The sequence below is a fragment of the Streptomyces sp. BYX5S genome (assembly GCF_054724165.1).
Genome location: NZ_CM138829.1, coordinates 1,483,354 through 1,538,326, shown reverse-complemented (window position 1 = coordinate 1,538,326; position 54,973 = coordinate 1,483,354). Strand labels below are relative to the sequence as shown.

The window sequence follows — 54,973 nt, the reverse complement described above, 5'->3', positions numbered from 1 at the left end:
ACGACTGGAGGGGGGCGTTCACCCCACGATTCTACGAAGGCCTCAGATCACGGCCCGCGCCAACCGGGTCCCGGCCGCCACACGCGGCCCGTTGGCCGGGCCCCGGCGGCGCGGGTGCACGGTGTTCGCGAGGAGGACGAGGAACGTGTCCGTGGCCGGGTCGATCACCAGGGACGTGCCCGTGAAGCCGGTGTGGCCCGCCGCGCCGCGCCCCGCCAGCTCGCCCATGAACCACGACTGGTCGAGCCGGAAGCCGAGGCCCGGCGGCGTCAGCATCAGGTCGACGAAGTCGGGGCCGAGGATCCGGGCCGTGCCGTAGGAGCCGCCGGCGAGCAGGGTGCGGCACAGCACCGCCAGGTCGTGGGCCGTGGCGAACAGGCCCGCGTGTCCCGCGACCCCGCCGAGCGCCCACGCGTTCTCGTCGTGCGCCTCGCCGCGCAGCATGCCCCGGTCGGCCTTGCCCCAGGGGCGGCGCTGGTCCTCGGTGGCGGCGGCGTCGGGGCGGGGCCCGTAGGAGGTGGCGGACATGCCGAGGGGGCGGGTGATGCCCTCGCGGATCAGGACGTCGAGGGGGCGGGCCGTGACGCGCTCCAGGACCTGCTGGAGGAGCAGCATGTTCAGGTCGGAGTAGAGGTAGTCGCCGGGCCGCGAGGAGGGCGCCTCGGCGCGCAGCAGCTCCAGGCGGGAGGCGGTGTCCGGGGCGTCGTACAGCGGGAGTTCGGGGCGCAGGCCCGAGGTGTGGGTGAGGAGTGCGCGGATGGTGATGCCGTGCCGGGCGGCGGCCTTGAACTCGGGGACGTAGGCGCCGACCTTCGCGTCGATGCCGAGCCGGCCGCGCTCGATCTGCTGCACGGCGGCGATGGAGGTGAAGAGTTTGGTGAGGGAGGCGAGGTCGAAGGCGGTGTTCGCGGTCATGGGGACGCGGGCGCCGGGCGGGAGTTCGACGCCGGTGTCGGTCGTCTCGTCGTACGACGCGTAGCGCACCGCCCAGCCGCAGGCGGCCTCCGCCGCGATCACCGGGCCGCGCCCGGCGAGCAGGACGACTCCGGCGCACCAGGGTCTCGGCCCCTCGGGCAGCACGCGGACCTCGCGGACCAGCTCCGCGAGCTGTGCCGCGTCGAGTCCCGCCCGCTCGGGGGTGCCGTGGCGCAGTCGTGGGGAGTTCAGCGCGCAGCCACCTCCCCCGCCGGGCGCTGCCGCCAGGGGCGGCAGAGCGTCACGAAGGCGAGCGCCGCGATGAGCCCGCTGACGAGCTGCACCAGGGCCATCGGGACCGCCGTGTGCTCGCCCGCGATGCCCACGAGCGGCGAGGCGATCGCGCCGACGAGGAACGAGGCGGTGCCGAGCAGGGCGGAGGCGGAGCCCGCCGCGTGCGGGGTGCGCATGAGGGCGAGGGCGTTGGTGTTGGGCGTGGTCAGGGCCATCGACGCCATGAGGACAAAGAGGCCGGCGGCCACGGGGGCGAGGCCCAGTTCCTCGGGGTCGCCGAGGACACCGGTCGCGGCGAGCAGCAGGAACGTGGCGGACAGGATCACCAGCGTGAGGCCGACGGCGAGCACCTTGTCGAGGTTGACGCGGCCGACGAGCACCTTGCCATTGAGCTGGCCGACGGCGATCAGGCCGATCGAGTTGAGGCCGAAGAGGAGGCTGAACGTCTGCGGGGACGCTCCGTAGATCTCCTGGATGACGAACGGGCTGGCGCTCACGTACGCGAAGAGCGCGGCGAACGCGAAGCCGCCGACCACCGTGTAGCCGAGGAACGCGCGGTCGGCGAGCAGGCCGCGCATCGTGCGCAGCGCCTCCCCGGTGCCGCCGCCGTGCCGCCGCTCGGGCGCGAGGGTCTCGGGCAGGTACTTCCACACGACGGCGGTGAGCGCGACGCCGATGACGGTGAGCACGACGAAGACGCCGCGCCAGTCGGTGAACCGCAGGACCTGGCCGCCGATGAGCGGCGCCACGATCGGGGCGATGCCGGAGATCAGCATGAGCGAGGAGAAGAACCTCGCCATCGCGACCCCGTCGTAGAGGTCGCGGGCGACGGCGCGCGCGATCACGATGCCCGCCGAGCCGGCGAGGCCCTGGAGGAGCCGGAAGGCGATGAGCAGGGCGGCGTTCGGGGCGAACGCGCAGATCGCGGTGGCGACGACGTAGACGATCAGGCCGATGACGAGCGGCCTGCGGCGGCCCCACTTGTCGCTCATCGGACCAACGACCAGCTGCCCGAGCGCCATGCCGGTCAGGCAGGCGGTGAGGGTGAGCTGGGCGGTGGCGGCCGAGGTGCCCAGGGAACCGGTGACCTCCGGCAGCGCCGGGAGGTACATGTCCATCGAAAGCGGCGGTACGGCGGTCAGACCGCCGAGGAGGAAGGTGACGAGCAGGCCCGCTCCGGCACCGACTGCCGCCTTGGGTACGGGAGTTGGCGCGGCGCCGAGGACCTCACCGGTCGCGTCCTCCCCCGTGGTGCTCCCGGTGGAACATCCGCTTTCCTTCATTCCGCCGCCCCTCGTTTCCCTTCGTCTCTCCCCGGCCACATGTGCGATTCCCTATGCTCTCAGCTCGGCGGAGCGGTCGAGACCAATATCTGGAGTGGGTGGGGCACGATGGCAGAGCGGGTGCGCTGGGGAATTCTCGCGACGGGCGGTATCGCCGCGTCGTTCACGGCCGATCTGCTCGATCTGCCGGACGCGGAGGTCGTCGCGGTGGCCTCGCGGAAGGAGACCTCGGCGAAGGCCTTCGCCGAGCGGTTCGGGATCGAGCGGGCGTACGGCGACTGGGCCTCGCTCGCGGCGGACGACGATGTGGACGTGGTGTACGTCGCGACGCCGCACGCCGCGCACCGGGAGGCGGCCGGGCTGTGCCTGGAGGCCGGGCGTGCGGTGCTGTGCGAGAAGGCGTTCACGCTGAACGCGCGGGAGGCGGCGGAGCTGGTGACGCTGGCCCGCTCGCGGGGCGTGTTCCTGATGGAGGCCATGTGGATGTACTGCAATCCGCTGGTGCGGCGGATGAAGGCGCTGGTCGACGACGGGGCGATCGGTGAGGTGCGCACGGTGCAGGCCGACTTCGGGCTCGCGGGCCCGTTCCCGCCCGCGCACCGGTTGCGTGACCCCGCGCAGGGCGGCGGCGCGCTGCTGGACCTCGGGGTGTACCCGGTGTCGTTCGCGCACCTGCTGCTCGGGGAGCCGTCCGGGGTGGCGGCGTCGGCGCAGCTGTCCGAGGAGGGCGTCGACCTCCAGACCGGGATGCTGCTGTCGTGGGACAGCGGCGCCCACGCGCTGCTGCACTGCGCGCTGAACGCCGGTACGGGCGTGACCGCCTCGGTCACCGGCTCGGCGGGGCGGATCGACATCCCGTCCGGGTTCTTCTCCCCGGAGCGGTTCGTGCTGCACCGCGACGGGCGGGACCCGGAGGAGTTCACGGCGGCGCCCGAGGACGGTCCGCACGATTCGATGCGGCACGAGGCGATCGAGGTGATGCGGCGGATCCGGGCGGGCGACACGGAGTCGCCGCTGGTGCCGCTGGAGGGTTCGCTCGCCGTGATGCGGACGCTCGACACCGTCAGGGAACGGGTCGGCGTCCGCTATCCCGGCGAGGACTGACGGCCCCTACGCGGGCTTGAGGCCCGGCTCCCCGGCGGCCGTCACGAACGAGGCCGCCGTGGTGAGGCCCGCTCCGGGCGTGGTCACCGCGGACACCGTCTTGAAGTCGGCGCGGGCCGCGTCCTGGCCCAGCTCCACGGTCACGTAACCGCGCTGGCCGTTGTAGTGCTTCATGTGCGGGTTGCGGGCGAGGTAGCCGGCCCAGTTGGACGGCTTCGCGGAGCCGTCCTTGCCGCTGGTGATCGAGGTCGTGACGATCTCGGTGCCGACGGTGCGCGAGTCCGGGTCGGCGGCGTCCCGCTTGATGTCCATGGCGTACGAGACGTGGACGTCGCCGGTGAGGACCATCAGGTTCTCGACGCGGGCGGCGTCGGCGCCCTTGAGGATGCGCTCGCGGGAGGCCGGGTAGCCGTCCCAGGAGTCCATGGACAGCGTGGTGTTGCCCGCGGTCGGGCTGTTGCGGCGGGAGAAGGTGACCTGCTGCGGGACGACGTTCCACAGGGCCTTCGAGTCGCGCCAGCCGTTGGTGAGCCAGCGCTCCTGCGTGAAGCCGGGCAGTGTCTGCGAGGCGGCCTCGGACTCGGGCGTCGGCGTCTTCCAGCCGTCACCGTTGGCCTGGTCGGTGCGGTACTGGCGGGTGTCGAGGATGTCGAACTGGGCGAGCCGGCCCCAGTGCAGGCGCCGGTACAGCTTCATGTCGGGGCCGCTCGGCACCTGCGGGCGGCGCAGCGGCTGGTTCTCCCAGTACGCGCGGTACGCGGAGGCGCGGCGCAGCAGGAACTCCTCGGGCGGGTTGCCGTTCTCGTCGGTGTCGCCCGCGTAGTTGTTCTCGGTCTCGTGGTCGTCCCAGGTGACGACGAAGGGGTGCGCGGCGTGCGCGGCCCGCAGGTCCGGGTCGGACTTGTAGAGGGCGTACCGCAGCCGGTAGTCCTCCAGCGTCACGGTCTCCCGGTTGAAGACGTCGGGCAGTACGCGGTCGGTGTAGTTCCGGGCGCCGCCGACGGAGGTCACGGCGTACTCGTACAGGTAGTCGCCGAGGTGGAACACGACGTCGACGTCGTCCTGGGCGAGGTGCTGGTACGCGGTGTAGTAGCCGTCGTGGTACGCCTGGCAGGACACGGCGGCGAGGGTGAGCGCGGAGGCCTTGGCGGCCGTGGCGGGCGCGGTGCGGGTGCGGCCGGTCCCGCTGACCCAACTGCCCACGCGGAAGCGGTAGTAGTACACGCGCCCGGCGGCCAGCTTGTCGACCTCGACGTGCACGGTGTGGTGGTACTCGGGGTGCGCGGTGGCGGTGCCGCGCCGCACCACGCGCCGGAACCGCTCGTCGTGGGCGAGCTCCCACTGGACGTCGACGCGGGCGGCGGGCAGTCCGCTGTCGGCCTCGAACGGGGACGGGGCGAGGCGGGTCCACAACAGGACGGAGTCGGGCAGCGGGTCGCCGGAGGCGACGCCCAGCGTGAACGGGTCGCTCTTGATCTTCCGGGCGTCCAGCTCGGCGGCGGCCGCGGTACCGGCGGTCGGCAGGTTGGTCGCGAAGGCGAGCGCGGCGGCGGCGCCGGTCACCGTGAGGAAACGTCTGCGGCCCAAGTGCTGGGCGGCGACGCGGAGTTCGGGGGCGTGCTGCGGTATGCGGGGCATGAAGCGTTATTGGAGTGGCCCGGGACGACGTACTGCTGTCGCGTACACAACAGCCACATGGCGGAGCGGTGATCTCCGCATGGCCGGCCGACCCGTACGCTGCGGCCTCATGAACGCTTCGACAACGGACACCACCGCGCGCGCCGCCGTCGTCACCGGCGCGGGCTCCGGCATCGGCCGGGCCGTCGCCCTGGAACTGCTGCGCGCGGGCTGGCGGGTGGCGCTCGCGGGCCGCCGCACGGAGACCCTGGAGGAGACGGCGGGCCTCGCCCCGGGGACGGACTCCCTGGTGGTCCGCGCGGACGTGTCGGACGCCGAGGCCGTGGCGGCCCTCTTCGCCACCGTCCGCGACCGCTTCGGCCGCCTCGACCTGCTCTTCAACAACGCGGGCACGTTCGGCCCCGGCGGCGTGGGCATCGAGGACCTCGACTACGACGCGTGGCGGCAGGTCGTCGACGTCAACCTCAACGGGGCGTTCCTGTGCGCGCGGGCGGCGTTCCGGCAGATGAAGGAGCAGGACCCGCAGGGCGGCCGGATCATCAACAACGGCTCCATCTCGGCGCACGCGCCGCGCCCGCGCTCGATCGCGTACACGACGACGAAGCACGCCCTGACCGGCCTGACGAAGTCGCTCTCCCTGGACGGCCGCCCCTACCGGATCGCCTGCGGCCAGATCGACATCGGCAACGCGGCGACCGACATGACCGAGGTCATGCAGCGCGGCATCCCGCAGGCGAACGGGGAGCTGGCCGCGGAGCCGGTGATGGACGTCGCGGACGTGGGCCGCACGGTGCGGCACATGGCGGAGCTGCCGCTGGAGGCGAACGTGCAGTTCGCGACGGTGCTGGCCACGAACATGCCGTACATCGGCCGCGGCTGATCCCCGGCCCCGGCGTCACTCGAACGGGCCCGCGCACCGCGTGCGGGCCCCGCGCGTGCCGGACGGTGAAGTCATGACCTGCTCACGATTTCGTACGTCCGTGAAGTCCCGCTCCCGACGGATCGACCTCGGGCTGCTCGCGCTGCGCGTCGGCACCGGCGGGGTGCTCGCCGCGCACGGCGCGCAGAAGCTGCTCGGCTGGTTCGGCGGCGGCGGGGTGTCCGGCACGACCGCCGGCATGGAAGCCATGGGGTACCACCCGCCGAAGGCGAGCGCCATCGCCGCCGGGCTCGGCGAGGCGGGCGGCGGCGCGCTGCTCGCGCTCGGGCTCGCGACACCGGTGGGCGGTGCGGCCGCCGCCGGGACCATGGCGGGCGCCGCCGCGGTGCACGCGCCCAACGGGTTCTTCGCGCAGGGCGGCGGCTACGAGTACCCGGCGTTCCTCGGCTTCGTCGCGGCGGGCCTCGCGGTGACCGGCGCGGGCCGCTACTCCCTCGACCACGCGCTCGGCCACGCCCTGGACCGGCACTGGATGGTGCCGGCGGCGCTCGTCGGGGCGGGGGCGGCGGCGCTGGCCGTCGTGGCGACCCGCAACAAGCAGGTGGCCGCGGCCCAGGACGACACGGAAGCGGGCTGACCCGCCCACCCTCTAACCTCGTCGCCCGTGACGACGAACGACGACGATGCCCTGTGGACGACGGTCGAGCGGTTGCGGGCCTGGCTCGACGCGAACAACTCCCGGCCGCCCCAGGAGGCGCTGCTGCTGCGGATGCTGAAGCTCTCCGAGGAGGTCGGGGAGGTGTCAGAGGCGGTGATCGGGGCGATCGGCCAAAATCCACGCAAGGGCGTGAGCCATTCGTGGGCCGACGTCGAGTCCGAACTCTGCGACGTGATCCTCACGGCCCTGGTCGCCCTCGGCACCCTGACCCCGGACCCGCGCTCCACGCTCGCCACCCACGCCAACCGGGTAGCCACCCGCTCCCTTCCCCCATCAAGCCCCTCCGACGGGTGAGCCCTTTTCAAGCCCCTCCGGCGATTGAGGAGCGGGGTCCGGGGCGGAGCCCCGGGGTTCGACCCGGGAGCCGCCTGCTCAATCGCCGCAGGGGCTTGAAAGGCCTGCTCAATCGCCGCAGGGGCTTGAAGGGGCGGAGGGGCTTGATCAGAGCCGCCCCAGCTCCCGCAGCAGGGGCACCACTTGACCGCCGACCGCCGGGGCGAGCCGTACATCGTCGCAGCCGTCGGTCCAGCGCAGGGCCGCCAGCTCGGCAGCCGGGGACGGGGTACCGGACAACGTCGCGGCGAACACCACCATCCGCATCGGCACGCCCTCCAGCGCCGCCACGTCCTCCACCACGGCGAGCCGCTCGATGTCGCCCGGCACGACACCGAGCTCCTCGTCCAACTCGCGCGCCAGCGTCTCCTCGGGACGTTCCCCCGGCTCCGGCTTGCCGCCCGGCAGATAGAAGACGTCCGGCGCCGCCTGCTTGCTGACGACGAGCAGCCGCCCTTCCCGCACAACGGCCGCGGCGACCACGTTCATGACTGTTCCCTGGTGCATGCGGCGATTCTCTCCCGGTTACGCTGGCGTGGATCACTGGCCACGGATCACAGGGGGCACGGAATGGGCGACGGCATCGTCACGGCGGTCAGCAGCAACGGCACGTACTCCTTCACGAAGCCGAACCGCGACAGCATCACCCTGCTCGCGGGCCTCGGCGTGGAGGGCGACGTACACGCCGGCGTCACCGTCAAGCACCGCTCGCGCGTCGCCCAGGACCCCACCCAGCCGAACCTCCGCCAAGTGCACCTGATGCACGAGGAGTTGTTCGGGGAGGTCGCCGACGCGGGCCACGCGGTACGCCCCGGCGACCTCGGCGAGAACATCACGACCCGCGGCATCGACCTCCTCGCCCTGCCCACCGGGGCCCTGCTGCACCTCGGGGAGGACGGCGCGGTCGTCGAGGTCACGGGCCTGCGCAATCCGTGCCTCCAGATCGACGCGTTCCAGGACGGGCTGCTGAAGAAGGTCGTGGGGCGGGACCCGGAGACCGGCGCGATCGTCCGGAAGGCCGGGATCATGAGCGTCGTACGGGAGGGCGGAGAGGTCCGCCCCGGCGACACGATCCGCGTGGAGCTCCCGGCGGAGCCGTTCGTGCCGCTCGACCGCGTCTGACGCCCCGACGGCGGGCGTCAGGTGAACGGCTACCATCGCCGCCATGACTGACAGGCACCGAAGCACCGAACTCCCGCGCCTGGGTGTGGCCATCGTCACCATGGGCAACCGGCCCAAGGACGTGGACGCCCTCCTGGAATCGGTGGCCAAGCAGGATGCGGTGCCCACCCGCGTCGTCATGATCGGCAACGGGACGCCGCTGCCCGCGTACCCCGGCTACCCGTTCGAGGTCACGACCGTCGAGCTGGACGACAACCTCGGCTGCCCCGGCGGCCGCAACGTCGCGCTCGCCCGGCTGCGCGAGTTCGGCGACGTGGACGTGGCCGTGGAGCTCGACGACGACGGGCTGCTCGTCGACGCCGACGTGTTCTCGACCATCCAGCGCCTGTTCGCCGAGGACCCGAAGCTCGGCATCGTCGGCTTCCGGATCGCCGACGAGCTCGGCGAGACCCAGCGCCGCCACGTGCCCCGGCTGCGCGCCAAGGACCCGATGCGGCGCGGGCTCGTCACCGCGTTCCTCGGCGGCGCCCACGGCTTCTCGATGAAGATGCTGGAGGAGACGGGCGACTGGCCCGCCGAGTTCTTCTTCACCCACGAGGAGACCGACCTGGCCTGGCGCGCCCTGGACGCCGGCTGGAAGGTCCTCTACGAGCCCGCCCTCCTGCTCCAGCACCCGAAGACGTCCCCGGCCCGGCACGCCGTCTACCACCGGATGACCGCCCGGAACCGGGTGTGGCTGGCCCGCCGCCGTCTCCCCCTGCCGCTGATCCCGCTGTACCTCGCGGTGTGGACGGGCATCACCCTGCTGCGCACGAGGTCGCTCGGCGGTCTGCGCGCCTGGGCGGGCGGCTTCGCCGAGGGCGTGCGCGCGTCCGCCGGTGAGCGGCGCCCGATGCGCTGGCGGACGGTGTGGCGGATGACGCGGCTCGGCCGCCCGCCGCTGATCTGACGCGACGGACGGCCGGGCGGGGTCGTCAGGACTGCGTACGCCGCCTGCGCGTGGCGTACACCGTGCCCGCGCCGGCCGCGGCGATCAGCCCGGCGGCCGCGGCGAGCGTTCCGGCCGGGACGTCCGCCCCGGTCGCGGCGAGCGAACCACCGGTCGTGGAACCGGTGCCGCCGGTGGTCGAACCGGTGCCGGCAGCGCCCGTCGTGCCCGAAGTGCCGCCGCTCGTCCCCCCGTTGGAGCCGCCCGAACCGCCCGCGGGCAGCTCGGCGTTCTCGTCGAGGGAGACGGCGACGGTGACCGGGTCGAGCGCGGCGCCCGCCTCGTAGAAGCCGCCGAAGGCCTTGGCGCCGTCGGCGGTGAGGGTCGCGGCGGCGCCCTTCACCTCGACGACGTCGTCCTTCGCGGTGAGAGCGCCGGAGCCGAGCTTCAGGGTGGCGACGGTCAGGCCGTCGTACGTGGAGACCTTGCCGGTCTCCTGGTCCTTGCTGGAGACGTCGGCGACGAGCTTGCCGCTGCCGCCCTTCGCCGTCACCCGAAGCTGGCTGAATTGCAGGTCGAGGGCGTAGTCGCCGCCTTCCTGGTGGCCGAGGAAGCGGACCTTGCCGGTGAACGTGGCGTCCAGCGACGTGGCGTCGGCGTCGTAGCTGCCGCTCGCGTCGCCGAATCGGTACCCGGAGCCGTTCTTGCCCGCGCCGCCGGAGAGTTCGACCTTGCCCTTGGCGATGGGGCCCGTGATGTACGTACGGAAGGACTCCTTGACGCCCCAGTCCAGGTTGCCGTCGACGATCTCGCCGGAGACGGCCGCGTCGGTGTTCCCGGTCGCGGACGCGGTCGGCTTGCCGGTCGGCGTCGCGGTCTTCGTGGGCTTCGGCTCGGCGGTCGCCGGGTCGGTCGGCTTCGGCGACGTGGTCGGCGGGGCGGACGGCTCGGGCGAGGAGGGGGCCGCGGTGACGGTCAGCGTCGCCGGGTCGAGGGCGGTGCCCTCCTTGTACATGCCGTTGAAGGCCGCGGCGCCGTCGGCGGTCAGCGTCGCCGGGATGTCCTTGAAGGTCATGGCGCCGCCCGCGCCCTGCCCCGGCTTCACGGCGGACAGGTCGAGCGTGGCGAACTCGATGTCGTTCTGGGTGGTGCCGTTGAGGGTGACGTCGGCGTCGATGTGGCCGGTCGTGCCGGAGGTCACCACCTTCACGTCGGCGACCTTGATGTCGAAGCCGTGCGCGGTGGAGGCGAACCGGACGGCGCCCTTGAACGCGGTGTCCGTGCCGTGCGTCGCCGTGTCGTAGGTGCCGGTGCCGCCACTGAAGGTGAAGGGGCCGTTGTCGGCGGCCTGGGTGGCTCCGTCGGTCGCCTCGATCTTCCCGGCGGCGATGCCGGTGACGTACTTGCGGAAGGACTCCTTGATGCCCCAGTCGAGGGTGCCGTCCTTCAGCTCGACGGTGGGCGCGGCCTTTTCGGCGGCGAAGGCGGGCAGGCTCAGCGCGCCGCTGCCGAGCACGACGGCGGTGGCCGCGGCGAGGGCTATCGGGTGTCTGGTGAGGTGCTTACGGGTGCGAGACATGGGGTTCTTTCCTCAACTCTTCGGGAGGGAGCGCCCGTTCAGGGGCGCGGGGAGCGGCGCGAGCGAAGGACCAGGAATCCGGCGCCGGCGAGCACGAGGGCCACGGCGGCGACGATCCCGGAGACCGCGCCGCCGGAGAGCCCCGAACTTTTCTCCGCCGCGGCGGACGTGGTCTTCGGGGCGGCGGAGCCGGTGTCGGGGCTCGGCGAGGCGGAGCTGCCGAGGTCGGGCAGCGCGGGCAGAGCGGCGTCGGCGTCGAGCGCGACGGCGAGGGAGACCGGGTCCATGGCGGCCCCCTCGCGGTACATCCCGCCGAAGGCCTTCGCCCCGGCGGCGGTGAGCTTCGCGGGTGCCTCGTCGACCCGTACGAGGCCGTCCTTCGCGGCGAGTTCACCGGCGTCGAAGGTGACGACGGCGGTGTCCTTGCGGGTGCCGTCCTCGCCGGTGACGTCGGCGCGCAGGGTGCCCTTGCCGTCGGCGACGGCGACGGACACGTCCGCGAACTTCAGGTCGAGCCCGTGCGCGCCGGTGAAGCGCACGGATCCGGTGAACTCGGCGTCGAGGGTCTGCTTCTTCTTGTCGTACGACCCTTCGCCCTCGGGGAAGCGGAACAGCGCGCCGCCGTCCTGCGCCCCGTCGGCGAGCTTCCACTCGCCCTGGGCGATGTCCCCGGTGACGTACTCGCGGAAGGTGCGGCGCACGCCCCAGTCGACGGCTCCGTCGCGGAGCTTCCCGGAGTCGGCCGCCTTCGCCTGCTTCTCCCTCTCCTTCTTCTCGGCCTTCTTGGTGGCGGAGGGAGATGCCTCGGACGTCTTCGTGTCCGCGGCCTTCTTGGGGGCGACGTCCGCGGACAGGCTGACCGGGTCGAGGGCCGTTCCCGCGGTGTAGTACCCGGCGAAGGACGTGGCGCCCTGCGCGGTGAGCGTGGCGGGGACGTTGTTGAGCACGACGGCGTTCCCGTCGCCCTTCATGTCGATGCCGCCGAGGGAGAGGGAGGCGAAGGGCACCTGGCGGGACGACGTGACCGCCCCGGTGCCCTTCGCCTTGCTCACGACATCGACGTACAGCGTCCCGGAGCCGCCCGCGACGCGGACGGTGGGGTTGCTGATCGTCATGTCGAGTTCGTGGGACCCGTCGCTCTTCTTGTGCCCGACGAAGTGCACGCCGCCGGAGAACGAGGAGGTGAAGGCGCCGGTCGAGCCGTCGTAGCTGCCGCGGGCGGAGTGGAAGCGGAACTGGCTGGCGCCGACGGTCGCCGCTCCCCCGGTCAGCGTGTAACTGCCTTTCGCGATGGGCCCGGTGATGTAGCTCTGGAAGGACGACTTCACACCCCAGTCGAGGCGGCCGCCCTGCACGGTGCGGGCCGCGGCGTGGGCGCCGGCGACCGGCAGCAGGGCCGCGAGCAGGCTCGTGAACAGGGCGACGGCGAGGACGCGTATCGGTGCGCGTCGGGACATGACGGTTCCTCCGGGACTCCAGCACCAGATGCCACCAGACCCTGGCGACTTAGGTAAGGCTAACCTAAACTATGATCGCTTCCGCCAACAGCCCCTCCGCTTACGACAGGACGGTCCCCGCGTGCCGACGCCAGCCGCCCCCGCCCCGCCCGCACCCCGCCGGACCGGCGCGCTGATCCCCGTACTCGTCGCCGTCCTCGCCCTGTTCGCCACGGCCTGCGGCGGCGGCTCCACGAACACGGCCCCGGCCGGATCCGACGGCAAGGCGGCCGCCGCCGCGACCTCGAACCGCCTCGAACCGCTCGCCTCCACGCCGGAACCGGACCTTCCGGCAGCCGTCACCTCGGCCGACGGCGAGAAGGTCACGGTAAAGAAGGCCGACCGGATCGTGCCGCTGTCCGGCAGCCTCAGCGAGATCGTCTTCACGCTCGGGCTGGGGAAGCGGGTCGTGGCGCGGGACATCACCGCCACGTTCGACCAGGCGAAGAAGCTGCCGGTGGTCACCCGCAACCACGACGTCTCCGCCGAGAACGTGCTGTCGCTGAGGCCGGACCTGGTGCTCGCCGAGACGACCTCGGGCCCCGCGGAGGCGATGGAGCAGATCCGCGACGCGGGCGTCCCGGTGGTCGTCATCGACCCGGCGAAGGGCCTCGACGACGTCGGCGCCCGCATTCAGGCGGTCGCGGACACGCTCGGAGTCCCGTCGGCGGGGCGGGAGTTGACCAAGCGCTCGGAGGAGCGGATCGAGGCCGTGCAGAAGGACATCCCGGCGAGGAAGGGCGACAAGCCGCGCGTCGCCTTCCTGTACCTGCGCGGCTCGGCCTCCGTGTACCTCATCGGCGGCAAGGAGTCCGGCGCGGCCTCACTGCTCGACGCGGCGGGCGCCGTCGACGCGGGCGCGGCCTCGGGCCTGGAGAAGGACTTCACCGCGATCACCAGCGAGGCTCTGGCGAAGGCCGCGCCGGACGCGATCCTCGTCATGACCAAGGGCCTCGACTCCGTCGGCGGCATCGACGGCCTGGTGAAGATCCCCGGCGTCGCCGAGACCCCGGCGGGCGTCGACCGCAGGGTCGTCTCCGTCGACGACGGCGTGCTCCTCAACTACGGCCCACGCACCGACCAGGTACTGAAGTCGATCGTGGACCAGCTGTACGCGAGGGACGGCGCGTGACATGGCGACGACGGTGACGAAGCCCGAGACGCCGCCCACGGCTGCGCCTGCCCAACGACGAAGCAGAGCATGGCTCCTGACGGTCTGTCTGGTCGGTGCCCTGATCGTGCTCGCCCTGGCCTCCGCCGGGATCGGCGCGTACGACATCGCGCCCGGCGACATCCTCGGGTCGGTGCAGCACCGGCTCGGCCTCGGCGGGGCCCCGCTCGACCGGGTCGGGGAGTCGGTGCTGTGGAACGTACGGCTGCCCCGCGTCGTGCTCGCGCTCCTCGTCGGCGCCTCGCTCGGCTGCGCGGGCGCGCTCATGCAGGGCGTGTTCGGCAACCCCCTCGCCGAGCCGGGCGTCATCGGCATCTCGTCGGGCGCGGCGGTCGGCGCGGTCGCCTGCATCGCGCTCGGCCTGAACTTCCTCGGGACGTGGACGATCACGGCCTGCGCGTTCGTGTCGGGCCTCGTGACGGTCCTGATCGTCTACGTGATGTCCCGCTCGGGCGGCCGCACGGAGGTCGTCACGCTGATCCTCACGGGCATCGCCGTGAACGCCTTCGCGGGCGCCCTCATCGGCCTGTTCCTCTCCTACGCCGATGCCGCGGCCGTCAACCAGATCACGTTCTGGCAGCTCGGCTCGCTGGCGCAGGCGACCTGGCCGAAGGTGCTCGCGGTGCTGCCCTGCGCGGCGGCCGGCCTGCTCCTGGCACCTGCGTACGCGAGAAAGCTGGACCTGCTGTCGCTCGGCGAACGCCCGGCCCGGCACCTCGGCGTGGACGTCGAAAAGCTCCGCATCACCCTCATCCTCGTCATCGCGCTGCTCACGGCGGCGGCCGTGGCGGTCTCCGGTGTCATCGGCTTCGTGGGCCTGGTCGTCCCGCACCTGCTGCGCATGCTCGCGGGCCCCGGCCACCGCTTCCTGGTCCCGGGCAGCGCCCTCGGCGGCGCCGCCGTCCTGGTCGCCGCCGATCTCGCCGCCCGCACGGTGGCGGCCCCCGCCGAACTCCCCATCGGGGTGCTCACCGCGCTGACCGGCAGCCCGTTCTTCTTCTGGCTGCTGCGCCGCACCCGCCGCAAGCAAGGAGGCTGGGCATGACGCCCCGTCGGAGCACGCCCCGTTGGAGCACCCTGCTGCGGGGCCCTCGCTCCCGCGCGCTGCCCGAGCGGTACGAGGCAGGGGACACGGTCGCCGAGGCCCGCGGCCTGCACGTCGCCCTGGGCGGCAGGGAGGTGTTGTCCGGCGTCGACCTGGAGGTGCGGGCCGGCGAGGTGCTCGCCCTCGTCGGCCCCAACGGGGCAGGGAAATCAACCTTGTTGGCGGCGCTGGCGGCGGACCTCCCGGCCACCTCCGGGGAACTGCGGGTCCACGGCCGCCCGGCCGATGCCTGGACACCGGCCGAACTCGCGCTGCGCCGGGCCCTGTTGCCGCAGTCGGCGACGCTCTCCTTCCCGTTCCCGGTCGGCGACGTCGTCCGGATGGGCCGCGCGCCGTGGGCGGGCACGGCGCGCGAGGACGAGGACGACGCGGTGGTCGCGGCGGCGCTCGCGGCGACGGAGACCGCGGCGTTCACCGCCCGCCCGTTCTCGGCGCTGTCCGGCGGCGAGCGGGCGCGGGTGGCCCTGGCCCGGGTGCTCGCCCAGTCGGCGGGGCTGCTGCTCCTGGACGAACCGACGGCCGCGCTCGACCTGCGCCACCAGGAACTGGTCCTGCGGGTGTGCCGGGAGCGGGCCGCCGCGGGCGACGCGGTGGTCGTCGTCCTGCACGACCTGGGCCTGGCCGCCGCGCACGCGGACCGGGTGGCGGTGCTGCACGGCGGACGCGTCACGGCGGCGGGCCCGCCCCCGGACGTCCTCGCGGGGCCGCTGCTCAGCGAGGTCTACCAGCACCCCGTCGAGGTGCTGCCGCACCCGCGCACCGGGGCAACGCTGGTGGTGCCGGTACGGCCGTGACTGGTTGGCTGTCCCCATGGTCGTCGTCATCACCAGCGTCATAGCGGTCCTCGGCACCCTCATGGGCGCGGGCCTCAGCCACGTACTCCAAAGCCGCACGGCGGCCCGCGCCCAGGACTTCACGCGCGTCGAACGGCTCCGGCAGGAACGCATCGACGCGTACTGCGCGTTCGGCGGGGCGCTCGCCAACTACCGGCGCGGGCAGCTGGACCGCTGGTTCCCCGAGCACGTGGACCGGCCGGGCGAGACGGTCGACGTCCACGAACTGCGGCGCGAGGCGCAGCGGTTGCGGACGGCGGCCATGGAGGCGATGTTCCGCGTCGAACTGCTCACCGAGGACCCGCCGCTGACCACGCTCGCCCGCGAGGCGATGGAATCCGTCGACCGCATCGTCACGGCCGCCGACCGCGAGGAACTCCGCGTCGTCCGGAACGAGTCGCGCACCCTGATCCACCACTTCATCGCGGCGTCCCGCCCCCACGTCCGGGCCTCGTGACGGGCCCCACGCGCGGCCTCAGATCGCCTCCAGGCTCCGCCCGGTCGTGCGCGGCCCGAGGATCCGCACATTGAGGCAGAGGATCAGCATCAGCACGCCCGACCCGATGAACACCGCGTCCGCGCCCAGGTCTTCGAGCACGTCGATCGCGACGAACGGCAGCACCACCGAGGTGAGCCGGGACAGCGAGTACGCGATGCCGATGGCGCTGGAGCGCAGGCCCGTCGGGAAGATCTCCGTCTGGTAGACGTGGAAGGCGTTCGAGAAGACGTTGGAGCACACGGTGAGCAGGAAGCCCGCGCCGACGATCAGCCAGGACGCCTCCGCGAACCCGAAGACGAGTCCGAACGCGGCGATCCCGAGCGCCGACAGGATGATGAGCGTCCGCCGCTCGATCCGGTCGATCAACGGCACGGACAGCGCCGAGCCGACCGGGTAGCCGAGGTAGCTGAGGGCGGCGTAGGACAGGGACTCGGTGACGGTGTGACCCTTGGCCTGGAGCACGACGGGGGCGAGGGAGCCGAAGCCGTAGTAGCCGACGGTCTGGAGGATCTGGAAGATCCACCACATGATGGTGCGGCGGGCGTAGGGGGCCTTGAACATGCGGCTGAGCGGCACCGTGGTGGACGTCTCGGGGCTCCGCCCCGGGCCCCGCTGCTCAATCGCCGCAGAGGCTTGACGCAGCTCCCCCGCAACCGAAGCTTGATTGGGCCGGACCTGAGAGGTGATGGCTCGCACCACCGCGTCCGCCTCGGCAACCCGCCCCCGCGACGCCAGCCAGCGCGGCGACTCCGGCAGCCGGGTCCGCAGGACCTGGATGAAGGCGGCGCCGAGCGCGCCCGCGACGAGCAGCCAGCGCCAGCCGTCGATGCCGAACAGTTCGTGCTTGGCGACGAGCCTCGCGCCGAGCAGCGCCGCGACGGGCACGCCGACGAAGCCGAGGGTGTACGCCCAGGCGATGTAGCGCCCGCGCACCTTGCGGGGCAGGAACTCGGCCAAGTACGTGTCGACCAGCACCAGTTCGGCGCCGAGGCCGAGCCCGGCGAGGAAGCGCAGCACGGACAGCTGCGTGGCGTCCTGCGCGAAGGCGCACGCCAGCGAGAACAGCGAGTACAGCCCCAGGTTGACCAGGAACATTTTGCGCCGCCCGAACCGGTCGGCGAGTACGGACAGCACGTTGGCGCCGACGAACATCCCGAGGAACCCGGAGGCGATCAGCCACGACTTCTCGGTCCCGGACAGCTCCCACGACTCGGCGAGCGCGGCGGCGAGCACGCCCCCGAGGAACACCTCGTAGAGATCGAAGAAGGCCCCTACGCCGACGATCGCGGTCAACCGCTTGTGCCACGGTCCGACGGGCAACCGGTCGAGCCTGCCGACCGGGTCCGTCGTGTCGTCCAAGTCCGGGGTGGCGGCAGCCCCCGTGACGCCCTGCTCACTCATGCTCACAGACGTTAGCTGTAAGTGACAGCTAAATGAAGGTCTTGATTCCGCTTCTGACCTGGCGTAGGGGGCGTCGCCGGCGCGAGGGAAGAAAGGGCAGACGAGTCGGGCTGTACGCCGGGTTCTGTACCCCGGGACCTCGCGGTCGTCGGGGTGACGGCCATCCATCTACGACCGGCGTTGCCACCGGCCTCCTGCGGTCTACCCGCGAACATCGGGCGGGCAGCCCTCGATCGTCCGCGCAGGACCGTCTCCGAAGAGGCGGTCCCTCTTGACCTTGCTCCAGGTGGGGTTTACCTAGCCGCCTGAGTCACCTCAGGCGCTGGTGGTCTCTTACACCACCGTTTCACCCTTACCCAGCAAGCTGGGCGGTCTGCTTTCTGTGGCACTGTCCCGCGGGTCACCCCGGGTGGCCGTTAGCCACCACCTTGCCCTGTGGAGCCCGGACGTTCCTCGGGAGGTTCCGGAGAACCCCACGCGGCCGCCCGCCCGGCTCGTCTGCCGTGCCCGCCATCCTACCTGGCGGTCACGAGGCACTCCCCTTCAGAGGAAGTCGGCCGTCTCCAGGTCGAAGGCGAACGGCTCGGGCAGGGCGACGGCCTTGCCGAAGGGGCGGGTGCAGTGCTCCCGGTAGTCGTCGCCCTCGGGGTCGCGGAAGAGGGTGACCGAGGAGGCTTCCCGGTCGATGAGGAGGTAGAGGGGGATGCCGCCATGGGCGTAGCAGCGCCGCTTGGCCTCCCGGTCGGCCTGCGGCTTGCTCGACGTGACCTCGACGACCAGGGCGACGCCCTCGCACGGCATCCAGGAGTCGGCGCCCCGGAAGAGACGGCGTTCCGCCGGTGCGAAGGTGCCGTCCGGGATCGCATGGTTCTTCGGGCAGGCACCTCCGCTCTTCAGTTTCAGGCCCTTGTTCCCGGAGAACTGCATGTCGGTCCGGGAACGTCTGATCACCTGATTCACGACCAGTCCGATGCAGTCCTCGTGGTCCCCGTCCGGCGGTGGCGTCACGACGATGTCCCCCTCGATCAGCTCCGCCCGGAATCCCTCCGGGGTGTCCAGCGCGAGGAAACCCTCCAGCAGGACGTCGGCCTGCGTGAGCGGCTCATGTGCCATGGCGGTCATGTCACGCTCCTCCTTCGGTCGCTCGTCACGCTGGGGCATCGGGGGATCTCCTGTCGTCGAGATCGGGGACCGTTCCCCCGATCGTGGCACAGGGCCCCGGTCTCCGTCGGCTCCCGGCGCCCGACTCCCGAGCACCACGGCCGCCTTCGCCGTCCGCTTGACCTTGCCGCAGCGTCAACGTTTCTACTGAGGGCATGCGGATCGGAGAGTTGGCGCGGGTGGTCGGGGTGACCACGCGGGCCGTCAGGCATTACCACCATCTGGGGCTGCTGCCCGAGCCCGAGCGGCTCGGGAACGGGTATCGGGCGTACGGGCTGCGGCACGCTGTCGAGCTCGCGCGGATCCGGCGGCTCACGGAGCTGGGGCTGGGGCTGGCCGAGGTGCGGGACGTGCTCGCGGACGACGCGGGACGCGACCTCGTCGAGGTGCTCGGTGAGCTGGACGACGATCTGGCGCGGCAGGAGACCGCCATCCGTGCGCGGCGGGCCCGGCTGCGGGCGCTGCTCGCCGACGCCGAGCAGGGGCGGCTGCCCGCCGACGGGCCGCTCTCGCCGGAGCTGACCGCCTTTCTCGGTGAACTGGGTGACGACCTGCTCGATTCGCCTATGGCCGCGAAGGACCGCGAGGTGCTCGCCCTCATCGACACGGCGGCGCCGCCCGAGGAGCGCGAGATGCTGATGTCGGTGCTGCTGCCCGCCCTCTCCGGGCCTGGCGCCCTGGACGCGGCCCGCGACGTGTACGCGCGGCTCGACGCGCTCGCCGACGCCCCGGTGGACGACCCCCGGGTCGCCGAGGCGGCGCGGGCGCTGGCGGCGTGCGTGCCGCCGGAGCTGCCGACCGGCGACGCCCTGGCGGACGGTGGCACGCTGCTCGACACCTTCCTCTCCGACTTCTCCCCCGCCCAGGCCGAGGCCGTCCGGCTGGCGCTGCGGACGGCCGCCGAGCGCGGTGCGTCGTGACCACCCTCCGGACGTCGCTGAGGGTTCTCACCTGCGTCGTCGTGGGTGCCGAACTGGTCTTCCTCGTCTGCCTGTTGGTGGGCGTCCGGCCGCCCCGCGCCGTCGAGGCCGCGGTCGTCGCGGTGCTCGTCCTCGAAGCCTGCGGGCTCGTGGTGCTGTACCGGCGCGGCGGCCGGGGCGCCGTGCGGGAGGTCGTTCCGGCCCGGGTCCGTCGGATCGCGGGGCACGAGCTGCGGGTGTTCGCGAGTTACGCGCTGTGGGTGACGCGGCGCCGCGACGGCGTCCCGGTGGGGGCGAGCGCGTTTCCGTACGCCCGGGGGCAGGCCGTGATGATGTACGCCCTGACGTTCGTGTGCGTCGTCGAGACCTTCGCGATGTGGGCGCTGCTGCGCGACTGGCCGCTGCTGCACGGCGTCGTGCTCTTCCTCGACGTCTACACGGTGGTGTGGATCCTCGGCCTGCACGCCGCCGCCGTGACCCGACCGCACGTGGTGTCGGACGACACCCTGCGGGTGCGCCGGGGCATCCTCGTGGACCTGCGGATACCGCTGGAGCGGATCACGGCGGTGCGCCGCGAGAACATGTACACGCACGAGGCGAAGGAGGGCGAGCTGAATCTGGACATCGGCGCGCAGACGTCCCTCACCGTCGAACTCGCCGATCCCGTAACGCACTTCACGTTCCTCGGACGCCCCCAGGACATCCGCCTCGTGCGTCTGCACGCGGAGGACCCGGACGCGCTCGCCCGCGCCCTGGAGCTCACGCGGGCGCGAACAGCACCTTCGCCGAGCCCGGGTCCGCCTGTGTGAGCCGGACCCGCAGCCGCTCCCCCAGCGGCAGCGCCCCCGTACCGCCCTCGATCCGGGCGACGACCGCGGGCTCGGTCAACTGGACGGTGCCGACTGCGGGTTCACGGTCCTTGACGTCCACGACGACCGCGTCGAAGAGGTCGCCGACCCGGTGTGCGAGGAGCGCCGCCTCGACGATGTCGACGCACTCGCGCTCCACGGTGTTGGCGCGCCGGGTGCCCTCGGCCATCTCCTTCGGGAGGTCGTCCAGTGCCGTCAACACCCATTCGGGAACGCCCCGTTCGGCGCACGCGGCCAGGCACAGCTCGGCCGCGTAACGGTCGACGAGGCGGCGCAGCGGGGCCGTGCAGTGGGTGTAGGGCGCGGCGACGGCGGCGTGCGTGGCGAGGTCGGGGACCTGGCCGCCGCGGAACGCGGTGTAGCCCGCGCCGCGCAGCAGCGTCGTGCACTCCTGGAGGAACGCGGCGTGGTGCGGGATCCGCGGGTCGAGGGAGCGGACGAGGTCGGAGTACGGGACGTGGTGCGGCCACTCGATGTGCAGGGCCGTCGCGGTGCGGCGCAGCCGGCCGACCGCGCCGTCGGGGGCGGCGGGCAGCGTGCGCAGGACGCCGGTGCCGGACGCGAGCATCAGGTCGGCGGCGGCCATGCCGGTGAGCAGCGAGATCTGGGCGTTCCACGCGTCGGCGGGCAGCGGGGCCCGGTAGGCGAGCTCGTACGCGGTGTCGCTCGCGACGATCTCCTGTTCCGGCACGTCGAGCGAGATGCCGCCGCGCTCGACCTCCAGCCCCTCGCGCAGCGTCCCGATGTCCTTGAGCAGGGCGAGCGGCTCCTCGGCGCTGCCGTCGTCGATGGCCTGCTGCACGCCCGCGTAGTCGAGTTTGGCGCGGCTGCGGACGAGGGCGCGGGCGACGTCGGTGCGCTCGGTGCGCCCGTCGGCGTCCAGGTCGATCGTCCACAGGACGGCCGGACAGGTCTGGCCGGGCAGCAGGCTCGCGGCGCCCTCGCTGAGCACGGTGGGGTGCAGCGGGACCTTCTCGTCGGGGAAGTACAGGGTGGTGACGCGGCGGTGCGCCTCGGTGTCGAGGGCGCCGCCGGGCGCGACGTACGCGGCGACGTCGGCGATCGCGTACCGCACGCGGTAGCCGCCGCCGGGGCGACGCGACAGGTGCATGGCCTGGTCGAGGTCGGTCGACGTGGGCGGGTCGATGGTGAAGAAGGGGACCGCCGTCTCGTCCCGGTCGGGCAGCCAGGGCGGCTCCGCGGCGACGCGCTCCGCCTCCGCGAGCACGTCGGCCGGGAACTCCAGGGGCACGTCCAGCTTCGTACGCAGTGCGCGCAGCACGGAACCGAGCGGTTCCCGTGCCGCGCCGGTCACACGGAGGTGGCGACGGGGCATGCCATGAAGCGTAGAAGCCGGTGGCGGGGTTGGCACGCCGTACGCTGGGGCGTCGATCGACCGTTGTTCCCGTACGTGCTTGAGGAGTGCCCCGTGCTTGTGCTGTTGCCGCCGTCGGAGGGTAAGGCCGCTTCCGGACGCGGGGCGCCGCTGAAGCCGGAGGGGCTGTCCCTGCCGGGGCTCGCCGAGGCGCGGGCGGCCGCCCTGGACGAGCTGGTGGAGCTGTGCGCGGCCGACGAGGAGAAGGCGCGCGAGGTGCTCGGTCTGAGCGAGGGGCTGCGCGGCGAGGTCGCCAAGAACGCGGAGCTGCGCACGGCGGGCGCCCGCCCGGCCGGTGAGATCTACACGGGTGTCCTGTACGACGCCCTGGACCTGGCCTCCCTCGACGCCGCCGCGAAGAAGCGGGCGGCGAGGTCGCTGCTGGTGTTCTCCGGGCTGTGGGGCGCGGTCGGCGTCGGCGACAGGATCCCCTCCTACCGCTGCTCGATGGGCGTGAAGCTGCCGGGGCTCGGCGCGCTGGGCGCGTACTGGCGGGGGCCCATGGCCGAGGTGATGCCGGAGGCGGCCGGGGACGGGCTGGTGCTGGACCTGCGGTCGGCGGCGTACGCGAGTGCGTGGAAGCCGAAGGGTGAGGTGGCGGAGCGGACGGCGACGGTGCGCGTGCTGCACGCGCCGACCCGCAAGGTCGTCTCCCACTTCAACAAGGCGACCAAGGGCCGCATCGTCCGGTCGCTGCTGACGGCGGGGGTCGCGCCGGCCGGTCCGGCGGAGCTGGTCGGCGCCCTGCGGGACCTCGGGTACGTCGTGGAGGTCGAGGAGCCGGCGAAGGCCGGGCGGCCGTGGAATCTGGACGTGCTGGTGGACGAGGTCCACTGACGACGACGTCCATTGCAACATGCGCAACGCCCTTTGCGTATGTTGCTGCGGGCGGGGCAGGATGGGGCCATGACCTCGACTGCCGCCGCCTCGGCCGCCTCTGCCTCCGTGCTGGATCTCGCCCCCGTCGTCCCCGTCGTCGTGGTGGAGGACGCCGCCGACGCGGTGCCGCTCGCGCGGGCGCTCGTCGCGGGCGGCCTGCCCGCGATCGAGGTGACGCTGCGGACGCCCGCCGCGCTCGACGCGATCCGGGCAATAGCCGCCGAGGTGCCGGAGGCCGTCGTCGGCGCGGGCACCGTGATCTCGCCCGCGAACGTCGCCGACTCGGTCGCCGCGGGCGCCCGCTTCCTGGTCAGCCCCGGCTGGACGGACACGGTGCTCGCCGCGATGAAGGAGTCCGGCGTGCCGTTCCTGCCCGGCGTCTCCACGACGTCGGAGGTCGTGGCGCTGATCGAGCGCGGCGTGCACGAGATGAAGTTCTTCCCGGCCGAGGCCGCGGGCGGCGCCGCCTACCTGAAGGCGCTCGCGAGCCCGCTGCCGCAGGCCCGGTTCTGCCCCACGGGCGGCGTCTCCCCCGCGAACGCGCCCGCCTACCTGGCGCTGAAGAACGTCGGCTGCGTCGGCGGCAGCTGGATGCTCCCGGCCGACGCCGTCGCGGCGAAGGACTGGGGACGGGTGGAGGAGCTGGCGCGCGAGGCGAGTGCGCTGCGCTAGGGCCTGTCGTCAAACTTCCCTAGTCGGCCGGTCGGTTCAGGTGCGCTGTCTCGTTGAGGCAGCGCACGCTCGCGTTTCCGTCCGCGTAGTACGCGACCGTGGACAGTGCGGCCGCCGCGAGTTCCATGCGGAACATCGCCTCGGGCGGGGCGCCGAGCGCGAGCCGCACCAGGGTCTTGATCGGGGTCACGTGGCTGACCACCAGGACGGTGCGGCCCCGGTGCGCGGCGACCAGGCGGTCCCGCGCGGCGGCCACTCGCTCGGCGACCTCGGCGAAGCTCTCGCCTCCGGCGGTCGGGGCGGTGTCGGGCGATCCGAGCCATGCCGTGAGGTCGTCCGGGTACCGTGCTCCGACCTCCTTGAAGGTGAGCCCCTCCCACGCGCCGAAGTGCGTCTCGCGCAGTCCGGCGTCGACCTCGACCCCGAGGCCGAGGCGGGTGGCGACGGCCTCGGCGGTTTCGCGGCAGCGGGCCAGGGGGGACGTCACGATCGTCTCGATGTCGGCGCGGGCGGCCAGGGCCGACGCGGCGTCCGCGGCCTGTCGTCGCCCGACCGCGGACAGCGCGGGGTCGTCGCCCCCGCTCCCCGAGAAGCGCTTCTCGGGGGTGAGGGCGGTCTCGCCGTGCCGGAGCAGCACGAATGCCGTGGGTGGTCCGAGGTCTGGTGGTGCCACGTCTTCCCTTCCGGCGGGCCGCACCGGCCTTGCGGTCACGGGGCTCCGCCCCGGGCCCCGCGCCTCAAACGCCGGCGAGGCTGAAAAGGGCCGGTGCCGATGTTGCGGTCGCGGGGCTCCGCCCCGGGCCCCGCGCCTCAAGCGCCGGCGAGGCTGAGAGAGGACCGGCGGGGCCAGAGGGGCCAGGGGCCTAGAGGCCCGACTCGGAGGTGCGGACCAGGATGCGGCGGCAGTTCTCGCAGCGGACGACGGCGTCCGCGGCGGCGGCTCGGACCTCGTTGAGTTCCGTGATGTTGAGCTCCAGGCGGCAGCCCTCGCAGCGGCGCTGGTAGAGCTTCGCCGCGCCGACGCCGCCCTCCTTCTCGCGGAGCTTGTCGTACAGCTTCAGCAGGTCGGCGGGGATGGACCCGGCGACGACCTCGCGCTCCTTGGCGATGGAGGCGACGTCCGCGTCGAGGGCGGACGACGCCTGGTCGCGGCGCGAGGTGGCGTCGTCGACCTTGGCCTGGACGGAGGACAGCCGCTCGGCCAGCTCACCGGCCCGCTCCTGCGCGGACTCGCGGCGCTCCATGACCTCCAGGACCACGTCCTCCAGGTCGCCCTGGCGCTTGGCGAGCGAGGCGATCTCGCGCTGGAGGTTCTCCAGGTCCTTCGGCGACGTGACCGCGCCGGAGTCGAGGCGCTTCTGGTCGCGGGCGGCGCGCTGGCGGACCTGGTCGACGTCCTGCTCGGCCTTGGTCTGCTCGCGGGCGCAGTCGCTCTCCTCGGTCGTCGCGGCGACGTGCAGGTCGCGCAGCTGCGTGAGGTCCTTGGTCAGCGTCTCGAGCTCGGCGTGCTCGGGCAGCGTCTTCTTCTTGTGCGCGAGCTGCTGGAGGCGGACGTCGAGGTCCTGGACGTCGAGAAGACGGATCTGGTCGGCGGGCGCGGCGTTCAGTTGGGGGCTCCAAGGTTAGAAACAGACTGGGGGTTGGACGCCGCGTGGGCGGTCCAGGGGTCGGTGACCGTCTTCGAGACGTGGACCCGAAGGTCCCATCCCGCACGGTCGGAGATCTCGTCGAGCTGGGCTGCGGCCAGCTCGCACCAGGGCCACTCGGTGGCCCAGTGCGCCGCGTCGAGCAGCGCCAGCGGACTGTGCTCGCGGGCCTCGCTCACCGGGTGGTGGCGCAGGTCCGCGGTGAGGAAGGCGTCGACACCGGCCGCGCGCACGTCCTCGAAGAGACTGTCGCCGCTGCCACCGCTCACCGCGACCGTCCGCACCGTCGCGTCGAGGTCGCCCGCGACGCGGATGCCCTGCGCGGTCGCGGGCAGCCGGTCCGCCGCGCGGCCCGCGAGCTCGCGCAGGCTCAGCGGGTGCTCCAGCTCGCAGATCCGGCCGAGGCCGCGGCGGCCCTCCGGGTCGGACGGGTCCGGGACCAGGGGGCGGACGACGCGGACGCCGAGGGCGCCCGCGAGGGCGTCGGAGACACCGGGGTCGGCCTTGTCGGCGTTGGTGTGCGCGACGTGCAGCGCGATGTCGTTCTTGATCAGCGTGTGGACGGCGCGGCCCTTGAACGTGGAGGCCGCCACCGTCGTCGTACCGCGCAGGTAGAGCGGGTGGTGGGTGACCAGCAGGTCCGCGCCGAGCTTCACGGCCTCGTCGACGGTCTCCTGGACCGGGTCGACCGCGAAGAGCACCCGGCCCACCTCGGCGTCCGGGTCGCCGGCGACCGTGCCGACCGCGTCCCATCCCTCGGCGAGGGCCGGAGGCCAGAGGGCGTCGAGCGCGGCGGTTACTTCAGACAGACGGGGCACGCAGACAGGTTACCTGCGCCCCCTGCCCCACCCCCAAGCCCGGCCCGTACCGCCGGGCGGCGGCAGGGGAGCACACGGCGCCCGCCGCGCACAGCCGATTCCAGCCACCGCCCACCTTTCGTGTGAAACGGCGGGCGCCGGATGCGACGGAGGTTCGTGCGAAAACTAGCGTCGGCCGGGACAAGCGGAGGTGACTGATCCATGACGGCCCTGGCCGCCGAACCCACGACGGAGACTCGGTCGAAACCGCCGCACACGGGATGTGTGCTCACGGCGGACGCGTCGTACGCGGCGCGCCTCGCGCACGACGGCGCGACCCCCGGTTCCTGGTTCCCCGAGCGCTGGACCCTGGACGGACCGGAGCCCTACGCGGTGCCGCTGCCCGCCGGTCAGCCGGAGGAGCCCGGCACCGCGGTGCTGCCCCTGACCGACGGGCGGGTGCTGATCCGGCGCCGCGCCGCGGGGCGCCATCTCTTCTCGCTGCTCTACCCGACGGGCCCCGGCACCGGCGAGGTGTCGCTCGGCGCCGTGGAGTGCGAACACCTCACCCTTCTGCCGCCCGCGCCGGACGGCCGGTTCGCCTACGCGCTGGCGGTCGGCGCGAAGTCGTCGGCCGTGTGGCAGGTGGCGGGCGGCGCCTGCGGGCCCGAGCTGCTCGCCGAGGTGCCGGGGCGCTGCTCGGGCGGGGTGTGGCTGGACCGGGAGACCCGGCTGCTGGCGCTGGACCGCGCGCTGCCCGGCGCGGAGGGGGCGGCCGACGGCCCCGTGAAGACGGTGGTGGTCGATCTGGACCGGGGCGGCGCGGTCTCCCCGCTGCTCCAGATCGCGGAGGACAGCGAGGACCGGCTGCTCCTCGCCGACCTCGACAGCGGCCTCGTCCTGCTGCGCTCGGACGCCCCGACACCGGGTGAACTCCGGCTCGGGTGGGGGGTGTTGGGCAGTACGCTGCCGATCCGGTTCCCGGAGTCGCTGCGGCTCGCCGACTGCGCGCTGACGCCCTTCGCCATCCAGCCCGGCCAGTCGCTGATGCCGGAGAACTGCGCGGTGGCGCTGCGGGTGGCGAGCGCGGAGGGCGGTTCGCCGTGGCTCGGTCTGTGGCGGCCCGCGGAGGGCCGCATGCACCAGATCGCGGCGCCCGGCGGCTGGCTGGAGGGCAGCGGCTTCTTCTCGCGCGAGGGCGTGCTCTCCCTGCCGTACGTCACGGAGGACGTGCCCTGCGGGCTCTGGCGGACGACCCTGCCGGAGCCGCCCCCGAGGGCGCCGGAACCGGCGGAACCGAGACCGCCGGAGCCGGTCGCGCCCCGTCCCGTTCCCCTGGGGCAGGCGCCTCTCGGTGGCCGGGGCACGGACCGTTAGACTCGCCCGGCTGCAACTGAAGGATCTTGTACGTGTTTACGGGGTGAATGTTCCGATGACGGAAGGCAACGGCACGGAGGCCGAGGTCGACTGGGAGGCGGCGCACCAGATGCGGGCCGGCTCGGGTCGGCATCGCGGCGAGGTGTCCGCGTCGCCCATGGCGGGCGGCGGCGATCAGGAGTCGAGGCCGCGTGGGCGGCACCGTGGGCCGCGCGCCGACGAGGCGTAGCGTCCGACGTTCGGCAGACCATCTGAAGAAACGTCACGGCTGAGGGGCCCGGCGACTGCCGGGCCCCTCAGCCCTGTCCGGGGCGGGTCAGTCGTGCTTGAGGCCGAGGACCTCCGCCGCCGCGAACGTCTCGTTCGGGGGCCGGTCCTTGTAGTGCGGCGTGAGCAGCGCGTCGAGTTCGTCGTACGTGAACGCGTCCTTGGTCGTGTCGAACTTCGCCTGCACCCTGGGCCGGTCGACCACGGCGACCATGCCGCCGTGCACCACGAGCAGCTGGCCGTTGACGTTCGCGGCGGCGGGTGAGGCGAGGTAGCCGACGAGCGGGGCGACGTGCTCGGGCGCGAGCGGGTCGAGCCCGTCCTCCGGCTGCGCGAATCCGGCGAAGACGTCCTCCGTCATACGGGTGCGGGCGCGCGGGCAGATGACGTTGGCGGTCACGCCGTACTTGGCGAGGGCCAGTGCGGTGGAGGTGGTGAGTCCGACGATTCCGCCCTTGGCGGCGGCGTAGTTGGGCTGTCCCGCCGAGCCGGCGAGGAATGCCTCGGACGAGGTGTTGACGATGCGGCCGTAGACGGGGCCGCCGGATGCCTTCGCGGCCGTGCGCCAGTGGCGGGCCGCGAAGTGGCTGGTGTTGTAGTGGCCCTTGAGGTGGACGCGGATGACCGAGTCCCATTCGTCCTCGGTCATCGAGAAGATCATGCGGTCGCGGAGGATGCCGGCGTTGTTGACGAGGATGTCGAGGCGGCCGTAGGTGTCGATCGCCAACTGGACGAGTTCCTCGGCCTGTTGGTGGTCGGCGACGTCGCCGGTGTGGGCGGTGGCGGTGCCGCCCACGGCCTCGATCTCGGCGACCACGCGGGCGGCGGGGCCGGTGGTCGCGGCGCCGGTGCCGTCGCGGCCGGGTTGGCCGAAGTCGTTGACGACGACGTGGGCGCCGAGGCGGGCGAGTTCGAGGGCTTCGGCGCGGCCGAGGCCGCGGCCGGCGCCGGTGACGATGGCCGTGCGGCCGGTGAGCGGCGTGGGCATACGGGAGCGTTTCCCTTCGGTTCGGTTTCGGTTGCGCTGCGACGGCGTTGCACCCCCGGGGCTCCGCCCCGGACCCCGCTCCTCAATCGCCGGAGGGGCTCAAAAACAACACCCGATCCCCGGAGCGCACCAGCCCGTGAGGCGCATGCCATCCAGCCTCGCCGGCGTTTGAGGCGCGGGGGCCGGGGCGGAGCCCCGGGGTGGGGTCAGAGTTGGATGCAGGTGCGGAGGGAGGTGCCGGTGCGCATCTGGGTGAGGGCTTCGTTGATGTCGGACAGGGGCACCCGATGGGTGATGAGGGATTCGAGGTCGATACGGCCCGCCCGCCACAGGGCGATCGCCCGCTCGTAGGACTGAAGGACGTCCCCGCCCCCGTACATCGACGGCAGGATCCGCTTCTCGTCGAAGAACAGCTCGAACATGTTGAGCTGGAGGAAGTCGTCCATGGCCCCCGCCCCGACCACGACCAGCGTGCCGCCCCGCCGCGTCGTCTCGTACGCCGTGCGCGCCGTGGCGGACTTGCCGACGACCTCGAAGACGTAGTCGAAGCCCTCGCCGCCGGTGACACTCTGTTTGGCGTCGGCCAGTTCGTCGGGGGAGATCGCCTTCGTGGCGCCGAACGTGAGCGCGGCCTCGCGCCGTGACTCCACGGGGTCGACGGCGACGATCTCCGCCGCGCCCTTGAGCCGCGCGCCCTGGATCGCCGAGATGCCGACGCCACCGCAGCCGATGACCGCGACCGACGAACCGGCCGCCACGTCCGCCGTGTTGATCGCGGCGCCGAGCCCGGTCGTGACGCCGCAGCCGATGAGCGCGGCGATGTCGAAGGGCACGTCGTCGGGGATGGGCACGGCGCAGGCCGCGTTGACGACGACCTCCTCGGTGAACGTGCCGGTCCCGGCGAAGCCGAAGACATCGCCGCCGGGGCGCTTGAAGTTGGGGGTGCCCGCGTTCATGAATCCGGCGAGACAGAGTTCGGTCTGGCCGCGCTTGCAGGCGGGACAGGCACCGCAGGCGGGCAGCCAGCACATCAGGACCCGCTGGCCGGGCGTGAGGTGCGTGACACCGTCGCCGACGTCGACGATCTCGCCCGCGCCCTCGTGGCCGGGGATGAACGGCGCCGGCTGCGGCAGCACCCCGTTCATCGCGGAGATGTCGGAGTGGCACAGGCCCGTGGCGCGCAGCCGGACCCGCACCTTGCCCGGACCGAAGCCGACCGCCTCGACGTCGTCCAGTACCTCGAGTTTGTCCTGGCCTATCTCCTGCAGTACGGCTGCTCGCATGGCGTGCGGCTCCTTCGCGTGGACGTGCGTACGGGTGGTGTCAGCTGTGCTCGACGACCGTGTCGGCGAGGACCGGTGCCTCGTCGCGCTCCACCGCCGCGACGGTGACCTGGATCCGTCCGGGCTCCTGCCACATGCGCACGCGCAGCGTCTCGCCGGGGAAGACGACGCCCGCGAAGCGCGTGCGGTAGCGGGTGATGCGGGAGACGTCGCCGCCAAGGGCGGTGTCCGCGACGGCCTTGAGCGTCATCCCGTAGCTGCACAGGCCGTGCAGGATCGGCTTGTCGAAGCCGGCCAGCTTGGCGAACTCCGGGTCGGCGTGGAGCGGGTTCCAGTCGCCGGAGAGGCGGTAGAGGAGGGCCTGCTCCTCGCGGATGGGCCGGTCCACGGTGCGGTCGGGCTCGCGGGAGGGGACCTCCAGGCGCTCGGAGGGGCCCCGGTCGCCGCCGAAGCCGCCCTCGCCGCGGACGAAGATCTGCGAGTCGCTGGTCCACAACGGGCCGTCGGCGTCGGCGACTTCGCTGCGCAGGACGAGTACGGCCGCCTTCCTCTTGTCGTACACGGCGGCGACCCGCGAGGTGGTCGTGGCCTGTCCCTTCACGGGGATGGGGCGGTGCAGCTCGATGGTCTGGCCGCCGTGCAGCACGTGCGCGAGGTTCACGTCGATGCCGGGCGCGGAGAGCCCGCCGACGACGCCCATTCCGGCGCCCGCCACGGTCGCGAAGCTCGGCAGGACGTGCAGTTTCGACTCCAGGGTGTAGCGCAGCTCGTCGGGATCGGTGGCGGGGATGCCCGCGCCGAGACCGAGGTGGTAGAGCTGGACGTCCTTGTGGTCCCAGGCGATCCCTGCGGACCTGGGCTGCGCGGCTACGGCCTTCGCGGCGTCGATGGGCATAGAGGCAAACGCTCCTAAGGCTGGTCAAGACCTCGGTGCGGCCGTCCGCACCGTCGGCCGCACCGAGGTCGTCACGGGCCGGGTGAAGTGGAACAGGTTCTACCCGGCGACCCATGTATAGCCAAGAGCGCATGGCTTGGGAAGGGCCGCGGCGGACCTTTCTGACGGCACGTCAGAAACCGTGCGTGTGACATTTGTACCGTCGAGGTGCGGACAACCGGATCTGCCGCCGGCCGGGCCCCGCTCCGTAGCGTCATGGCCATGAAGACGACGAAGGCAGCGGCCGTCTCCTTCACGGGGGCCGTCAGGACGTTCGGGGACGTACGGGCCGTCGACGGCCTCGATCTGGAGATCGCGGCGGGCGAGACGGTGGCGCTGCTCGGCCGCAACGGCGCGGGCAAGTCGACCGCCATCGCGCTCCTCCTCGGCCTCGACGAGCCGGAAGCGGGCGGCGTCGAGCTGTTCGGCGCCGCGCCGGAGACCGCCGTACGGGCGGGCCGGGTCGGCGCGATGCTCCAGGAGGGGCGGGCGGTGCCCCGGGTCACGGTCGCCGAACTGGTCTCGTTCGTGGCCGGGCGGTACCCGCGGCCCATGGCCGTGCCGGAGGCGCTGCGGCTCGCCGGGATCGAGGAGCTGGCCGGGCGCCGGGTCGACAAGCTGTCGGGCGGGCAGACGCAGCGGGTGCGGTTCGCCGTGGCGCTCGCCGGGAACCCGGCGCTGCTCGTGCTCGACGAGCCGACCGCCGCCCTCGACGTCGAGGCACGGCACGCGTTCTGGGCGTCGATGCGGGGCTACGCGCGGCGCGGCCACACCGTGCTGTTCTCCACGCACTACCTGGAGGAGGCCGACGCCAACGCCGACCGGATCGTGGTGATCGACCGCGGCCGGGTCGCCGCCGACGGCAGCGGCGACGAGCTGCGCAGGGCGGGCGGCGGCACCCTCGTCTCCTTCGATCTGGCGGGCCGGGGCACGGACGGGCTGGGGCTGCTGCCGGGAGTGACGGCGGTGGAGGTGCGCGGCGACCGGGCCCGGCTGCGCAGCACGGACTCCGACGGAACGGTCCTCGCGCTCGCCGCGCAGGGCCTCGTACGGAACCTGGAGGTCCAACCGGCCTCCCTGGACGACGCGTTCATGGCGCTGACGGCGGACGACAGCGCGCTCGACGACCACGTGGAGTGTGTGTGATGTGGGACTACCTGCGGCTCGAAGTACGGCGCACGCTGCGCGACGGACGGTTCGTGCTGGGGACGGTCGCGATGCCGGTCGTGATGTATCTGCTGTTCACCAACATCGGCTACGCGGAACAGAGTTGGCGGACGGCGTCGATGATCGGCATGGCCGCCTACGGGGCGCTCGGCGCGGCCCTGAACACGGCGGGCGGGGTCGCCGAGGACCGGGCGATCGGCTGGCTGCGGCAGCTGCGGATCACACCCATGACGCCACGTCAGGGCGTGATCGGGCGGGCGCTGACCGGAGCGGTGACGGTGCTGCCCGCCGTCCTGGCGGTGCTGCTGGCGGGCGCGCTGGTCAACGGCGTACGGATGGACGCCTGGAAGTGGCCCGCGCTCGCGGTGCTGCTGTGGCTGGGCTCGCTGCCGTTCACGATGCTGGGCCTCGGCAACGGCTACCGGCTGACCTCGCAGGCCCTGGGCGGCGTCAACATGCTCTGCTACCTGGGGCTCGCGGTGGTCGGCGGCCTCTGGTTCCCGGTCGAGCTGTTCCCGCGGTGGCTGCGGGACGTGTCGTCGTTCACGCCCACCAACCGGTTCGCCCAGCTCGGCAGGGCCGTCGCGGACGGCCACGCGCCGTCGGTGGCCGCTCTCGCCGTACTCACCGGCTGGCTGCTGGTGTTCGGTTCGTACGCTGTGGTCTCGTACCGCAGGTCCGCACGCACCATCTGAACGACGGGGGTTGGTCACGGTGTTGGGGAACAGGGTCGGTCACGGCATCCAGGCGTGGCGGGACGCGCGGGCCGAGTGGTCGGCCGACCGCGCCCGGATGAAGGAGTACCGCCGCGAACACGGGCGCCGGGTCGAGGAGATGGGCCCGCCGCCCACCGGATTCGCGCTGCTGCCCTGGCTGTTGATGGGCCTGGGCGCCGCGACCAACCTCGTGCAAGGGAAGACGCCGCACCCGTGGGTCGGTGGAGCGGGCCTGCTCGCCTTCAACACCCTGTACGTGTACGTGGTGTTCAGGGCGTTCCACAAGGAGGTGCGGGAGGCGGCGTCGACGCGGGGCGCGGTCGTCGTGATGGTCCTGCTCGCGTGCGGGCTCGCGGGCGGGTACGGCGGGGCGTGGCTGGCGCTGTTCCCGCTGCTCGGGCTCGCCGTCGGGGCGGTGGCGCGCGGACCGTACATCGGCAAGGTCGGGCTCGGCCTGACAGTGCTGGCGGGGGTCGTGGCCTGGCTGCGCGAGGGGTGGGACGCGGTGGGCGTCTCGTACGGCACGTTCCTGTCCACGATGGTGACGGCGGCGGTCCTGTCGCTGTCCGAGGCGGTACGTGAACTGCGCTCGGCGCGCGAGGAGTTGGCGCGGCGGGCCGTCGCCGAGGAGCGGTTGCGGTTCTCGCGCGACCTGCACGATCTGCTCGGGCACACGCTGTCGGTGATCGTGGTGAAGTCGGAGGCAGCGAGGCGGCTCGCGCCGCGCAGCCTGGACGCGGCGCTGGAGCAGGTCAGTGACATCGAGGCGGTGGGGCGGCAGGCGCTCACGGAGATCCGGGAGGCGGTGACCGGGTATCGCGAGGGCAGTCTCGCGCTGGAGCTGGACCGGGCGCGGTCGGCGCTCACCGCTGCCGTGATCGAGCCGGTCGTGACGCAGTCGGGGCCGCCGTTGTCGGCGCGGACGGAGGCGTTGCTGGGGTGGGTGGTGCGGGAGGCCGTGACGAACGCGGTGCGGCACAGTGCGGCGACGCGGTGCGCGATCTCCGTGGAGGGGACGGAGGAGTGGGTGCGGTTGCGGGTGGCGGACGACGGGGTGGGGGTCGTGGGTGAGGTGCGGGGTGGGACGGGGCTCAAGGGGTTGGCGGAGAGGTTGGCTGCGGCGGGTGGGTCGTTGCGGGTGGGCGCGGGGGCGCGGGGCGGGTTCGAGGTGTGCGCGGAACTCCCCGCGGTCGACCGCATCCCCACGTCGGCGTAACCCCGGGGCTCCGCCCCGGACCCCGCTCCTCAATCGCCGGAGGGGCTTGAATGGGCACGCCCGGTTCTCCATCGGCGGAGGGGCCGGAGTTGCTCGGTCGGGTGTGCGTCGCGCCGTAATCTCTGAGCGTGACGGAGATGCCGCAGGACCACCGACCCGCCAAGAGCATCCGCGTACTCCTCGCGGAGGACCAGGGCATGATGCGGGGCGCGCTCGCGCTGTTGCTCGGGCTGGAGCCCGACCTGGAGGTCGTCGCGCAGGTCGCCACGGGTGACGTCATCGTCGACACCGCCCTCACGTGCCGCCCCGACGTGGCCCTCCTCGACATCGAGCTGCCCGGCATCAGCGGGCTCGACGCCGCGGCCGAGCTGCGCGACCAGGTTCCGGACTGCCGGGTGCTGATCCTCACCACGTTCGGCCGGCCTGGGTACCTGCGGCGTGCCATGGAGGCGGGGGCCGCGGGGTTCCTCGTGAAGGACGGGCCCGTCGAGGAGCTCGCGGAGGCGATCCGCACGGTGCTGCGGGGCGAGACAGTGGTCGATCCGGCGCTCGCGGCGGTGGCGCTCGGGGCGGGGCCGAATCCGTTGACGTCGCGCGAGGCGGATGTGCTGCGGGCGGCGGTGGGCGGGACGACGGTCTCCGACATCGCGGGTGGGTTGCACTTGTCGGAGTCGACCGTGCGGAACTATCTGTCGGCGGCCATCGGGAAGACGGGGGCGCGGAATCGGGCGGAGGCGCTACGGGTGGCCGCCGACAACGGGTGGCTGTGACGGGGTCGCGGACGCGGGGCTCCGCCCCGGACCCCGCTCCTCAATCGCCGGAGGGGCTTGATTTGCGGCCGGCTGTCAGGAGGACCAGGGCGGCGACCAGGAGGATCCCGGAGCCCGTGAGGAACGCCGCCGCGTAGCCGCGGGTCAGGGCGGTCGGGGCCGGGGAGCCCGCGGAGCGGCTCGTGGCGACGGTGGAGAGGATCGCCAGGCCGAGGGAGCCGCCCAGGGTGCGGGAGGTGTTGACGAGGCCGGAGACGAGGCCCGCGTCGCCGGGCGCGGCGCCCGACGTGGCGAGCGACGCCAGCGGGGTCATCGCGCAGCCGGCGCCCGCCATCATCACAATGCCGGGGAGCATGATCGTGGTGACGTACGCCCCGTCCGCGGTCATGGTCGACTGCCACAGGAATCCGGCCGCCGTGACGAGCACACCCGCCGTCGCCACGTTCCGCGCACCGAAGCGGGGCATGAGGCGCGGGGCGAACTTCGAGCCGAACACCACGGCCAGCGAGCTGGGGACCAGGGCGAGGCCCGCCTCGATGGGCGTGTAGCCGAGCACGTTCTGCGCGTACAGGGTCATGAAGAACCACATGGCGAACGAGCCCATGCCGCACACGAACATCGCGGCGTTCGCCACCGCCACCGAACGCACCCGGAACAGGCCGAGCGGCATCAGCGGCTGCTTCGTACGGGCCTCCACCGCCAGGAAGGACAGCAGCAGGAGCAGTCCCACGCCCAGCGGCACCAGCGTCGCGACCTCGCCCCAGCCGCGCTCCTCCGTCTGCACGATGCCGTACGCGAGGACGGCCGTGCCCGCCGTCACCAGCACCGCGCCGGGCAGGTCGAGGCGGCGCGAACCACCGGCCCGCGACTCGCGGATCCAGCGCGCCGCCGCGGCGAGGACGACCGCGCCCAGCGGAACGTTGATGAGGAGCACCCAGCGCCAGTTCAGCCCCTCCGTGAGGACGCCGCCGACGAGTCCGCCCGCCGCGCCGCCGCCCGCGCCCACGGCGGTCCAGGTCGCGATGGCCCGCGCCCGCGCCGCGCCCTCGGGGACGGCGGAGGTGAGGATCGTCAGGGTGGAGGGGGCCAGCACCGCTGCGCCCAGCCCCTGCACCGCCCGCGCCGCGAGCAGCTGCCAGCCCTCCTGCGCGAGCCCGCCCACGAGCGACGCGAGCGTGAACAGGCCGAGCCCGACCAGGAACATCCGCTTGCGCCCGAAGAGGTCTCCGGCCCGGCCGCCGAGCAGCATGAAGCCGGCGAACGCGATCGAGTACGCGTTCACCACCCACTGGAGCCCGCTCGCGCTGAGCCCGAGGTCGGTGCGCATCGACGGCAGCGCCACGTTCACCACGGACACGTCGAGGACGACGAGGAACTGCCCGGCACAGGCCACCGCCACGACCAGCCAGGCGGGCGGGGCGGCGGGCGCCCGGCCCCGGGAACGTATGGCCTCGTCGGAGGCGGCCGGGGACTGGGGGCCGGGAGGAGTCTGGGACATGGGTGTCATGGTCTCAGCACCCCGCCACCCCGTACATCCGGATTTCGCCGCAGGCGGGGTGGGCCGACCGGCATAGGGCCACGGGCCTAGGACTCAGGTGCGTCGCAGCATCGTCACCACCGCCGCGCCGCCGAGTCCGATGTTGTGGGCGAGGCCGACGCGGGCGGCCGGGACCTGGCGTGGGCCCGCTTCGCCCCGCAGCTGCCAGGTGAGTTCGGCGGCTTGGGCGATGCCGGTGGCGCCGAGGGGGTGGCCCTTGGAGATGAGGCCGCCGGAGGGGTTCACGACCCAGGTGCCGCCGTACGTCGTCGCGCCGGACTCGACCAGCTTGCCGGACTCGCCCCGCGCGCACATGCCGAGCGCCTCGTAGGTGAGGAGTTCGTTGACGGAGAAGCAGTCGTGGAGTTCGACGACGTCGACGTCCTCGATGCCGAGCCCGGACGTCTCGTAGACCTGCCGGGCCGCCTCCCGCGACATCGGCTGTCCGACGACGTCGATGCACGAGCCGGACGCGAAGGACTCCTCGGTGTCCGTGGTCATCGACTGGGCGACGATCTCGACCGCCCTGTCGCCGAGGCCGCGTTCCTCGACGAAGCGTTCGGAGACGACGACCGCCGCCGCGGCGCCGTCCGAGGTCGGCGAGCACTGGAGCTTGGTGAGCGGCGCGTGGACGGTCTTGGCGGCGAGGATCTCGTCGACCGTGTACGGGTCCTGGAACTGGGCGTACGGGTTGTTCACGGAGTGCCGGTGGTTCTTGGCGCCGACCGCCGCGAGCTGCGCCTCGGTCGTGCCGTACTTCTCCATGTGCTCGCGGGCGGCGTCGCCGAATATCTGCGCGGTGGGCGGGCTCATCTCGAATCCGTGCCGGGCCGCCATGATGCCGTAGTGGCGGGCGACGGGGGATGTCTTGAAGTCGCCCCCGTCGGCCCCTCCCCCGAGCGCGCCGCGCCGCATCTTCTCGAAGCCGAGCGCGAGCACGCAGTCGCTCGCCCCGCCCTCGACGAACTGGCGGGCCATCATCAGCGCGGTCGAGCCCGTCGCGCAGTTGTTGTTGACGTTGTAGACGGGGATGCCGGTCAACCCCAGTTCGTACACGGCCCGTTGTCCGGCGGTGGAGGACTGGAAGCAGTAGCCGACGGGGGCCTGTTGTACGTCGGCGAAGCCGACCCCGGCGTCGGCGAGCGCCGCCTCCCCCGCCTCCTTCACCATGTCCCAGTACTGCCAGTCCCGCGTCTCGGGCTTCTCGAACCTGGTCATGCCGACGCCGACGATGTACGACTTCATGGCTGCGCGCCCTCCTGCCACTCCTACTGCCCGCATGAGCTGACGACCCGTCAGATACTGGCAGTGCGAGCCGCGCAACGGAAGGGCCATGGAAGGGCCATGGAAGGGCCGCGGAAGGGCTCAGGGGGCGAGCAGCCCCTCGATCTCGGCTTCTGCGTAACCGAGTTCGGCCAGCACCTCCCTGCTGTGCTGCCCCAGCGTCGGCGGCGCGGTGCGCACCGGTGGGCGGCTGCCGCGGAACGTGACGGGGAACGCCACCTGTTCCAGCGGCCCCACGTCCGGGTGGTCCACCTTCCGCACCATGCCGAGCGCGGCCGTCTGCGGGCAGTCGTAGACCTCGTCGAGGGTGCGGATGGGCGTGACGGGGACGCCGAGGGGCTTGAGCAGGGCCACCCAGTGGGCCACCGGCTCGTCGACGAGGACCGCCTCCAGCTTGGCGTTCAGGGCGGAGCGGTTCGTCACCCGGTCCCGGTTGGCCGCGAAGCGGGCGTCGTCCGCCCACTCCGGGTGGCCGAGCGCGCCGACCAGGCGGCGGAAGAGGCTGTCGTTGCCGACCGCGATCACGAAGTGGCCGTCCGCGGCCCGGTACGCCTGGTACGGGACGAGGCTGGGGTGGCCGGAGCCGAGGCGGCCGGGGCGCTCCCCCGTGGCGAAGTAGCCGGTCGCCCAGTTGATGTGCAGGGCGAGCTGGGACTCGTAGAGGGAGGTCGTGACGTACTGGCCGCGGCCCGTGCGCTCGCGTTCGACGAGGGCCGCGTTGACGCCGATGAGGCCGAAGAGGGCGGCGCCGAGGTCGCCCATCGCGTAACCGGCCTTCACCGGGGGCCCGTCGGGCTCGCCGGTCAGCGACATCAGGCCCGCGCTCGCCTGCGCCACCATGTCGTAGCCCGGTTCGTCGCGCAGTGGGCCCGTGTCGCCGAAGGCGGAGATGTGGAGGATGACGAGGCGCGGGTAGCGGGCGCTCAGCTCCTCGTAGTCGAAGAGGCGGGCGAGCGAGGAGCCGGGGCGGAAGTTCTCCACCATGACGTCCGCGTCGGCGAGCATCCGGTGCACGGCCTCCTGCCCGGCCCCCGACTTGAGGTCGAGGGTGACCGAGCGTTTGCCGCGGTTGGCGGCCAAGTAGTAGGTGGCGTCGGGGCCGTTGAAGGGCGGGCCCCAGGAGCGGGTGGGGTCTCCGCCGTCGGGGTGCTCGACCTTGATGACGTCGGCGCCGAGGTCGGCGAGGGACATGGTGACGTACGGACCCGCGAGGATCTTGGAGAGGTCGACGACCTTCATGCCCTTGAGGGGCGCCGGTGCCTGCTCAGGCATGTGCGGCCTCCTGCACGTCGGCGAGCGGGACCGGACCGCCGTCCGCCAGCGCGGCGAAGTGGTCCAGGGCGGGGCGGGGCAGGGCGCCCGGGTCGTCGGCGAGCGCCGTGTACGTACGGGCGACGAGCAGGGCGCGGCCGTCCCCGCGCGTACGGACCTCGTGGTCGGCCTGGTCGTACAGGAGGGTCTCCATGACGGCGCGGGTGAGTTCGTCGGCGTACCGGCCGACCCTCATTTGCTGCTCCTCGTCGGGGAGTTGGAGGAGTTCGTCGCCGGTCTTGCGCAGTCGCGCCCACCGGTCCGCGGTCCCCGGGCGGTCGCCGTAGGTGTCGGCGAGGGTGGCGTGGGCGTTCTGGCGGCGCATGCAGCGCAGGACGTCGAGGGCGATGACGTTGGAGGAGCCCTCCCAGATGGAGCCGAGGTGGGCGTCGCGGACGAGGCGCGGGTTGACCCAGTCCTCGATGTAGCCGTTGCCGCCGCGGATCTCCATGGCCTCACCGGTGACGGTACGGGCACGCTTGCACAGGGTGTGCTTGGCCAGCGGGGTGAGGACGCGGACGAGCGCGCGGGCGCCGGCGTCCCCGTCGTCGGCGGCGGAGAGCCGGGCCGCCGCCTCGATCACCAGGTGCAGGGCGGCCTCCGTGTCGAGGATCATCGGCAGCAGGGTGGCCCGCATCAGCGGCTGGTCGAAGAGGGGCTTGCCGAAGACGTGGCGCCCGCGGGTGTGGTCGACGGACTCGCGTACGGCGCGGCGCATCAGGGCGGTGGCGCGCATGGCGTTGGAGAGGCGGGAGACGTTGAGCATCTCGGCCATCTGCCGGAATCCGTTGGCGAGTTGGCCGACGGGGGTCGCGTACGCCTCGTCGAGGGTGACCTCGCCGCTGGCGATGGAGCGGGAGCCGAGCTTGTCCTTGAGGCGGTCGATGCGGATCGCGTTGCGGGTGCCGTCGGGGCGCAGGCGCGGGACGAGGAACATGCCGAGGCCGCGGGTGCCTTCACCCTGGCCGGGGACGCGGGCGAGGGTGAGGACGACGTCGGCGCTCGGGTTCGACGCGAACCACTTACTTCCGGTGAGCGTCCAGTGGGTGCCCTGGTCGACGGCGACGGTTTCCGTCAGCCCTACGTCCGTTCCGCCCTGCTTCTCGGTCATGAACATCGCGCCGGTGGAACGGAGTTCGGGGTCGGTGGAGGACAGCGCGGCGATCTCGGCGGCGTACCGCTCGGGGTCGAACAGGCGCAGGATGCGGGCGGCGGAGTCCGTCATGGACAGCGGGCAGGCCATGCCGAACTCGGACTGTACGTAGAGGTAGGACAGGGCGTACTTGACGGTGTGCGGCACCTTCGTCGGCCAGCCGAGGACGCCGGGCTGGTGCGACATGGCGGCGAGACCGAAGCGTTCGTAGGCGATGGCGGCGGCGCGGTCGTGGGCGGGGTGGAAGGCGACCTCGTCGACGCGTTCGCCGTCCGGCGTGTACGGGACGAGGCGGGGCGGGTTGGCGTCGGCGAGCGCGGCGTACCGGTCGAGCTCCCCGGCGGCGAGCTCTCCGAGTTCGGCGAGCTGGGGTTCGATCCGGGCGCGGTCGTCCGGGGCCAGTACGCGGTCGAGGAGGGGGCGCAGGGCGGGATCGCGGTCGGCGTAGTTCATGGGTCGGCTCCAAGCGTCAGGTGAAAGCGGTCACGGCCACGGGATACGCGGATCAAGCCCCTCCGGCGTTTGAGGAGCGGGGTCCGGGGCGGGCCCCCGAATCAAGCCCCTCCGGCGTTTGAGGAACGAGGTCCGGGGCGGGCCCCCGGATCAAGCCCCTCCGGCGTTTGAGGAACGAGGTCCGGGGCGGGCCCCCGGATCAAGCCCCTCCGGCGTTTGAGGAGCGGGGTCCGGGGCGGAGCCCCGTGTCGTGGGAGCGGCGCGGCGCACCCTCACCGGTCCGCCCACCGGTCCGCGCCAGCAACGGCAGCACCCCCGCCAACGTGATCGCCGTATACGCGAGCCCGAGCGCCACGACCGGCCAGATCGAGCCGAAGGACGTCAACAGGTACTGCGAGACGATCGGCGCCGTCCCCGCGAACACCGTCGTGCACAACTGGTACGCCAACGACATCCCGGTGTACCGCACCTCCACCGGAAACACCCTCGCGAGGATCCCCGCGAGCGCCGCGTAGTACATCGCATGCGGAAACGTGGCGAGCCCCATCCCCAGCACGGCCAGCCAGAAGTTCCCGGTGCCCACCAGCACGAACATCACGGGCAGCACCACGAACTCCGGAATCAGCATCCACAGCACGGCCTTGCGCACATCCCACCGGCTCGCCAGCACCGCCCCGAACGGCTGCACGATCACCTGAACCACGAGCGCCAGCGCGATGACCGTGAGGAACGTCGACCGGTCGAAGTCCAGGTCGGACGTGGCCCACGACAGCGCGAACGTCGTCTTGACGTACGTGATGGCCACGCCGGCGGTCCCCGCGAGCACCCCCAGGAACACCAGCAGCGGATAGCGGCTCAGCACGGTCTTCACCGGCAGCTTGACCGGCTCCCTGCTGGCGAGCATGTCCCGCATCTCGGGCGTCTCGGCGAGCCTGAGCCGGATGAACAGCCCGACCGCCACCAGCACCGCCGAGAACAGGAACGGCACCCGCCACCCCCACGACTCGAAGTCGGAGTCCGGCAGTTGGGCGATCCCGAGGAACGCGAGCGTGGCGAGCAGATTGCCGACCGGCGACCCCTGCTGGGCGAACGCCCCGTACAGCAACTTCCTTTTGGGCGGCGCGTATTCGGTGGCGATGAGGACGGCGCCGCCCCACTCGCCGCCCATGGCGACGCCCTGGATCATGCGCAGGAGCACGAGCAGGATCGGGGCTGCCGCTCCGATCCGGTCGTAACCGGGCAGCAGCCCGACGCAGAACGTGGCGGCGCCCATCATCGTGAGCGTGGTGATCAGCGCCTTCTTGCGGCCGTACTTGTCGCCGAAGTGCCCGAAGATCAGGCCTCCGAGGGGGCGGGCGAGGAAGCCGACCCAGAACGTGGCGAACGCGGCGAGCGTGCCGACGGCGGGCGAGGCGTCGGCGAAGAAGATCTTGCCGAGGACCAGCGCGGAGGCCGACCCGTAGATGTAGAAGTCGAACCACTCGATGGTGGTGCCGACGAACGCGGTCACGCCTGCGCGGCGGGCGTCCTTGGCGAGGGCGGGGTCCGGAGCGGGATCGGTGGCGGGCTGCGCGGGGGCGTCTTGCTGCATGCGAGCGTCCTCTCGGTGCGGCGGGTCCCGCCCGTACGGCGCGGACACCGCGGCCCGTGCACGCTCCTTCGCGAGACGCGGATCACTCTGCCTCCCGCCATTAGGCGGTGTCCAAGACCAATTCCGGGCCCGATTGAGACACGATCACGCGCAATCCTGAGGGGGTCGATCAGCCCCCGCGCCCCGACGGCACCGCCGACACCGGCGCGTCCGACGGCGTCGGCAGCACCTCCTCCGCCACCCGCAGCACCGCCCGCAACGCCGCCGACGCATTGCCGGTACGCCAGCCGAGCGCGATCGGCAGCACCGGCACCCCGTCCCCCGCCAGCGGCCGGAACACCACGTGTTCGAGGCTGATGTTGCGCGCCGACTCGACGACGACCGCGACCCCGACCCCCGCCCCGACGAGCGCCAGCATGTTGTACGAGTCCGGGGCCTCCTGCGCGATCCGGGGCGCGAACCCGGCGTCGTGGCAGGCCTGCACGATGGCGTCGCGCACCGCCGATTCACGGGAGAGCGGGAAGGTGACGATGGGCTCGTCCGCGAGCGCGCGCACGGGGACCTCGGCGCGGTCGGCGAGCGGGTGGCTGTCGGGAACGGCGAGCACGAGGCGTTCCATGCGGACGACGCGGGCGGTGATACCGCGCCGCACGGGAAGCGCCACGAAGCCGATGTCGAGGGTGCCGTCGGTGATCCGGCGCAGCGCCTCACCGCTGTAGGTCTGCCCCTCCAACACGAGCTCGATCCCCGGCAGTTGCGAGGTGACGGCCCGCGTCAGCAACGGCAACGCCGCATAACTGCTGGCCCCCGCGAACCCCACGGACACCCGCCCCACCTCCCCCAGATGCGCGGCCCGCACGGTCCTGCGCACGACGGAGGCGTCCGCGAGCAGCTTCCGCGCCGGCTCCACGAGCGCCTGGCCGGCGGGGGTGAGCCGGACGGAACGGGTCGTGCGCTCGAACAGCTTCACCCCGAGGTCGCGCTCCAGCAGCTTGATCTGCTGACTGAGCGGCGACTGCGCCACGTGCAACCGCTCCGCCGCCCTCCCGAAATGCAACTCTTCCGCGACCGCCACAAACCCGGTGAGGTGTTTCAGCTCCACCCCCCGACCCTACGACCGCCCCCACCCTTCAAGCCCCTGCGCCGATCGAGCAGCGGGGAGCTTTCAAGCCTCTGCGGCGATTGAGCAGCAGGGTGCAGGGGCGGAGCCCCGCCGGGTGGGCTAGTCGCGCGGCAGCCCCAGAATCCGCTCCGCCACCACGTTCAGCTGCACCTGCGTCGTCCCGCCCGCGATGGTCAGGCACCGGGACAGCAGGAATCCGTGGAGGGCCCGCTCCCCCGGGCCCTCGCGGAGCGCGCCCGCCGGGCCGAGGAGTTCGAGGGCCAGTTCCGCCACCTTCTGCTGGTGCGGCGTCTGCACCAGCTTCCGCACCGACGCCCCGGCCCCCGCGTCCTCCCCGGCGACCTGCCGCATCGTCGTCCGCAACCCGATGCACCCGAGCGCGTGCGCCTCCGCCGCCAACGCCCCGATCCGCGCCCGGTACGCCCCGTCCAACTCGCCCGCCCGCGCGAGCAACGCCTCCAGACCCGTGTCGAACGTCAACTGGTCGGCCATGTGCACACGTTCGTTGCCGAGCGTGTGCCGGGCCACCCGCCACCCGTCGTCGACCTCGCCGACCACGGCGTCGGCCGGCAGTACGACGTCGTCGAAGTACACCTCGTTGAAGAGGGAGTCGCCGGTGATCTCGCGCAGGGGGCGGATGTCGATGCCGTCCGTGTGCTTCATGTCGATGAGGAAGTACGTCAGGCCCTTGTGCTTGGGCGCGTCCGGGTTCGTCCGGGCGAGCAGGATGCCGTGGTCGGCCCACTGCGCGGCGCTCGTCCACACCTTCTGCCCGTTGATCCGCCACCGCCCGTCGGGCATCCGCTCCGCCCTCGTGCGCAGCGACGCGAGGTCGGATCCGGCACCCGGTTCGGAGAACAGCTGGCACCACATCGTGTCGCCGCGCAGGGTCGCCGGAAGGTGGCGGTCGCGCTGTTCCTGGGTGCCGTACGCGATGAGGGAGGGCACGACCCACGTGGCGATGCCGAGGTCGCTGACCTTCACCCCGGCCGCCCTCAACTCCTCCTGCACCGCAAGCTGTTGGACAGGCCCCGCGCCGAGCCCGTACGGCACCGGCAGATGCGGCGCCGCGTACCCGGTCGGCGCGAGGACCCGGCGCGCGGCCTTCGGGTCGAGGCCCCGGGCCCCGTCGACGGCCTTCCGCGCCGCCTCCCGGTACCCGTCCGCCTCGGCGGGCAGCGCGAACCGCAGTTCGCGCCGCACCCCGCGCTCCGCGAGCCGCACGGCACGCAACCGGTGGGCGTCACCGGCGCCGAAAAGCTGCCGGGCGACGACGGCGCGGCGCAGGTACAGGTGGGCGTCGTGCTCCCAGGTGAAGCCGATGCCGCCGAGGATCTGGATGCAGTCCTTGGCACAGGAGTACGCGGCATCGAGCGCGCCACCGGCGGCGAGCGCGGCGACGAGCCCCCGCACGTCCTCACCCGCGCCCTCCCCCTCGGCCGCGTCCTCCTCCATCGCCCGCGCCGCGTCCCAGGCCAGCGCCGCCGCCTGCTCGACCCGCACCAGCATGTCGGCGCACAGGTGCTTGACGCCCTGGAACTGTCCGATGGGCCGCCCGAACTGCTCGCGCACCTTGGCGTGTTCGGCCGCCGTGCGCAGCGCCCAGGCGGCGGTGCCGCAGGCGTCGGCGGCGAGCAGCACGGCCGCGAGGTCGCGTACGAGGGTGCCGTCCAGGGTCAGTACGCGCTCGGTGGGCACCACCGCGCCGGACGCCGTGACCTCGGCGGTGGGCCGGGTCGGGTCGGCGCTCTCGTGCGCGCGCACGGCGAACCCGGGGCTGCCGACGTCGACCGCGCACCACACCACCCCGTCGGCGCTCTGTGCCGCGAGGACGAGCAGGTCGGCCTCGGCGCCGGTGAGGACGGGTGGCGCGACGCCGTCGAGCACGAGCCCTTCGGGGCCCGCGACGGCGCTGAGCCCGCCGGGCCCGAAGGCGACCGCACCGATCCGCTCCCCTTCGGCGAGGGAACGGGCCAGGTCCCGCTGCCCGGCACGGCGCAACACCTCGGCCGCGAGCACGCCGCCGAGGAACGGTCCGGGCAGCGCGGCCCGCCCGGCCTCCTCCACGACGACCGCGAGATCGAGAAGGGTGCCGCCCCCGCCGCCGTACGACTCGGGCAGCTGCACCCCGAGGAGCCCCTGCGCGGCGAGGCCGTCCCAGTAGGCGGGACGGCGGTCGGGGGGAGCCGGGGCGTCGAGCAGTTTGCGCACCTCGTCGGGCGGTACGGCGCGCGCGATCCAGCCGCGCACGGAGTCCGCGAGTTCCCGCTGTTCCTGCGTGATGGCGATGCCCATGCGGCGCACGGTAGAACACGTTCCAGTAGACCGGAAGACCGGAGCTGACACTGAGTCAGAAACAGCCGGTCGGCACGGCCGCCCCCGACCAGGGACAACCGTTCATCCACCGGTGACGTAATGAAGAAGTAAAGGATCCCGCTCGTACGACGACCGTCGGAATAGTCGCCCCGGCAAACCGGTTCGACATACACACAACCAGCCCGCACACGGCACCTGCCCGCACCAGCCCGCACGCCGACGACCGTTCAACGCGCGCCCCGACCCCGGCGGCGCGCGTTCGCCGTCCCCGGCGTCACGTCTCAGTACGTGGACCGAGACCGCCTTCCGGAGGCCTTTCTTCATGTCCCAGCCGACGACTCAAGCCCGCCCGTCAGGCGGCGTCGTCCCCGTCCTCGCCTTCGCCGGCATCACCGTGGCCGTGATGCAGACGCTGCTCGTACCGGTGATCAAGGACCTGCCCGAGCTGCTGAACACCGCCCCCTCCAACGCCACCTGGGTCATGACCTCGACCCTCCTCGCGGGCGCCGTCGCGACCCCGATCATGGGCCGCCTCGGCGACCTCGCGGGCAAGCGCAGGATGCTGCTCACCAGCCTCGCGATCATGGTCTTCGGCTCCCTGGTCTGCGGCTTCACCGACAACCTCCTCGTGATGATCGTCGGCCGCGCGCTCCAGGGCTTCGCCATGGGTGCCATCCCGCTCGGCATCGGTCTGATGCGCGACATGCTGCCGCGCGAGAAGCTCGGCTCGGCGATGGCCCTGATGTCCTCCTCCATCGGCGTCGGCGGCGGACTCGCGCTGCCGGCGGCCGCGCTGGTCGCCCAGCACGCCGACTGGCACGCGCTGTTCTTCGGCGCGGCGGGTCTGGGCGTCGTCGCGATCGCCCTCACGCTCGTCTTCGTGCCGGAGAGCCCGCTGCGCGCGCAGGGGACGTTCGACGTCGCGGGCGCCCTCGGCCTCACGCTCGGCCTGATCCTGTTCCTCCTGCCCATCACCAAGGGCAGTGACTGGGGCTGGAGTTCGGGTACCACGCTCGGCCTGTTCGGCGCCGCGCTCGTCGTCCTCCTCGCCTGGGGCGCGATGGAACTGCGCCTGAAGGCCCCGCTGGTCGACCTGCGCACCACGGCCCGCCGCGAGGTCCTGCTCACCAACCTCGCCTCGATCATGGTCGGCGTCGCCTTCTACGCGATCTCGCTCGTCCTGCCCCAGCTGCTCCAGCTCCCCAAGGAGACGGGGTACGGCCTCGGCCAGTCGATGGTCGTCGCGGGCCTGTGCGTGGCCCCCCTCGGCCTGACCATGATGCTGACGGCGCCCGTCTACGCCCGCCTGTCGGCCCGGTTCGGCCCGAAGATCACCCTGCTCCTCGGCATGCTGATCATCGCGATCGGCTACGGAGCCGGCCTCGGCCTGATGAGCGCGGCGTGGCAGACCATCGTCATCTCGGTCCTGATCGGCGCGGGCATCGGCCTCGCCTACTCCTCGCTGCCCGCGCTCATCATCGGCGCGGTGGACCCCTCCGAGACGGGCGCGGCCAACGGCCTCAACACCCTGATGCGCTCCATCGGTACGTCGGTGTCCTCGGCCGTCATCGGCATGGTGCTGGCCAACACGGCGAACAACGTGGGCGGCGTCGCCGTCCCCACGATGCACGGCTTCCGCGTCTCCTTCCTCATCGCCACGGCCGCCGTCGCGGTCGGCGTCCTGCTCGCGATCGGCCTGCCGGGCCGCCGCAAGCCCGTCGTCCAGCTGCGCGCGAGCAGCGAGGAGGACGCGGCCCTGGAACGCGCCGAGGAGGCCCTCGCCGCCCACTTCCACGGCCAGGTCCTCGACCCGGCGGGCCTGCCCGTCCCCCGCGCGAAGGTCACCCTGATCGACCGCCGAGGCCGCCAGGCGGGCGCGGCCCTCACCGACACGGAGGGCACCTACGCCCTGACCGTCCCGCTGGGCGGCTCCTACGTCCTGGCCGCAACGGCCACCGGCCACGCCCCCCGCGCCTCCTCCGCCACCCACCACGGCGAAAACCGCCCGGTACGGGTGGACCTGGCACTGGAGTCACTGGCGGAGTCGGTCCGCTAACCGGTCGTAGGGCCGGGGGACTGTGACCCGTTACGCCAGCGGGACCGGCGTCACACGTCACAGTCCCCCACCCACCCCCGAACCCACCCCCGGCTCCGGCCCGCGCCCCCGTAGGGCAGAGTGGGCGGCATGAGCATCACAAGGCGCAGCCAGAACCCCGCCCCGGACGTACTCGCCGCCTTCGAGGGGGCCAAGGGGTTCATGCCGCTCGGTGAGGGGCTCGCGCTGTACGGCGCCGCCGTCGAGGCCGCGGCGCTCGGGCTGCCGCTGTTGGAGGTCGGGACGTACTGCGGGCGCTCCACCATCCTGCTCGCCGACGCCGCGCGCGCCGCCGGGGTCACGGCGCTCACCGTCGACCACCACCGCGGCAGCGAGGAGCAGCAGCCGGGCTGGGACTTCCACGATCCGGAGACCGTGGACCCCGAGGTGGGGCTCATGGACACGCTCCCCACCTTCCGGCGCACGCTGTACGCGGCGGGCCTGGAGGAGCACGTGGTCGCGCTCGTCGGGAAGTCGCCGAAGGTGGCGAAGGCGTGGGGCGGGCCGCTCGGGCTCGTCTTCATCGACGGCGGGCACACCGACGAGCACGCGAACGCCGATTACGAGGGCTGGGCGCCGCACGTCGCGGACGGCGGCTACCTCGTCATCCACGACGTGTTCCCCGTCAAGCACGACGAGTGGACGGGGCAGGCGCCGTACCGCGTGTACCAGCGGGCCCTCGCGTCCGGGGCGTTCACCGAGGTCTCGGAGTGCGACTCGCTGCGCGTCCTGCGCCGAAGCGGCGCGGGGATCTGAGCGCGCGGTTAGGGTCGGAACGTGTCGTACGTAGGTCCTGAACCCGATGGCTTCGATCCCGACGGCTGGGACGGCCGGGGCGAGGCTCCGCGCCGCCGCCGCGGCGGCCGTCCCGCGCTGGTCACCTTCGCCGCGCTGGTGCCGACGGCGCTCGCGGCGTGGGTGGTGTGGCAGGTCGTGAGCGGGCCGGGGGACGGCCAGCCGCCGCGGGTGCTGCCCGCTCACGGCCCGTCGTCGACGGCCGAGTCCTCGAGGGACGCGGAGGGCTCGAAGGAGCCGGAGGCTTCGAGCCCGGCCCCGTCGACGTCCTCGGCGACGTCCGCCTCCCCGTCGGCGTCGAAGTCGAAGTCGGAGTCGGAGTCGGGCAGGGCGTCCGCGAAGCCGCTCACCGGTCCCCTCAAGGGCAAGGTCGTCGTCATCGACCCCGGCCACAACCCCGGCAACTTCCGGCACGCCACCGAGATCAACCGCACCGTGAACGTCGGCAACGGCTCGAAGGAGTGCGACACCACGGGTACGTCGACGAACGCCGGCTACACCGAGGCCCGGTTCACGCTGGACGTGGCCCGGCGGATGCGGACGATCCTGGAGGAGCAGGGCGCGACGGTGCGGCTGACGCAGAACGGCGACCGCGCGTGGGGGCCGTGCGTCGACGAGCGCGCCGAGATCGGCAACGAGGCGAAGGCCGACGCCGTCGTCTCCGTCCACGCGGACGGTTCGGGCCAGGGCAACCGCGGCTTCCATGTGATCCTTCCCGCATCCGTGCGCGCGGGCGCCGCCGACACCACGTCGATCGTGAAGCCCTCGCGGGACCTCGGCGAGCGCGTCGCGGGCCTGTACCTCAAGGCCACGGGCCAGCCGCCGTCGAACTACATCGGGGGCGGCACGGGCCTCGACACCCGCAGTGACCTGGGAGGACTCAACCTCTCGAAGGTTCCGAAGGTCTTCATCGAGTGTGGCAACATGCGGGATTCGCAGGACGTGGCGCGGCTGACGTCCGACGCGTGGCGCCAGAAGGCGGCGCAGGGCATCTCTGAGGGAATCGTGAGTTTCCTGCGCGGGTAACTGTCACCCTGTGGATCTCGGCAGACACTCACAGGACACGGGCGATAGTGTCGTCCGTACGATGCGGGGTCACCCCTGCGCTGTGCGTCGTCTCCACCCGATGACCAGACGACCGACCGACGACTGACGAAGGACTTGAAGTGAATATCCGCTCCCTCACTCGAGGCGACGGCGTGGTGATCGGAGCAGCGGTATTGCTGTTGATCGCCTCGTTCCTCGACATCTACTCCGTCGATGGGGCTCCCGACAGCGTCGAGTTCCCCAACTCCTGGGAGAGCGGCCCGCTTCTCATGGGCGTGGTGCTCGCCGGCATCATCGGCGCCGCGCTCATCGTGGTCAATCGCGGTCTGCCGCAGCCCCGCAAGGTCGCGGGCATCGACCTCGGTCAGTTCGGCATCGCGGCGACGATCCTCGCCGCGTGGTCGGCGCTCGGCAACATCTTCGACCCGCTGGGCGGCGGCAACAACGTCGGCACGGGCCTGTCCAGCGGGAGCTCCGACGGCCCGGACGCCGGCATCGGCCTGATCCTGGCCCTCGTCGCCACGCTGATCATGGCGGGCGCCGCGGTCGCCACGCCGCTGGTCCCCGCCCTCAAGGGCGCCCTCCTCGGCGCCCCGCGCCCGCAGCAGCCGCAGCCGTACGGCGGGCAGCCGCAGGGCTACGGCTACCCCGGAGCCCAGCAGCAGCCCGGCCAGCAGCAGCCGTACGGTGCGCAGCAGCCGGGCCACGGGCAGCAGCCCTACGGCGGTCAGCCGCAGCAGGGCGGCGCTCCGGCCCCGCAGGCCGCGCAGCAGCAGCCGGCCGCGGACTTCTCGCCGTTCTGGTTCGCCGTGCCGGTGCCGCGTCCGCTGTACGCGGAGGACGGCTCGGGCAACCCGATCGCCGAACTGGCGCCGGGTACCTGGTACTTGGCCGTCGAGCAGCGCGGTCCGGGCCTCGTCGCCCAGACGCAGGACGGCCGCCGCGGCGTGCTCCAGGACACGTCCGGGATCCAGCGCGGCTGATCCCGTCGCACCGCCTCGCGAGGCCCCTCGCCCGTCTTCCGGGTGGGGGGCCTTTCGCGTACAGTCGCGCAGCGGAAGTGACGGCCCATCAGATATGCAGATATGGGGGGGCGCGCATGCGGCTCGGAATCGCACTCGGGTACTGGGGGCGCGGCCCGAACCCCGACCATCTGCCCCTCGTGCGCGAGGCCGAGGAGCTGGGCTACGCCTCCGTGTGGACGGCGGAGTCCTGGGGCAGCGACGCGTTCACCCCACTCACCTGGTTCGCCGCGCACACCTCGCGGATCCGGCTCGGCACGGCGATCGCGCAGATGGCGGCCCGCTCCCCCACGACGACGGCGATGCACGCGCTGACGCTGGACCACCTGTCGGGCGGGCGGATGATGCTGGGCCTCGGACTGTCCGGGCCGCAGGTCGTGGAGGGCTGGTACGGGCGCCCGTTCCCCCGCTCCCCGCTCACGGCGACCCGCGAGTACGTGGACGTCGTACGGCAGGTGCTGCGGCGCGAGGGCCCGGTCGAGGTCGACGGGCGTTTCCACGCGCACCCGTACCGGGGCGAGGACGGCACGGGGCTCGGCAAGGCCCTGAAGCCGATCACCCACCCGCTCCGCTCCGACCTGCCGATCCTGCTCGGCGCGGAGGGCCCGAAGAACATCGCGCAGACCACGCGGATCGCGGACGGCTGGCTGCCGCTGTACTGGTCGCCGACGCGCACGGACGTGTACCGGGCGTCGCTGACGGAGCTGCCGGAGGGCTTCACGGTGGCGCCGATGGCGCGTGCGAAGGTCTGCGACGACGTCGCGGAGGGGCTGCTGCCCGTGAAGGCGATGCTCGGCTTCTACATCGGCGGCATGGGGCACGCGACCCGCAACTTCCACGCCGATCTGATGGCGCGCATGGGGTACGAGGCCGAGGCCCGGCACGTCCAGGACCTGTTCGCCGAGGGGCGCAGGGAGGAGGCGGTGCTGGCCGTGCCCGACGCGTTCGCCGACGAGATCTCGCTCGTGGGGCCGCGCGAACGCATCGCGGAGCGGCTGGAGTTGTGGCGCAAGGGCCCGGTGACGGACCTGCTGGTCCTGTCCCCGGACCCGCACACCCTGCGCGTGCTGGCCGAGCTGAACTCGTAGGCCCCTAGGAGCCCTTGGTGAGTTGCGACGCCGACGGCACCTTGTTGGTCACCTCGGCGCCCGCGCTCTTGCCCGCGTCCTTGACGCCGTTGATGACCTCGTCGAAGGAGGAGGTCACGTCGCCGAGGCCCTCGCCCTTGCGCAGCTTGGTCGACAGGCCCTTCAGCGAGGCGATGCCGGCCGACAGCGGCCCGACCGCCTTGGAGAGCGTCGGATCGCCCTCGGCGTTCTTCGCGGCGGCCTTCAGCCGGTTGTACGTGAACGCGCCCGCGAGGCCCGCCTTGACGAGCGCGAACCGGCGGCCGTCGGCGCCCGCCTTGAACTTGCCCGCGCGGTACGGCTTCACGATCCACTGGTAGGTGGCACCCGCCGCGAGCCCGGCGTTCGCCGCGAACCGGGTCTTGGCGAACTTCTGCTTCTCGGCCGTCGAGGTGGCGCTCGCCGACGCCTTCGTGGCGTCCGCCGAATCGCTGTCGGAGCCGCACGCGGTCGTGCCCGCGAGCAGCGCGCCGCACAGCAGCAGGGCCGTGAGCAGACGTCGTAGGGACAGGGGGGAACGGGAGACCACCGCGTACCTCCGGGGCTGGAGTTGCACTGGTGGCAGCATTGACCGGCGCTGGCGCCTGCGCCACCGGGGCGGGCCCGTACGGGTTTGGACGCGGGCGGCGGGGACATGCGGAGGAACATGTCTGCGAATCGGCACTATCGAGGCACCAGCGAAGCGGCCAGGGTCGTCGTCATCGTCGCCGACGTACTGGCCCTGATCCTCGGCCTGTGGATCCTGATGTACCTACTGGACGCGAACCGGGGCAACGACCTGGTCCAGGTCGTCCACGACACGTCCGCCTGGCTGGCGGGCTGGTCCTACGACCTGTTCACGTTCGACGAGAGCTGGGCGCGCGTCGTGGCCGGCTACGGCCTAGCGGCCGTCGTCTACCTCTTCGTCGGCCACGCCCTGGCGAACCGGCTGCGCCGCTACTGACCCACCGTCCAACCGCCGCACCGGCAGCGCCCCCGCCACCCCGCCGGTCGCACGACCCGGGGGTCTGGGGGCACCCCCCAGAAGACACAGCACGTTCGACGAGAGCTGGGCGCGCGTCGTGGCCGGCTACGGCCTGGCGGCCGTCGTCTACCTCTTCGTCGGCCACGCCCTGGCGAACCGACTGCGCCGCTACTAGCAGCAGCCGGGGTCGACGCCCGTCGGGAGCGCGCCGCCGCCGAACACGGAGCACGTGGCTTCGTCGCCGCCGAGGGCCGCCACCGCGAGGAGGACCGAACCGGCGGTCCAGGTGGTGAGTTCCTCCGGCCAGACGGCCTGGTCGTCGAAGACGTAACCCGTCCAGTACAGGCCCGACTCCGGGTCGCGCAGGTGCTGGATGTTCTGGAGGATCTCCAGGGCCCGGTCGGACTCGCCCATCGCCCAGAGCGCGAGGACGAGTTCGGCGCTCTCGCCGCCGGTCACCCACGGGTTGGGGACGACGCAGCGCACGCCGAGGCCGGGGACCACGAAGCGGTCCCAGTCGGCCTCGATGCGGGCCTTGGCCTCGGTGCCGCGCAGGGCGCCGCCGAGGACCGGGTAGTACCAGTCCATCGAGTAGCGGTTCTTGTCGAGGAACCGCTCGGGGTGGCTGCGGATCGCGTGCCGGAGCGCGCCGAGCGCCAACTCCCAGTCGGGCTGCGGCTCTTCGCGCTGCTCGGCGATGGCGAGCGCGCAGCGCAGCGCGTGGTGGATCGACGAACTGCCCGTCAGGAGCGCGTCGTTGACCGGCGTCCCGTCGTCCTCGCGCTTCCAGCCGATCTGGCCGCCGGGCTGCTGGAGGCGCAGGACGAACTCCGTCGCCGCGCACACGGCCGGCCACATGCGGTCGAGGAAGGTGTCGTCGCCGGTGGACAGGTAGTGGTGCCAGACGCCGACGGCGATGTACGCGACGAAGTTGGACTCGCGGCCCCGGTCCGTGACGTCCCGCGGGTCGCCGTCGCGGTAGGCGGCGTACCAGGAGCCGTCCTCGTTCTGGTGACGGGCCAGCCACTCGTAGGCCCGCGCCGCGGCCTCGTGCTCGCCCGCCACGTCGAGCGCCATGGCGACCTCGGTGTGGTCCCACGGGTCGAGGTGGTGCCCCCGGAACCAGGGGATCGCCCCGTCCGGCCGCTGGATGCCGAGGATCCCGGCGACGGTCCGCGCGGCCTGATCGGCCGTCAGCACACCGGGCAGTACGAGGAGTTCGGTCCGCTCCGGGCTGCTCACTCAGCGGCCCCGTCGGCCTTCGGGAGGTGCGGCTTCGTGGCGTACGCGACGAAGCTCTTGCCGACGACGGGGTTGAGGAGTCCTTCGGCGACCCGCGTCAGCGCGGGCTTCTTCATGATGTCCCAGACGAGCAGCTTGTGGTACGCCCGCACCGGCAGCGCCTTGTCGTTGTCGACGCCGAAGGCGCACTTGAGCCACCAGTACGGGGCGTGCAGCGCGTGCGCGTGGTGGGTGCCGTACGGCTTGAGGCCCGCCTCGCGCATCCTGCCGAGGAGCTCGTCGGCCTTGTAGATGCGGATGTGGCCGCCCTCGACCTCGTGGTACGCGTCGGACAGCGCCCAGCACACCTTCTCGGGCCCGTAGCGCGGCACGGTGACCGCGATCCGGCCGCCCGGCTTCAGCACGCGCACCATCTCGGCGAGCACACCCTTGTCGTCGGGTATGTGCTCCATGACCTCACTGATGATGACGACGTCGAACGACTCGTCGGGGAAGGGGAGTTGGAGCGCGTCCCCCTCCATGGCGGTCGCGGTGGCACCGGCCGGGGCCTCCCCCGCCTCCTTCATCGCGGCGAACCACTTGGCGACCTCGGCGATTTCCTCGGCGTTCTGGTCGAGGGCGACGACCTGCGCCCCGCGCCGGTAGCACTCGAACGCGTGCCGTCCGGCCCCGCACCCGAGATCGAGGACGCGGTCGCCCGCGGCGAGCGGGAAACGGGTGAAGTCGACGGTCAGCACGTGGCCCTGCTTTCCTGGGGGGTTTCGGTGACAACTTCGGTGCGTACGGGGCGAGTCGGCCGCGGCGCGGCCTCCATCGCCTCGCGGTAGAGCTCGGCGGTGCCCTGCGCGGCACGGGCCCACGTGAAGCGCTCCAGGACCCGGGCGCGGCCGTCGGCGCCGAGCCGGGCGCGCAGCTCACGGTCGCCGAGGAGCCGGCCGAGGGCCCCGGCGAGGGCGCCCGCGTCGCCGGTCGGCACGGCCAGGCAGGTCTCGCCGTCGCGACCCGCGACCTCGGGGATGGCGCCGCCGGTGGTGGCGACGAGCGGGGTGCCGGTGGCCATGGCCTCGGCGGCGGGCAGCGAGAACCCCTCATAGAGGGAGGGCACGCAGGCGACCTGCGCGGAGCGCACGAGGTCGACGAGTTCCTGGTCGGTGATGCCCTTGACGAACTCGACGGCGCCTTCGAGGCCGTAGCGCGCGATGGCTCCCGCGACGGGGCCTTCCTCGGGCCGCTTGCCGACGACGACGAGGTGCGCGTCGGGCTGCTCGGCCCGCACCTTGGCGAGCGCCTCGACGAGGTACACGAGGCCCTTGAGCGGTACGTCGGCGCTGGAGGTCGTCACGATCCGGCCCGGCACCTCCGGCACGGCCGGGTCCGGCGAGAACAGGTCGGTGTCGGCGCCGATGTGCACGACGTTGATGCGTCCGGGGCGCACGCCGAGGTGCTGGACGATCTCGTCGCGGGAGGTGCCGGAGACGGTGACCACGGACGGCAGGCGGCGGGCGACCCGCTTCTGCATGCGTGTGAACGCGTACCAGCGGCGCTTGGACATCCGCTGCTGCCAGTTCTCGGCGGCG

The 54,973-nt window shown here is 72.7% G+C and carries 52 protein-coding genes, 1 other RNA gene and 1 pseudogene (2 of these 54 running past the window's edge); 26 read left to right on the top strand and 28 right to left on the bottom strand.

Annotated elements, in window-relative coordinates; genetic code table 11:
• The 3 genes in view from ACYBSK_RS06900 to ACYBSK_RS06890 are tightly spaced (at most 20 nt apart) and all read right to left on the bottom strand, a layout consistent with a single transcriptional unit that may run on beyond the window.
• Positions 1–22: the 5' portion of a small ribosomal subunit Rsm22 family protein gene (locus ACYBSK_RS06900; protein WP_460245503.1), read on the bottom strand. The gene continues 992 nt to the left of window position 1, outside the view; the window shows 22 of its 1,014 coding nt (coding positions 1–22); it begins with the start codon at positions 20–22; its stop codon lies beyond the left edge, outside the window.
• A 20-nt stretch (positions 23–42) separates the two neighbouring features.
• Positions 43–1,203, bottom strand: coding sequence for a serine hydrolase domain-containing protein (locus tag ACYBSK_RS06895; protein WP_460246972.1), 1,161 nt, complete (start codon positions 1,201–1,203; stop codon positions 43–45).
• Complete coding sequence (locus ACYBSK_RS06890; RefSeq protein ID WP_460245502.1) at positions 1,164–2,492, bottom strand: multidrug effflux MFS transporter; 1,329 nt, start codon at positions 2,490–2,492, stop codon at positions 1,164–1,166. Before ACYBSK_RS06890 ends, ACYBSK_RS06895 begins: the two co-directional genes overlap by 40 nt.
• Positions 2,493–2,600: 108 nt before the next feature.
• Here ACYBSK_RS06890 and ACYBSK_RS06885 point away from each other — a divergent pair, with 108 nt between their 5' ends.
• Positions 2,601–3,596 (top strand): Gfo/Idh/MocA family protein, encoded by a 996-nt coding sequence (locus ACYBSK_RS06885; RefSeq protein ID WP_460245501.1) that lies wholly within the window; start codon positions 2,601–2,603, stop codon positions 3,594–3,596.
• Positions 3,597–3,602: 6 nt separating this feature from the next.
• On the opposite strand, the gene ACYBSK_RS06880 is transcribed toward ACYBSK_RS06885, so the two are convergent.
• Positions 3,603–5,234 (bottom strand): alkaline phosphatase D family protein, encoded by a 1,632-nt coding sequence (locus tag ACYBSK_RS06880; protein WP_460245500.1) that lies wholly within the window; start codon positions 5,232–5,234, stop codon positions 3,603–3,605.
• 79 nt (positions 5,235–5,313) lie between these two features.
• Between ACYBSK_RS06880 and ACYBSK_RS06875 the strand changes: the two genes are divergently transcribed.
• From ACYBSK_RS06875 to ACYBSK_RS06865, 3 genes are all read left to right on the top strand, one after another.
• Positions 5,314–6,114: an SDR family oxidoreductase gene (locus ACYBSK_RS06875; protein ID WP_460245499.1), complete on the top strand. Its 801-nt coding sequence runs from the start codon at positions 5,314–5,316 to the stop codon at positions 6,112–6,114.
• A 73-nt stretch (positions 6,115–6,187) separates the two neighbouring features.
• Positions 6,188–6,751, top strand: coding sequence for a DoxX family protein (locus tag ACYBSK_RS06870; RefSeq protein WP_460245498.1), 564 nt, complete (start codon positions 6,188–6,190; stop codon positions 6,749–6,751).
• A 27-nt stretch (positions 6,752–6,778) separates the two neighbouring features.
• Positions 6,779–7,126, top strand: a complete 348-nt coding sequence (locus ACYBSK_RS06865; protein ID WP_460245497.1) for a MazG-like family protein — start codon at positions 6,779–6,781, stop codon at positions 7,124–7,126.
• A 147-nt stretch (positions 7,127–7,273) separates the two neighbouring features.
• Here ACYBSK_RS06865 and ACYBSK_RS06860 read toward each other — a convergent pair whose 3' ends face one another.
• The gene (locus ACYBSK_RS06860; protein WP_457475963.1) at positions 7,274–7,672 is read right to left on the bottom strand and encodes an NUDIX hydrolase; all 399 of its coding nucleotides are present in this window, start codon (positions 7,670–7,672) and stop codon (positions 7,274–7,276) included.
• 63 nt (positions 7,673–7,735) lie between these two features.
• Between ACYBSK_RS06860 and ACYBSK_RS06855 the strand changes: the two genes are divergently transcribed.
• A complete protein-coding gene (locus ACYBSK_RS06855) occupies positions 7,736–8,287 on the top strand; it encodes an MOSC domain-containing protein (RefSeq protein ID WP_460245495.1) in 552 nt (183 codons plus the stop codon).
• Positions 8,288–8,330: 43 nt separating this feature from the next.
• Entirely contained in the window at positions 8,331–9,236 is a 906-nt protein-coding gene (locus tag ACYBSK_RS06850; RefSeq protein ID WP_457475961.1) for a glycosyltransferase family 2 protein, read from the top strand.
• A 25-nt stretch (positions 9,237–9,261) separates the two neighbouring features.
• Here ACYBSK_RS06850 and ACYBSK_RS06845 read toward each other — a convergent pair whose 3' ends face one another.
• Both ACYBSK_RS06845 and ACYBSK_RS06840 read right to left on the bottom strand, forming a co-directional pair.
• Positions 9,262–10,794: an HtaA domain-containing protein gene (locus tag ACYBSK_RS06845; protein WP_460245494.1), complete on the bottom strand. Its 1,533-nt coding sequence runs from the start codon at positions 10,792–10,794 to the stop codon at positions 9,262–9,264.
• A 38-nt stretch (positions 10,795–10,832) separates the two neighbouring features.
• Positions 10,833–12,251, bottom strand: coding sequence for an HtaA domain-containing protein (locus ACYBSK_RS06840; RefSeq protein ID WP_460245493.1), 1,419 nt, complete (start codon positions 12,249–12,251; stop codon positions 10,833–10,835).
• Between the two features lie 121 nt (positions 12,252–12,372).
• Here ACYBSK_RS06840 and ACYBSK_RS06835 point away from each other — a divergent pair, with 121 nt between their 5' ends.
• From ACYBSK_RS06835 to ACYBSK_RS06820, 4 genes are read left to right on the top strand one after another with little or no spacing between them, the layout of a single operon-like run.
• Positions 12,373–13,422 (top strand): heme/hemin ABC transporter substrate-binding protein, encoded by a 1,050-nt coding sequence (locus ACYBSK_RS06835; protein ID WP_460245492.1) that lies wholly within the window; start codon positions 12,373–12,375, stop codon positions 13,420–13,422.
• Position 13,423: 1 nt separating this feature from the next.
• The gene (locus ACYBSK_RS06830) at positions 13,424–14,506 is read left to right on the top strand and encodes a FecCD family ABC transporter permease (protein ID WP_460245491.1); all 1,083 of its coding nucleotides are present in this window, start codon (positions 13,424–13,426) and stop codon (positions 14,504–14,506) included.
• Positions 14,503–15,360: a heme ABC transporter ATP-binding protein gene (locus ACYBSK_RS06825; RefSeq protein WP_460245490.1), complete on the top strand. Its 858-nt coding sequence runs from the start codon at positions 14,503–14,505 to the stop codon at positions 15,358–15,360. The genes ACYBSK_RS06830 and ACYBSK_RS06825 overlap by 4 nt, the downstream gene beginning before the upstream one ends.
• Before the next feature lie 16 nt (positions 15,361–15,376).
• On the top strand, positions 15,377–15,856 hold the full coding sequence (locus tag ACYBSK_RS06820) for a hypothetical protein (RefSeq protein WP_460245489.1): 480 nt from the start codon (positions 15,377–15,379) through the stop codon (positions 15,854–15,856).
• Positions 15,857–15,874: 18 nt separating this feature from the next.
• On the opposite strand, the gene ACYBSK_RS06815 is transcribed toward ACYBSK_RS06820, so the two are convergent.
• The 3 genes from ACYBSK_RS06815 to ACYBSK_RS06805 all read right to left on the bottom strand — a co-directional run bounded on the left by ACYBSK_RS06815 (position 15,875) and on the right by ACYBSK_RS06805 (position 18,412).
• On the bottom strand, positions 15,875–17,299 hold the full coding sequence (locus ACYBSK_RS06815; protein ID WP_460245488.1) for an MFS transporter: 1,425 nt from the start codon (positions 17,297–17,299) through the stop codon (positions 15,875–15,877).
• A 97-nt stretch (positions 17,300–17,396) separates the two neighbouring features.
• Positions 17,397–17,796, bottom strand: an RNA gene (gene rnpB / locus ACYBSK_RS06810) — RNase P RNA component class A.
• A 46-nt stretch (positions 17,797–17,842) separates the two neighbouring features.
• Positions 17,843–18,412: a Uma2 family endonuclease gene (locus tag ACYBSK_RS06805; protein WP_460246971.1), complete on the bottom strand. Its 570-nt coding sequence runs from the start codon at positions 18,410–18,412 to the stop codon at positions 17,843–17,845.
• 203 nt (positions 18,413–18,615) lie between these two features.
• Here ACYBSK_RS06805 and ACYBSK_RS06800 point away from each other — a divergent pair, with 203 nt between their 5' ends.
• Entirely contained in the window at positions 18,616–19,380 is a 765-nt protein-coding gene (locus tag ACYBSK_RS06800; RefSeq protein WP_460245487.1) for a MerR family transcriptional regulator, read from the top strand.
• Positions 19,377–20,189, top strand: coding sequence for a hypothetical protein (locus ACYBSK_RS06795; RefSeq protein WP_460245486.1), 813 nt, complete (start codon positions 19,377–19,379; stop codon positions 20,187–20,189). The genes ACYBSK_RS06800 and ACYBSK_RS06795 overlap by 4 nt, the downstream gene beginning before the upstream one ends.
• Here ACYBSK_RS06795 and ACYBSK_RS06790 read toward each other — a convergent pair.
• Positions 20,140–21,585: an RNB domain-containing ribonuclease gene (locus ACYBSK_RS06790; RefSeq protein ID WP_460245485.1), complete on the bottom strand. Its 1,446-nt coding sequence runs from the start codon at positions 21,583–21,585 to the stop codon at positions 20,140–20,142. The genes ACYBSK_RS06795 and ACYBSK_RS06790 overlap by 50 nt on opposite strands.
• A gap of 93 nt (positions 21,586–21,678) precedes the next feature.
• Between ACYBSK_RS06790 and yaaA the strand changes: the two genes are divergently transcribed.
• Together yaaA and eda are read left to right on the top strand one after the other, a co-directional pair.
• Positions 21,679–22,461, top strand: a complete 783-nt coding sequence (yaaA, locus tag ACYBSK_RS06785; protein ID WP_460245484.1) for a peroxide stress protein YaaA — start codon at positions 21,679–21,681, stop codon at positions 22,459–22,461.
• A 69-nt stretch (positions 22,462–22,530) separates the two neighbouring features.
• On the top strand, positions 22,531–23,175 hold the full coding sequence (eda, locus tag ACYBSK_RS06780; protein WP_457475949.1) for a bifunctional 4-hydroxy-2-oxoglutarate aldolase/2-dehydro-3-deoxy-phosphogluconate aldolase: 645 nt from the start codon (positions 22,531–22,533) through the stop codon (positions 23,173–23,175).
• Between the two features lie 19 nt (positions 23,176–23,194).
• Here eda and ACYBSK_RS06775 read toward each other — a convergent pair.
• From ACYBSK_RS06775 to ACYBSK_RS06765, 3 genes and pseudogenes are all read right to left on the bottom strand, one after another.
• Positions 23,195–23,839 (bottom strand): annotated as a pseudogene (locus ACYBSK_RS06775) (histidine phosphatase family protein); the annotation flags it as partial.
• 199 nt (positions 23,840–24,038) lie between these two features.
• Positions 24,039–24,782: a zinc ribbon domain-containing protein gene (locus tag ACYBSK_RS06770; protein WP_457481673.1), complete on the bottom strand. Its 744-nt coding sequence runs from the start codon at positions 24,780–24,782 to the stop codon at positions 24,039–24,041.
• Positions 24,779–25,639, bottom strand: coding sequence for a Nif3-like dinuclear metal center hexameric protein (locus ACYBSK_RS06765; RefSeq protein WP_457475948.1), 861 nt, complete (start codon positions 25,637–25,639; stop codon positions 24,779–24,781). Before ACYBSK_RS06765 ends, ACYBSK_RS06770 begins: the two co-directional genes overlap by 4 nt.
• Positions 25,640–25,840: 201 nt before the next feature.
• Here ACYBSK_RS06765 and ACYBSK_RS06760 point away from each other — a divergent pair, with 201 nt between their 5' ends.
• The gene (locus tag ACYBSK_RS06760) at positions 25,841–26,995 is read left to right on the top strand and encodes a hypothetical protein (protein WP_460245483.1); all 1,155 of its coding nucleotides are present in this window, start codon (positions 25,841–25,843) and stop codon (positions 26,993–26,995) included.
• 55 nt (positions 26,996–27,050) lie between these two features.
• A complete protein-coding gene (locus ACYBSK_RS06755; protein WP_457475946.1) occupies positions 27,051–27,224 on the top strand; it encodes a hypothetical protein in 174 nt (57 codons plus the stop codon).
• A gap of 87 nt (positions 27,225–27,311) precedes the next feature.
• On the opposite strand, the gene ACYBSK_RS06750 is transcribed toward ACYBSK_RS06755, so the two are convergent.
• The 3 genes from ACYBSK_RS06750 to ACYBSK_RS06740 all read right to left on the bottom strand — a co-directional run bounded on the left by ACYBSK_RS06750 (position 27,312) and on the right by ACYBSK_RS06740 (position 30,428).
• Entirely contained in the window at positions 27,312–28,250 is a 939-nt protein-coding gene (locus tag ACYBSK_RS06750; RefSeq protein ID WP_460245482.1) for a 3-oxoacyl-ACP reductase, read from the bottom strand.
• 206 nt (positions 28,251–28,456) lie between these two features.
• Positions 28,457–29,533, bottom strand: coding sequence for a Zn-dependent alcohol dehydrogenase (locus ACYBSK_RS06745; protein ID WP_457475944.1), 1,077 nt, complete (start codon positions 29,531–29,533; stop codon positions 28,457–28,459).
• A 40-nt stretch (positions 29,534–29,573) separates the two neighbouring features.
• On the bottom strand, positions 29,574–30,428 hold the full coding sequence (locus ACYBSK_RS06740; RefSeq protein WP_460245481.1) for a MaoC/PaaZ C-terminal domain-containing protein: 855 nt from the start codon (positions 30,426–30,428) through the stop codon (positions 29,574–29,576).
• Positions 30,429–30,689: 261 nt separating this feature from the next.
• Here ACYBSK_RS06740 and ACYBSK_RS06735 point away from each other — a divergent pair, with 261 nt between their 5' ends.
• The 4 genes from ACYBSK_RS06735 (at position 30,690) to ACYBSK_RS06720 (ending at position 34,336) form a co-directional block, all read left to right on the top strand.
• Positions 30,690–31,613, top strand: coding sequence for an ABC transporter ATP-binding protein (locus ACYBSK_RS06735; protein ID WP_460245480.1), 924 nt, complete (start codon positions 30,690–30,692; stop codon positions 31,611–31,613).
• Positions 31,613–32,329: an ABC transporter permease gene (locus tag ACYBSK_RS06730; protein ID WP_460245479.1), complete on the top strand. Its 717-nt coding sequence runs from the start codon at positions 31,613–31,615 to the stop codon at positions 32,327–32,329. The genes ACYBSK_RS06735 and ACYBSK_RS06730 overlap by 1 nt, the downstream gene beginning before the upstream one ends.
• Positions 32,330–32,426: 97 nt before the next feature.
• Positions 32,427–33,566, top strand: coding sequence for a sensor histidine kinase (locus ACYBSK_RS06725; RefSeq protein WP_460246970.1), 1,140 nt, complete (start codon positions 32,427–32,429; stop codon positions 33,564–33,566).
• Positions 33,567–33,703: 137 nt separating this feature from the next.
• On the top strand, positions 33,704–34,336 hold the full coding sequence (locus ACYBSK_RS06720; protein WP_457481671.1) for a response regulator: 633 nt from the start codon (positions 33,704–33,706) through the stop codon (positions 34,334–34,336).
• 40 nt (positions 34,337–34,376) lie between these two features.
• Here ACYBSK_RS06720 and ACYBSK_RS06715 read toward each other — a convergent pair whose 3' ends face one another.
• The 7 genes from ACYBSK_RS06715 to ACYBSK_RS06685 all read right to left on the bottom strand — a co-directional run bounded on the left by ACYBSK_RS06715 (position 34,377) and on the right by ACYBSK_RS06685 (position 45,083).
• Positions 34,377–35,843 (bottom strand): MFS transporter, encoded by a 1,467-nt coding sequence (locus tag ACYBSK_RS06715; protein WP_460245478.1) that lies wholly within the window; start codon positions 35,841–35,843, stop codon positions 34,377–34,379.
• Positions 35,844–35,927: 84 nt separating this feature from the next.
• Positions 35,928–37,118 (bottom strand): lipid-transfer protein, encoded by a 1,191-nt coding sequence (locus ACYBSK_RS06710; protein ID WP_460245477.1) that lies wholly within the window; start codon positions 37,116–37,118, stop codon positions 35,928–35,930.
• A 120-nt stretch (positions 37,119–37,238) separates the two neighbouring features.
• Positions 37,239–38,429, bottom strand: coding sequence for a CaiB/BaiF CoA transferase family protein (locus ACYBSK_RS06705; protein ID WP_460245476.1), 1,191 nt, complete (start codon positions 38,427–38,429; stop codon positions 37,239–37,241).
• The gene (locus ACYBSK_RS06700; protein ID WP_460245475.1) at positions 38,422–40,074 is read right to left on the bottom strand and encodes an acyl-CoA dehydrogenase family protein; all 1,653 of its coding nucleotides are present in this window, start codon (positions 40,072–40,074) and stop codon (positions 38,422–38,424) included. Before ACYBSK_RS06700 ends, ACYBSK_RS06705 begins: the two co-directional genes overlap by 8 nt.
• A gap of 199 nt (positions 40,075–40,273) precedes the next feature.
• Positions 40,274–41,665, bottom strand: a complete 1,392-nt coding sequence (locus ACYBSK_RS06695; RefSeq protein ID WP_460245474.1) for an MFS transporter — start codon at positions 41,663–41,665, stop codon at positions 40,274–40,276.
• Between the two features lie 169 nt (positions 41,666–41,834).
• Positions 41,835–42,767: a LysR substrate-binding domain-containing protein gene (locus ACYBSK_RS06690; protein WP_460245473.1), complete on the bottom strand. Its 933-nt coding sequence runs from the start codon at positions 42,765–42,767 to the stop codon at positions 41,835–41,837.
• 120 nt (positions 42,768–42,887) lie between these two features.
• Positions 42,888–45,083 carry an acyl-CoA dehydrogenase gene (locus tag ACYBSK_RS06685; RefSeq protein ID WP_460245472.1) on the bottom strand — a complete coding sequence of 732 codons (2,196 nt, stop codon included), beginning with the start codon at positions 45,081–45,083 and terminating at the stop codon, positions 42,888–42,890.
• Positions 45,084–45,426: 343 nt separating this feature from the next.
• On the opposite strand from ACYBSK_RS06685, the gene ACYBSK_RS06680 reads away from it, so the two are divergent.
• The 5 genes from ACYBSK_RS06680 to ACYBSK_RS06660 all read left to right on the top strand — a co-directional run bounded on the left by ACYBSK_RS06680 (position 45,427) and on the right by ACYBSK_RS06660 (position 51,151).
• Complete coding sequence (locus ACYBSK_RS06680) at positions 45,427–47,160, top strand: MFS transporter (RefSeq protein WP_457475933.1); 1,734 nt, start codon at positions 45,427–45,429, stop codon at positions 47,158–47,160.
• 129 nt (positions 47,161–47,289) lie between these two features.
• Positions 47,290–47,955 (top strand): class I SAM-dependent methyltransferase, encoded by a 666-nt coding sequence (locus ACYBSK_RS06675; RefSeq protein ID WP_460245471.1) that lies wholly within the window; start codon positions 47,290–47,292, stop codon positions 47,953–47,955.
• A 21-nt stretch (positions 47,956–47,976) separates the two neighbouring features.
• Positions 47,977–49,020, top strand: coding sequence for an N-acetylmuramoyl-L-alanine amidase (locus ACYBSK_RS06670; protein ID WP_460245470.1), 1,044 nt, complete (start codon positions 47,977–47,979; stop codon positions 49,018–49,020).
• 140 nt (positions 49,021–49,160) lie between these two features.
• Positions 49,161–50,024 (top strand): hypothetical protein, encoded by an 864-nt coding sequence (locus ACYBSK_RS06665; protein ID WP_457475930.1) that lies wholly within the window; start codon positions 49,161–49,163, stop codon positions 50,022–50,024.
• Between the two features lie 116 nt (positions 50,025–50,140).
• Complete coding sequence (locus ACYBSK_RS06660; RefSeq protein WP_460245469.1) at positions 50,141–51,151, top strand: LLM class F420-dependent oxidoreductase; 1,011 nt, start codon at positions 50,141–50,143, stop codon at positions 51,149–51,151.
• Positions 51,152–51,155: 4 nt separating this feature from the next.
• Here the strand turns inward: ACYBSK_RS06660 and ACYBSK_RS06655 are convergent, their stop codons facing one another.
• Positions 51,156–51,746: a hypothetical protein gene (locus ACYBSK_RS06655; RefSeq protein ID WP_457475928.1), complete on the bottom strand. Its 591-nt coding sequence runs from the start codon at positions 51,744–51,746 to the stop codon at positions 51,156–51,158.
• Positions 51,747–51,836: 90 nt separating this feature from the next.
• On the opposite strand from ACYBSK_RS06655, the gene ACYBSK_RS06650 reads away from it, so the two are divergent.
• Positions 51,837–52,133: a hypothetical protein gene (locus ACYBSK_RS06650; protein WP_457475927.1), complete on the top strand. Its 297-nt coding sequence runs from the start codon at positions 51,837–51,839 to the stop codon at positions 52,131–52,133.
• A 192-nt stretch (positions 52,134–52,325) separates the two neighbouring features.
• Here ACYBSK_RS06650 and ACYBSK_RS06645 read toward each other — a convergent pair whose 3' ends face one another.
• The 3 genes in view from ACYBSK_RS06645 to ACYBSK_RS06635 are tightly spaced (each overlapping or abutting the next) and all read right to left on the bottom strand, a layout consistent with a single transcriptional unit that may run on beyond the window.
• The gene (locus ACYBSK_RS06645) at positions 52,326–53,396 is read right to left on the bottom strand and encodes a prenyltransferase/squalene oxidase repeat-containing protein (protein ID WP_460245468.1); all 1,071 of its coding nucleotides are present in this window, start codon (positions 53,394–53,396) and stop codon (positions 52,326–52,328) included.
• Entirely contained in the window at positions 53,393–54,133 is a 741-nt protein-coding gene (locus ACYBSK_RS06640; protein ID WP_457475925.1) for a class I SAM-dependent methyltransferase, read from the bottom strand. The genes ACYBSK_RS06645 and ACYBSK_RS06640 overlap by 4 nt, the downstream gene beginning before the upstream one ends.
• Positions 54,127–54,973 carry the 3' portion of a glycosyltransferase family 4 protein gene (locus tag ACYBSK_RS06635; protein WP_460245467.1) on the bottom strand. The gene runs 491 nt beyond the window's last position, so the window shows 847 of its 1,338 coding nt (coding positions 492–1,338); its start codon lies off the right edge, out of view; its stop codon occupies positions 54,127–54,129. The genes ACYBSK_RS06640 and ACYBSK_RS06635 overlap by 7 nt, the downstream gene beginning before the upstream one ends.

What these genes read in the sequence shown, in the direction of transcription:
- ACYBSK_RS06750 (WP_460245482.1), bottom strand. Translation starts at nt 28,250, where the DNA reads ATGCCCACGCCGCTCACCGGCCGCACGGCCATCGTCACCGGCGCCGGC.
- ACYBSK_RS06685 (WP_460245472.1), bottom strand. Translation starts at nt 45,083, where the DNA reads ATGGGCATCGCCATCACGCAGGAACAGCGGGAACTCGCGGACTCCGTG.
- ACYBSK_RS06710 (WP_460245477.1), bottom strand. Translation starts at nt 37,118, where the DNA reads ATGAAGTCGTACATCGTCGGCGTCGGCATGACCAGGTTCGAGAAGCCC.
- ACYBSK_RS06890 (WP_460245502.1), bottom strand. Translation starts at nt 2,492, where the DNA reads ATGAAGGAAAGCGGATGTTCCACCGGGAGCACCACGGGGGAGGACGCG.
- ACYBSK_RS06800 (WP_460245487.1), top strand. Translation starts at nt 18,616, where the DNA reads ATGCGGATCGGAGAGTTGGCGCGGGTGGTCGGGGTGACCACGCGGGCC.
- ACYBSK_RS06880 (WP_460245500.1), bottom strand. Translation starts at nt 5,234, where the DNA reads ATGCCCCGCATACCGCAGCACGCCCCCGAACTCCGCGTCGCCGCCCAG.
- ACYBSK_RS06650 (WP_457475927.1), top strand. Translation starts at nt 51,837, where the DNA reads ATGTCTGCGAATCGGCACTATCGAGGCACCAGCGAAGCGGCCAGGGTC.
- ACYBSK_RS06675 (WP_460245471.1), top strand. Translation starts at nt 47,290, where the DNA reads ATGAGCATCACAAGGCGCAGCCAGAACCCCGCCCCGGACGTACTCGCC.
- ACYBSK_RS06840 (WP_460245493.1), bottom strand. Translation starts at nt 12,251, where the DNA reads ATGTCCCGACGCGCACCGATACGCGTCCTCGCCGTCGCCCTGTTCACG.
- ACYBSK_RS06725 (WP_460246970.1), top strand. Translation starts at nt 32,427, where the DNA reads ATGAAGGAGTACCGCCGCGAACACGGGCGCCGGGTCGAGGAGATGGGC.
- ACYBSK_RS06735 (WP_460245480.1), top strand. Translation starts at nt 30,690, where the DNA reads ATGAAGACGACGAAGGCAGCGGCCGTCTCCTTCACGGGGGCCGTCAGG.
- ACYBSK_RS06715 (WP_460245478.1), bottom strand. Translation starts at nt 35,843, where the DNA reads ATGACACCCATGTCCCAGACTCCTCCCGGCCCCCAGTCCCCGGCCGCC.
- ACYBSK_RS06760 (WP_460245483.1), top strand. Translation starts at nt 25,841, where the DNA reads ATGACGGCCCTGGCCGCCGAACCCACGACGGAGACTCGGTCGAAACCG.
- ACYBSK_RS06885 (WP_460245501.1), top strand. Translation starts at nt 2,601, where the DNA reads ATGGCAGAGCGGGTGCGCTGGGGAATTCTCGCGACGGGCGGTATCGCC.
- ACYBSK_RS06720 (WP_457481671.1), top strand. Translation starts at nt 33,704, where the DNA reads ATGCCGCAGGACCACCGACCCGCCAAGAGCATCCGCGTACTCCTCGCG.
- ACYBSK_RS06740 (WP_460245481.1), bottom strand. Translation starts at nt 30,428, where the DNA reads ATGCCCATCGACGCCGCGAAGGCCGTAGCCGCGCAGCCCAGGTCCGCA.
- ACYBSK_RS06830 (WP_460245491.1), top strand. Translation starts at nt 13,424, where the DNA reads ATGGCGACGACGGTGACGAAGCCCGAGACGCCGCCCACGGCTGCGCCT.
- ACYBSK_RS06705 (WP_460245476.1), bottom strand. Translation starts at nt 38,429, where the DNA reads ATGCCTGAGCAGGCACCGGCGCCCCTCAAGGGCATGAAGGTCGTCGAC.
- ACYBSK_RS06845 (WP_460245494.1), bottom strand. Translation starts at nt 10,794, where the DNA reads ATGTCTCGCACCCGTAAGCACCTCACCAGACACCCGATAGCCCTCGCC.
- ACYBSK_RS06730 (WP_460245479.1), top strand. Translation starts at nt 31,613, where the DNA reads ATGTGGGACTACCTGCGGCTCGAAGTACGGCGCACGCTGCGCGACGGA.
- eda (WP_457475949.1), top strand. Translation starts at nt 22,531, where the DNA reads ATGACCTCGACTGCCGCCGCCTCGGCCGCCTCTGCCTCCGTGCTGGAT.
- ACYBSK_RS06790 (WP_460245485.1), bottom strand. Translation starts at nt 21,585, where the DNA reads ATGCCCCGTCGCCACCTCCGTGTGACCGGCGCGGCACGGGAACCGCTC.
- ACYBSK_RS06820 (WP_460245489.1), top strand. Translation starts at nt 15,377, where the DNA reads ATGGTCGTCGTCATCACCAGCGTCATAGCGGTCCTCGGCACCCTCATG.
- ACYBSK_RS06870 (WP_460245498.1), top strand. Translation starts at nt 6,188, where the DNA reads ATGACCTGCTCACGATTTCGTACGTCCGTGAAGTCCCGCTCCCGACGG.
- ACYBSK_RS06805 (WP_460246971.1), bottom strand. Translation starts at nt 18,412, where the DNA reads ATGGCACATGAGCCGCTCACGCAGGCCGACGTCCTGCTGGAGGGTTTC.
- ACYBSK_RS06855 (WP_460245495.1), top strand. Translation starts at nt 7,736, where the DNA reads ATGGGCGACGGCATCGTCACGGCGGTCAGCAGCAACGGCACGTACTCC.
- ACYBSK_RS06700 (WP_460245475.1), bottom strand. Translation starts at nt 40,074, where the DNA reads ATGAACTACGCCGACCGCGATCCCGCCCTGCGCCCCCTCCTCGACCGC.
- ACYBSK_RS06680 (WP_457475933.1), top strand. Translation starts at nt 45,427, where the DNA reads ATGTCCCAGCCGACGACTCAAGCCCGCCCGTCAGGCGGCGTCGTCCCC.
- ACYBSK_RS06745 (WP_457475944.1), bottom strand. Translation starts at nt 29,533, where the DNA reads ATGCGAGCAGCCGTACTGCAGGAGATAGGCCAGGACAAACTCGAGGTA.
- ACYBSK_RS06825 (WP_460245490.1), top strand. Translation starts at nt 14,503, where the DNA reads ATGACGCCCCGTCGGAGCACGCCCCGTTGGAGCACCCTGCTGCGGGGC.
- ACYBSK_RS06860 (WP_457475963.1), bottom strand. Translation starts at nt 7,672, where the DNA reads ATGCACCAGGGAACAGTCATGAACGTGGTCGCCGCGGCCGTTGTGCGG.
- ACYBSK_RS06755 (WP_457475946.1), top strand. Translation starts at nt 27,051, where the DNA reads ATGACGGAAGGCAACGGCACGGAGGCCGAGGTCGACTGGGAGGCGGCG.
- ACYBSK_RS06850 (WP_457475961.1), top strand. Translation starts at nt 8,331, where the DNA reads ATGACTGACAGGCACCGAAGCACCGAACTCCCGCGCCTGGGTGTGGCC.
- ACYBSK_RS06875 (WP_460245499.1), top strand. Translation starts at nt 5,314, where the DNA reads ATGGCCGGCCGACCCGTACGCTGCGGCCTCATGAACGCTTCGACAACG.
- ACYBSK_RS06660 (WP_460245469.1), top strand. Translation starts at nt 50,141, where the DNA reads ATGCGGCTCGGAATCGCACTCGGGTACTGGGGGCGCGGCCCGAACCCC.
- ACYBSK_RS06695 (WP_460245474.1), bottom strand. Translation starts at nt 41,665, where the DNA reads ATGCAGCAAGACGCCCCCGCGCAGCCCGCCACCGATCCCGCTCCGGAC.
- ACYBSK_RS06815 (WP_460245488.1), bottom strand. Translation starts at nt 17,299, where the DNA reads ATGAGTGAGCAGGGCGTCACGGGGGCTGCCGCCACCCCGGACTTGGAC.